The 57,671-nt window shown below is 47.9% G+C and carries 58 protein-coding genes and 1 pseudogene (1 of these 59 running past the window's edge); 11 read left to right on the forward strand and 48 right to left on the reverse strand.

What is annotated here, in order from left to right; genetic code table 11:
- Positions 1-506: 506 nt before the first annotated feature.
- The 9 genes and pseudogenes from serC to EDM52_RS06060 all read right to left on the reverse strand — a co-directional run bounded on the left by serC (position 507) and on the right by EDM52_RS06060 (position 10,244).
- Positions 507-1,604 carry a 3-phosphoserine/phosphohydroxythreonine transaminase gene (gene serC, locus EDM52_RS06020; protein ID WP_122908138.1) on the reverse strand — a complete coding sequence of 366 codons (1,098 nt, stop codon included), beginning with the start codon at positions 1,602-1,604 and terminating at the stop codon, positions 507-509.
- Positions 1,605-1,849: 245 nt separating this feature from the next.
- On the reverse strand, positions 1,850-3,160 hold the full coding sequence (locus tag EDM52_RS06025; protein WP_122908139.1) for an acetamidase/formamidase family protein: 1,311 nt from the start codon (positions 3,158-3,160) through the stop codon (positions 1,850-1,852).
- Positions 3,161-3,271: 111 nt separating this feature from the next.
- A pseudogene (locus EDM52_RS06030) lies at positions 3,272-3,418 on the reverse strand (amidohydrolase); the annotation flags it as partial.
- Between the two features lie 278 nt (positions 3,419-3,696).
- Positions 3,697-4,437 carry an oxygen-insensitive NADPH nitroreductase gene (gene nfsA, locus EDM52_RS06035; RefSeq protein WP_122908140.1) on the reverse strand — a complete coding sequence of 247 codons (741 nt, stop codon included), beginning with the start codon at positions 4,435-4,437 and terminating at the stop codon, positions 3,697-3,699.
- 127 nt (positions 4,438-4,564) lie between these two features.
- Positions 4,565-6,058, reverse strand: coding sequence for an amidohydrolase family protein (locus EDM52_RS06040; RefSeq protein WP_183184858.1), 1,494 nt, complete (start codon positions 6,056-6,058; stop codon positions 4,565-4,567).
- A 163-nt stretch (positions 6,059-6,221) separates the two neighbouring features.
- A complete protein-coding gene (locus EDM52_RS06045; RefSeq protein WP_122908142.1) occupies positions 6,222-6,482 on the reverse strand; it encodes a DUF2573 family protein in 261 nt (86 codons plus the stop codon).
- Between the two features lie 90 nt (positions 6,483-6,572).
- Complete coding sequence (locus tag EDM52_RS06050) at positions 6,573-7,256, reverse strand: YjjG family noncanonical pyrimidine nucleotidase (protein WP_122908143.1); 684 nt, start codon at positions 7,254-7,256, stop codon at positions 6,573-6,575.
- 75 nt (positions 7,257-7,331) lie between these two features.
- Positions 7,332-9,035: a methyl-accepting chemotaxis protein gene (locus EDM52_RS06055; RefSeq protein ID WP_122908144.1), complete on the reverse strand. Its 1,704-nt coding sequence runs from the start codon at positions 9,033-9,035 to the stop codon at positions 7,332-7,334.
- Between the two features lie 420 nt (positions 9,036-9,455).
- Positions 9,456-10,244 (reverse strand): methyl-accepting chemotaxis protein, encoded by a 789-nt coding sequence (locus tag EDM52_RS06060; protein ID WP_276330093.1) that lies wholly within the window; start codon positions 10,242-10,244, stop codon positions 9,456-9,458.
- Positions 10,245-10,565: 321 nt separating this feature from the next.
- Between EDM52_RS06060 and EDM52_RS06065 the strand changes: the two genes are divergently transcribed.
- Both EDM52_RS06065 and EDM52_RS06070 read left to right on the forward strand, forming a co-directional pair.
- Positions 10,566-10,853 (forward strand): hypothetical protein, encoded by a 288-nt coding sequence (locus EDM52_RS06065; protein WP_122908145.1) that lies wholly within the window; start codon positions 10,566-10,568, stop codon positions 10,851-10,853.
- Between the two features lie 88 nt (positions 10,854-10,941).
- Complete coding sequence (locus tag EDM52_RS06070) at positions 10,942-12,381, forward strand: hypothetical protein (protein ID WP_148038729.1); 1,440 nt, start codon at positions 10,942-10,944, stop codon at positions 12,379-12,381.
- Here EDM52_RS06070 and EDM52_RS06075 read toward each other — a convergent pair.
- The 5 genes from EDM52_RS06075 to EDM52_RS06095 form a co-directional block, all read right to left on the reverse strand.
- Positions 12,378-15,644 carry a DEAD/DEAH box helicase gene (locus EDM52_RS06075; RefSeq protein WP_122908147.1) on the reverse strand — a complete coding sequence of 1,089 codons (3,267 nt, stop codon included), beginning with the start codon at positions 15,642-15,644 and terminating at the stop codon, positions 12,378-12,380. The genes EDM52_RS06070 and EDM52_RS06075 overlap by 4 nt on opposite strands.
- Before the next feature lie 145 nt (positions 15,645-15,789).
- Entirely contained in the window at positions 15,790-16,809 is a 1,020-nt protein-coding gene (locus EDM52_RS06080; protein ID WP_122908148.1) for an ABC transporter ATP-binding protein, read from the reverse strand.
- A gap of 18 nt (positions 16,810-16,827) precedes the next feature.
- Positions 16,828-17,892 carry an oligopeptide ABC transporter permease gene (gene opp3C, locus EDM52_RS06085; protein ID WP_122908149.1) on the reverse strand — a complete coding sequence of 355 codons (1,065 nt, stop codon included), beginning with the start codon at positions 17,890-17,892 and terminating at the stop codon, positions 16,828-16,830.
- On the reverse strand, positions 17,889-18,821 hold the full coding sequence (locus tag EDM52_RS06090) for an ABC transporter permease (protein ID WP_122908150.1): 933 nt from the start codon (positions 18,819-18,821) through the stop codon (positions 17,889-17,891). Before EDM52_RS06090 ends, opp3C begins: the two co-directional genes overlap by 4 nt.
- Positions 18,822-18,915: 94 nt before the next feature.
- Positions 18,916-20,583 (reverse strand): peptide ABC transporter substrate-binding protein, encoded by a 1,668-nt coding sequence (locus EDM52_RS06095; protein ID WP_122908151.1) that lies wholly within the window; start codon positions 20,581-20,583, stop codon positions 18,916-18,918.
- 138 nt (positions 20,584-20,721) lie between these two features.
- Here EDM52_RS06095 and EDM52_RS06100 point away from each other — a divergent pair, with 138 nt between their 5' ends.
- Positions 20,722-21,096 carry a DUF3899 domain-containing protein gene (locus EDM52_RS06100; RefSeq protein ID WP_183184860.1) on the forward strand — a complete coding sequence of 125 codons (375 nt, stop codon included), beginning with the start codon at positions 20,722-20,724 and terminating at the stop codon, positions 21,094-21,096.
- A gap of 62 nt (positions 21,097-21,158) precedes the next feature.
- Here EDM52_RS06100 and EDM52_RS06105 read toward each other — a convergent pair whose 3' ends face one another.
- The 9 genes from EDM52_RS06105 to EDM52_RS06145 form a co-directional block, all read right to left on the reverse strand.
- Complete coding sequence (locus tag EDM52_RS06105) at positions 21,159-21,929, reverse strand: LamB/YcsF family protein (RefSeq protein ID WP_122908153.1); 771 nt, start codon at positions 21,927-21,929, stop codon at positions 21,159-21,161.
- A gap of 12 nt (positions 21,930-21,941) precedes the next feature.
- Positions 21,942-22,187 carry an acetyl-CoA carboxylase gene (locus tag EDM52_RS06110; RefSeq protein ID WP_122908154.1) on the reverse strand — a complete coding sequence of 82 codons (246 nt, stop codon included), beginning with the start codon at positions 22,185-22,187 and terminating at the stop codon, positions 21,942-21,944.
- A gap of 12 nt (positions 22,188-22,199) precedes the next feature.
- Positions 22,200-23,180: a 5-oxoprolinase subunit C family protein gene (locus EDM52_RS06115; RefSeq protein ID WP_122908155.1), complete on the reverse strand. Its 981-nt coding sequence runs from the start codon at positions 23,178-23,180 to the stop codon at positions 22,200-22,202.
- Entirely contained in the window at positions 23,173-24,090 is a 918-nt protein-coding gene (locus EDM52_RS06120) for a 5-oxoprolinase subunit B family protein (protein WP_245996583.1), read from the reverse strand. Before EDM52_RS06120 ends, EDM52_RS06115 begins: the two co-directional genes overlap by 8 nt.
- Positions 24,091-24,123: 33 nt before the next feature.
- Entirely contained in the window at positions 24,124-25,269 is a 1,146-nt protein-coding gene (locus EDM52_RS06125) for an XdhC family protein (protein WP_122908156.1), read from the reverse strand.
- A gap of 69 nt (positions 25,270-25,338) precedes the next feature.
- Positions 25,339-26,196: an FAD binding domain-containing protein gene (locus EDM52_RS06130; protein ID WP_122908157.1), complete on the reverse strand. Its 858-nt coding sequence runs from the start codon at positions 26,194-26,196 to the stop codon at positions 25,339-25,341.
- Positions 26,193-28,541, reverse strand: a complete 2,349-nt coding sequence (locus EDM52_RS06135; protein ID WP_122908158.1) for a xanthine dehydrogenase family protein molybdopterin-binding subunit — start codon at positions 28,539-28,541, stop codon at positions 26,193-26,195. The genes EDM52_RS06130 and EDM52_RS06135 overlap by 4 nt, the downstream gene beginning before the upstream one ends.
- A gap of 2 nt (positions 28,542-28,543) precedes the next feature.
- Positions 28,544-29,068: a (2Fe-2S)-binding protein gene (locus EDM52_RS06140; RefSeq protein WP_122908159.1), complete on the reverse strand. Its 525-nt coding sequence runs from the start codon at positions 29,066-29,068 to the stop codon at positions 28,544-28,546.
- Between the two features lie 26 nt (positions 29,069-29,094).
- Positions 29,095-29,547 (reverse strand): SRPBCC family protein, encoded by a 453-nt coding sequence (locus EDM52_RS06145; protein WP_122908160.1) that lies wholly within the window; start codon positions 29,545-29,547, stop codon positions 29,095-29,097.
- A gap of 242 nt (positions 29,548-29,789) precedes the next feature.
- Between EDM52_RS06145 and EDM52_RS06150 the strand changes: the two genes are divergently transcribed.
- On the forward strand, positions 29,790-31,037 hold the full coding sequence (locus EDM52_RS06150; RefSeq protein WP_122908161.1) for a cysteine desulfurase-like protein: 1,248 nt from the start codon (positions 29,790-29,792) through the stop codon (positions 31,035-31,037).
- A gap of 50 nt (positions 31,038-31,087) precedes the next feature.
- Here EDM52_RS06150 and EDM52_RS06155 read toward each other — a convergent pair whose 3' ends face one another.
- Genes EDM52_RS06155 through EDM52_RS06180 form a run of 6 tightly spaced genes read right to left on the reverse strand, consistent with a single transcriptional unit; the run spans position 31,088 to position 35,071 of the window.
- Positions 31,088-31,729 (reverse strand): hypothetical protein, encoded by a 642-nt coding sequence (locus EDM52_RS06155; RefSeq protein ID WP_122908162.1) that lies wholly within the window; start codon positions 31,727-31,729, stop codon positions 31,088-31,090.
- Positions 31,726-32,208, reverse strand: coding sequence for a hypothetical protein (locus EDM52_RS06160; protein WP_245996585.1), 483 nt, complete (start codon positions 32,206-32,208; stop codon positions 31,726-31,728). Before EDM52_RS06160 ends, EDM52_RS06155 begins: the two co-directional genes overlap by 4 nt.
- A 5-nt stretch (positions 32,209-32,213) precedes the next feature.
- The gene (locus EDM52_RS06165; protein ID WP_122908163.1) at positions 32,214-32,444 is read right to left on the reverse strand and encodes a nitronate monooxygenase; all 231 of its coding nucleotides are present in this window, start codon (positions 32,442-32,444) and stop codon (positions 32,214-32,216) included.
- A gap of 41 nt (positions 32,445-32,485) precedes the next feature.
- Entirely contained in the window at positions 32,486-33,103 is a 618-nt protein-coding gene (locus EDM52_RS06170; protein ID WP_122908164.1) for an enoyl-CoA hydratase/isomerase family protein, read from the reverse strand.
- Positions 33,104-33,124: 21 nt separating this feature from the next.
- A complete protein-coding gene (locus EDM52_RS06175) occupies positions 33,125-34,273 on the reverse strand; it encodes an acyl-CoA dehydrogenase family protein (RefSeq protein ID WP_245996598.1) in 1,149 nt (382 codons plus the stop codon).
- 6 nt (positions 34,274-34,279) lie between these two features.
- Positions 34,280-35,071: a citryl-CoA lyase gene (locus EDM52_RS06180; RefSeq protein ID WP_122908165.1), complete on the reverse strand. Its 792-nt coding sequence runs from the start codon at positions 35,069-35,071 to the stop codon at positions 34,280-34,282.
- A 215-nt stretch (positions 35,072-35,286) separates the two neighbouring features.
- On the opposite strand from EDM52_RS06180, the gene EDM52_RS06185 reads away from it, so the two are divergent.
- The 3 genes from EDM52_RS06185 to EDM52_RS06200 all read left to right on the forward strand — a co-directional run bounded on the left by EDM52_RS06185 (position 35,287) and on the right by EDM52_RS06200 (position 36,533).
- A complete protein-coding gene (locus EDM52_RS06185) occupies positions 35,287-35,538 on the forward strand; it encodes a CBS domain-containing protein (protein WP_148038730.1) in 252 nt (83 codons plus the stop codon).
- Positions 35,510-35,833 (forward strand): hypothetical protein, encoded by a 324-nt coding sequence (locus tag EDM52_RS06190; protein ID WP_148038731.1) that lies wholly within the window; start codon positions 35,510-35,512, stop codon positions 35,831-35,833. The genes EDM52_RS06185 and EDM52_RS06190 overlap by 29 nt, the downstream gene beginning before the upstream one ends.
- 358 nt (positions 35,834-36,191) lie before the next feature.
- Complete coding sequence (locus EDM52_RS06200) at positions 36,192-36,533, forward strand: helix-turn-helix domain-containing protein (RefSeq protein WP_221175539.1); 342 nt, start codon at positions 36,192-36,194, stop codon at positions 36,531-36,533.
- A 74-nt stretch (positions 36,534-36,607) separates the two neighbouring features.
- Here the strand turns inward: EDM52_RS06200 and EDM52_RS06205 are convergent, their stop codons facing one another.
- From EDM52_RS06205 to EDM52_RS06230, 6 genes are all read right to left on the reverse strand, one after another.
- Positions 36,608-37,642, reverse strand: a complete 1,035-nt coding sequence (locus EDM52_RS06205; RefSeq protein WP_122908170.1) for a zinc-dependent alcohol dehydrogenase family protein — start codon at positions 37,640-37,642, stop codon at positions 36,608-36,610.
- A gap of 152 nt (positions 37,643-37,794) precedes the next feature.
- Positions 37,795-38,178, reverse strand: coding sequence for an MFS transporter (locus tag EDM52_RS06210; protein ID WP_183184864.1), 384 nt, complete (start codon positions 38,176-38,178; stop codon positions 37,795-37,797).
- Positions 38,117-38,413 carry an MFS transporter gene (locus EDM52_RS06215; RefSeq protein ID WP_183184866.1) on the reverse strand — a complete coding sequence of 99 codons (297 nt, stop codon included), beginning with the start codon at positions 38,411-38,413 and terminating at the stop codon, positions 38,117-38,119. The genes EDM52_RS06210 and EDM52_RS06215 overlap by 62 nt, the downstream gene beginning before the upstream one ends.
- Before the next feature lie 131 nt (positions 38,414-38,544).
- The gene (locus EDM52_RS06220; RefSeq protein ID WP_122908173.1) at positions 38,545-38,844 is read right to left on the reverse strand and encodes a PaaI family thioesterase; all 300 of its coding nucleotides are present in this window, start codon (positions 38,842-38,844) and stop codon (positions 38,545-38,547) included.
- Positions 38,845-38,878: 34 nt separating this feature from the next.
- Positions 38,879-39,691: an SDR family NAD(P)-dependent oxidoreductase gene (locus EDM52_RS06225; RefSeq protein WP_245996604.1), complete on the reverse strand. Its 813-nt coding sequence runs from the start codon at positions 39,689-39,691 to the stop codon at positions 38,879-38,881.
- A gap of 20 nt (positions 39,692-39,711) precedes the next feature.
- On the reverse strand, positions 39,712-39,966 hold the full coding sequence (locus tag EDM52_RS06230; RefSeq protein WP_122908174.1) for an AMP-binding enzyme: 255 nt from the start codon (positions 39,964-39,966) through the stop codon (positions 39,712-39,714).
- An 88-nt stretch (positions 39,967-40,054) separates the two neighbouring features.
- Here EDM52_RS06230 and EDM52_RS06235 point away from each other — a divergent pair, with 88 nt between their 5' ends.
- From EDM52_RS06235 to EDM52_RS06245, 4 genes are all read left to right on the forward strand, one after another.
- Positions 40,055-40,585, forward strand: coding sequence for a cysteine hydrolase family protein (locus tag EDM52_RS06235; protein ID WP_122908175.1), 531 nt, complete (start codon positions 40,055-40,057; stop codon positions 40,583-40,585).
- Positions 40,586-40,704: 119 nt separating this feature from the next.
- Positions 40,705-40,911 carry a CDGSH iron-sulfur domain-containing protein gene (locus tag EDM52_RS06240; RefSeq protein WP_122908176.1) on the forward strand — a complete coding sequence of 69 codons (207 nt, stop codon included), beginning with the start codon at positions 40,705-40,707 and terminating at the stop codon, positions 40,909-40,911.
- 145 nt (positions 40,912-41,056) lie between these two features.
- Complete coding sequence (locus EDM52_RS24520) at positions 41,057-41,227, forward strand: hypothetical protein (RefSeq protein ID WP_183184868.1); 171 nt, start codon at positions 41,057-41,059, stop codon at positions 41,225-41,227.
- A gap of 142 nt (positions 41,228-41,369) precedes the next feature.
- Positions 41,370-41,726, forward strand: a complete 357-nt coding sequence (locus EDM52_RS06245) for a group I truncated hemoglobin (RefSeq protein WP_122908177.1) — start codon at positions 41,370-41,372, stop codon at positions 41,724-41,726.
- Between the two features lie 94 nt (positions 41,727-41,820).
- Here EDM52_RS06245 and accC read toward each other — a convergent pair whose 3' ends face one another.
- The 13 genes from accC to EDM52_RS06310 form a co-directional block, all read right to left on the reverse strand.
- Positions 41,821-43,167, reverse strand: coding sequence for an acetyl-CoA carboxylase biotin carboxylase subunit (accC, locus tag EDM52_RS06250; protein ID WP_122908178.1), 1,347 nt, complete (start codon positions 43,165-43,167; stop codon positions 41,821-41,823).
- Positions 43,168-43,181: 14 nt separating this feature from the next.
- Positions 43,182-43,637: an acetyl-CoA carboxylase biotin carboxyl carrier protein gene (locus tag EDM52_RS06255; protein ID WP_122908179.1), complete on the reverse strand. Its 456-nt coding sequence runs from the start codon at positions 43,635-43,637 to the stop codon at positions 43,182-43,184.
- Between the two features lie 15 nt (positions 43,638-43,652).
- Positions 43,653-45,194, reverse strand: a complete 1,542-nt coding sequence (locus EDM52_RS06260) for an acyl-CoA carboxylase subunit beta (protein ID WP_183184901.1) — start codon at positions 45,192-45,194, stop codon at positions 43,653-43,655.
- A 31-nt stretch (positions 45,195-45,225) separates the two neighbouring features.
- The gene (gene meaB / locus EDM52_RS06265) at positions 45,226-46,272 is read right to left on the reverse strand and encodes a methylmalonyl Co-A mutase-associated GTPase MeaB (RefSeq protein WP_122908181.1); all 1,047 of its coding nucleotides are present in this window, start codon (positions 46,270-46,272) and stop codon (positions 45,226-45,228) included.
- Positions 46,269-48,458, reverse strand: a complete 2,190-nt coding sequence (gene scpA / locus EDM52_RS06270) for a methylmalonyl-CoA mutase (protein WP_122908182.1) — start codon at positions 48,456-48,458, stop codon at positions 46,269-46,271. The genes meaB and scpA overlap by 4 nt, the downstream gene beginning before the upstream one ends.
- A complete protein-coding gene (locus tag EDM52_RS06275) occupies positions 48,455-50,575 on the reverse strand; it encodes a methylmalonyl-CoA mutase family protein (RefSeq protein WP_122908183.1) in 2,121 nt (706 codons plus the stop codon). Before EDM52_RS06275 ends, scpA begins: the two co-directional genes overlap by 4 nt.
- 42 nt (positions 50,576-50,617) lie before the next feature.
- Positions 50,618-51,124, reverse strand: coding sequence for an acetyl-CoA carboxylase biotin carboxyl carrier protein (gene accB, locus EDM52_RS06280; protein ID WP_122908184.1), 507 nt, complete (start codon positions 51,122-51,124; stop codon positions 50,618-50,620).
- Between the two features lie 183 nt (positions 51,125-51,307).
- A complete protein-coding gene (locus EDM52_RS06285) occupies positions 51,308-51,955 on the reverse strand; it encodes a TetR/AcrR family transcriptional regulator (protein ID WP_183184870.1) in 648 nt (215 codons plus the stop codon).
- A 62-nt stretch (positions 51,956-52,017) separates the two neighbouring features.
- Complete coding sequence (locus EDM52_RS06290) at positions 52,018-52,926, reverse strand: M15 family metallopeptidase (protein WP_122908186.1); 909 nt, start codon at positions 52,924-52,926, stop codon at positions 52,018-52,020.
- Between the two features lie 32 nt (positions 52,927-52,958).
- A complete protein-coding gene (gene msrA / locus EDM52_RS06295; RefSeq protein ID WP_122908187.1) occupies positions 52,959-53,930 on the reverse strand; it encodes a peptide-methionine (S)-S-oxide reductase MsrA in 972 nt (323 codons plus the stop codon).
- A gap of 185 nt (positions 53,931-54,115) precedes the next feature.
- A complete protein-coding gene (locus EDM52_RS06300) occupies positions 54,116-55,309 on the reverse strand; it encodes a M20 metallopeptidase family protein (RefSeq protein ID WP_122908188.1) in 1,194 nt (397 codons plus the stop codon).
- A 23-nt stretch (positions 55,310-55,332) separates the two neighbouring features.
- Entirely contained in the window at positions 55,333-56,724 is a 1,392-nt protein-coding gene (locus EDM52_RS06305; protein ID WP_122908189.1) for a M20/M25/M40 family metallo-hydrolase, read from the reverse strand.
- A protein-coding gene (locus EDM52_RS06310; RefSeq protein WP_122908190.1) for an ABC transporter substrate-binding protein crosses the window boundary here: on the reverse strand, positions 56,724-57,671 show its 3' portion. The gene runs 720 nt beyond the window's last position; the window shows 948 of its 1,668 coding nt (coding positions 721-1,668); the start codon falls outside the window, past its right edge; its stop codon occupies positions 56,724-56,726. The genes EDM52_RS06305 and EDM52_RS06310 overlap by 1 nt, the downstream gene beginning before the upstream one ends.

Genomic DNA, 57,671 nt, shown 5'->3' on the forward strand with positions numbered 1-57,671 from the left:
CTCTATATTCGCTCGGAGTTGAATGTACGTAATCGTCTGAGGTTTTAGGAGCTGATAAGCACCAAATGCCACACACGTAGATAACAAAAGCAATGCCAATAATCGTAATGGATGTACAGACATACTAAATATCCCTCCTCTCAAACACTTTTTTCTAGCGTACAGGGAGGTCTAGGGACAAAAAAAGGACCGTGCCCATTCTTTGCACGATCCTACCACATGATCTATTTTTTCATGCATGTTCACTTTTTGATTGCATTAGAAAACTTGGCTACGCCAAGCTTTTGGCGGAGCCTTAGTTGCACTTATACTATCTTCCGCTAATCTTTTTAGCGCTTTAGCGCACTTAAACTTTCCGATAGTATTAGAAAACTTGGCTACGCCAAGCTTTTGGCGGAGCCTTAGTTGCACTTATACTATCTTCCGCTAATCTTTTTAGCGCTTTAGCGCACTTAAACTTTCCGATAGTACAAAAAAAGACCCTACAAGAGGGTCTCTTTCGAATATCAGCTATTTGCTTGTTGAAACGAAACCATAAACTGGCTCAATGCCTTGCATGCTTCATACGGAACCGCGTTGTAAGCAGAAGCACGGCATCCACCTACAGAACGGTGGCCATTCAAGCCTACAAAGCCTTCTTTCTTGGCTTCGGCGAGGAATTTTTTCTCCAATTCCTCATCCTTGACTCGGAAGGTCAGATTCATCAAGGAACGGCTGTTCACATCAGCATGTCCATAGTAAAATCCGTTGCTTTGATCGATGGCATCATAGATCAGTTTGGCTTTTTCTTCATTGCGCTTGGTCAACGCATCCAGACCGCCCGTTTCCTCTACCCAGTTGAGCACTTCACCCAGCAGATAAATACCAAAGGTAGGAGGCGTATTATAGAGGGAGTTGTTTTTCGCATGAATGCCGTATTGGAGCATGGTTGGAATATTTTTGTTCGCCAACTCCAGCATGTCCTTGCGAATAATCACGACAGTCACACCGGATGGCCCCAGATTCTTTTGAGCTCCTGCATAGATCAGTGCGAATTTGTTGACAGCAATCGGCTTGCTCAAAATGTCACTGGACATATCCGCGATCAATGGAACATCGCCGGTATTCGGGAATTCCCTCCATTGGGTACCAAAAATGGTATTGTTGGATGTAAGGTGTACGTAAGCATCAGAAGCCTCGAATTTCACCTCATCAAGACTCGGGATATAGCGATAATTGCTGTCTTTGGAGCTAGCGGCTTGGTACACTTGACCGAACAGCTTTGCCTCGGAAAATGCTTTTTCCGACCACGCGCCTGTCATAATATAGGCAGCCTTCTTTTCAGGTGTCAAAAAGTTCATCGGAACCATCGCGAACTGCGTGCTTCCTCCACCTTGAACAAACAGAACTTCATACTCATCGGAAATGGACATCAGCTTTCTCAGGTTCGCAATGGCCTGGTTGTGTACTTCTTCATACGTTGCGCTTCGATGGCTCAATTCCATAACGGACATGCCGCTGCCACGGAAGTCGATTAGTTCTTGTTGCGCTTTCTCCAAAACGGTCAATGGCAGTGCAGATGGTCCAGCATTGAAATTGTATGTACGTGTTCCTTGATGATTCACAACTCTCACTCCTCTATATCTCTTCTAAGCCCGGTGAAAAATGCATCTACCCAGCAAGTGTTTCTCATCCACGTACTATTATGCACTCTCTTTTCTTATTGTACATAGAAATCCGTACATTTGCAGTAAAAAAAACAAAAAAATTGAGCAAAAACTTAACAAAAGCAGCCGATTGACTGCTTTTGTTAAGAAAACCTAGCTTGATGCTATATCTTAAGAGGCGTAACCGCGTCTGGACTAAGCTATTACGAGCGGTTGTATTGTTCTTCGACGAGCTCCAGAAGCCCTATTTTCCCTAATAATTCAGTCGGTGCCAGGAACGTGACAGTTACGACACCCGGATGGCGACCGATCTGAATCGAACCAGTGATGGTCGCGCGGTTTAGTACCTCGGGAACAGTGATGCCCAAAACTTCCGCTGCACGAGCCAAGCCATTCTCAGTTGCTTCATTTAAGTTGCTACCGGTACCAATAAAGGAGATGGGCAGCGAGTCTTCCAGAGCATCAAGCTCCCAGCCTTTTGCAAATTGTAAGGCTTTTGCCTTCTCTTCAGCCGTGAAAGGCTTTGCCAGATAAGGCAAATCCTCTTCTACTGGCAGCAAAATGGGTCCATCCAGCTTTAAGCCAGGAATGACATGGACTTGTAAGGTTACGATGCCTGCTACATCTGTGGTATGACCGGCAATCTCACCGTCCCCTTGCATCGCGTGCATATCTCCAAGATAGACACCACCGCCAGGCACTTTGACTGGACAAATCAAGATAGCATCCTGTCGAACTCGGTTGATATCCATGTGTCCATCTGTTTTGTACTCCATCAATTGTTCCTTGGTCAGCGCATATTCATGGGGAGCATCGATCAAGAAAGAACCAAAATCCCCGGCGTTATGTGAGTCAGGCATTGGGTGGGACGGTGTCGTTCCCAACTGTCCGAGGAATGGACGCACACGTGCCAAGACTCCAACCAAATCATGAGGCGCAAATGTGACGACAGGATTTTGCATAGATGCTTCCGGTGTGTTCATATAGTATCGGCCATTCTCAGCCACGCGTTCAGCTGCTTGCTTCGGCAGGGTTACGCCGAATTCCTTTTGTTCGTTAAAAGCGATCGTGTATCCATTCGTAAAGGTGAACGGAGTCGTATCCGATCCGCACTCCACACAACGGATGGATTCCGGACCAATCCCTTCAATCCTCGTCTGCGGATAAAGTGTCCCACAGCCTGGACATTTCGCTGCCACGAATGGGTCCCCAAGAAATCTTCCCTCAATCGTTCTTTCGTTTCCGGATGCGGTCACCATCGAAGTCACTTCAATCGATTTGATCCGAATGGCAATCGCATCACCTACGTTCGCACCCTCGACGAAAACAGGCTGAGTGACTTCGTGTCCGCCCCGCAGTGCAGGGGTAATCATGGGTCCCCAGCATCCTGGTGTCGTATTGGCGACGATATAACCGCCATCACGCACAGGGCCGAGCATGGGCTGGGCAGGGTCAAGTATTCCATTGATAAAGCTATTCACATAAACCGTTTGCTGGGCAACTGTCTTTTTCATAACCATCGCTCCTCTTCCGGCTAAATGCTTACAACCCTATTATACATCTTAAAGCCTAGCACTTGGAACGTGCTAGGCTTTATGTCGATGACAAAGTGTAGGCAATTTTTACATGTTGGGGTGATGCAAGCCGGGGGATAGTCCGCAACCCAAACCTAGCATGGTTCCAGCCAGCTGTGGATTGTTGAAGGTATAGAAATGAAAATCTTCACCACCTGGTGAAACACAAGGCTGCGTGACTTTATCTGCTCCCAGCACTCCGGATAGGTCTGCACTAGAATTCCAGCATACCGCAAGCGTTCAGCCAAGTACTGGGAAGTTTTCTCCTCCTGCCAGCTGGGCTCCGCCAATCCATGCAGCTCATTGTAGGTTTGGATGATCTCGCCTTGACGTGTGCCGAGGTAGTCAAAAAAACGTCAATTACTTTTTAGAAATTTTCTGAATGTTGGATCGTTTATCATTTATTCATAGTAAAAAAAGGAAGATGAGCAGTTCTCCACGCCCATCTTCCTTCATGAGATTTTCAATCAATCGTACTAGTTCAATTGAATCCCTTGCTCTTTTACGAACTCCTTCATATGCACTCTGCGCGGTTTATTTACATAATGGGCCATTTGCTTGGTCCATCCATCTGTTTGCTTGCCATTCGTCCGACGTTCGTAATAAGCGGCCGATAGGCTTTCGTAATCCTCCAACGCTGCTTTTATGCCTTCTTTTTGGTAGCGCTCTTCATGAATGTAAGCTTGCTGAGGAAGACGGGGCTTTTGTTCAACCTCTTGGGCCGGATAACCGAGGCACATTCCCATAATCGGGATGGTCAAAGGTGGCAAATCCAACAGCTCAGCTACTTCACGCGGGTTGTTCCGAATTCCCCCGATCATGACGCCACCTAGTCCATAGGAACGTGCTGCGAGCAGTACGTTTTGAGCAACCAAAGCCGTATCTACAGCGCCTACGAGAAAGTTCTCAACGCCATCGGCAGCAAGCGTCTCCCCGTTCATCTCACACGCCTGCTTCAGCTTGTAAAAATCTGCGCAAAACACAAGAAAAACCGGGCATTCCTCTACCCATTTCTGGTTTCCGGTCATTATGGATAATTGCTTCTTGCTCTCATCGGAACGAACGACGATCACACTGTACGCCTGGACATTGTGGGACGAAGGTGCCCATTGTCCGGAAGTGAGAACATCGGAAAGAATCTCTGGAGAAATCGTTTCATCCGTAAATTTGCGAATGGAACGATGTGATTGGATCAATCGAGTTACTTCTGTGGACATAAATAGCCTCCTTGTGTGTTCGCAATGTAAGATTGAATTTCTAGTTATAAAGTAACAAATTGCAGTCACACTTGCCATCTTTGCAAGGGACCCATGCGATCCGCTTTTATCCAACCTTCTTCCCCAATCACTCTCTCGTTTCAGAGAGCGCTGCGTGTGAAGGAAAGGTTTGCACCATCGTTTGCAAAGTAGATTTATCGAGTAACTGGCCATCCACGACCACGGCTTCAATCAAGCGAGTATGGACGATATCCTCAAGCGGATTCTGGTCTAGGAGAACGAGATCTGCCCACTTTTGTTCCTCAATGCTCCCGGCAGAATCCGCGATTTCCATAAATCTTGCAGGTGTAGTAGTAGCTGCCTGTAGCGCTTCCAACGGTGATAAGCCTGCATCCACCAATAGCTCCAATTCGTCGTGGAGAGTAAAGCCAAAAACCTGATTGGGAATCGGCTCCATCTCGCTCCAAAGAGTATCGGTTCCTGCCATGATCGGGACACCAGTCTGATTCAAATCCGCAACCAATGCAAGAAATCGCTCATATAATGGTCTGATGATGGACTTGGAATATTCGAGATTAGCTGTCCCCTTTTCCTGATAATCGGCCCAGAATTGTTGCACGTCGGTTGGTGCATATTGCGAGCGTGAGGGGTCCATGGGGCTTAACAGGTTATGAAAGGTGACCAATGTAGGAACGACATGCGTTTCATTACTCGCTAAAGTTTCAAACAGCTCTTGGGCGATCTGTTCGTCATACGATTGCGCTGCTTCGAGATCTACAGAAAAAATGTAGGGCACATCATTTTGGTATTTTTGCCGAATTAGAGCTTCTTGCTTGGATGAAGCGATCAGAATCCCATAGAGATGTTCAATGCTTCTTTGTCCCATTTCCGAGGCTTCTCTCGCACTGACTGAAAATGGAACATGCCCAGCAATCGGGATACCCTGTTTTTTCGCTTCATCTACAATGGCCACATACATGTTGCGGGGCAAGTACGTATATATTTTGAGAAAATCGACCCCATACTGGGATAGTGCCTGGACAGCGGATTTCGCTTCATCCTCAGATTTCAAGTTGACCTGCATGAGGGTTCCGTCTCCCGATGTTTTGGGCCCGTCCAATGCAGGTCCGGAAAAGAACACTCGCGGAGCCAACTGCCCTGCTGAACTTGTTTTAACCCATCCTTCCATCTGTGAAAGGGAAGCACCCATATCTCTGACACCGGTTACTCCATTGGCCAATAATGATGGAAAAGCATATTTTTCATCATCCAGCAGGTGCACGTGCATATCCCACAAGCCAGGAATCAGATACTTTCCCTCCGCTTGATAAACGTACGATTCTTTTGGCACTAGAGCTTTATCGGTTTGCTCCACTTGAACGATCCTGTTCCTTTCTATGACTACAGTCATGTTCGGCAACAGCTGACCATCCACTACATCCACAATCGTGACATGGGTAAAAGCAAGCGGCTTCTGATCAGCTGTTTCGACTGCAGAAGCTGCTGGAGCGATACTGAAAGCAATAAATGGAAGGAATAACAGGAATTTGAGTTTAGAGAATCGACTTTGTATGGCTTGCTCCCCCCTCGCATATTGCTCAACCCTTATATGTACCACCATGATTGTAACATAAATAAGCGGGATAGTAGGTCTTCTCATCGGTCAAACTGCCACTTTGATCATTTGCAGTGGTCGCAGATGCAAAGGCGATTTGACGATCAACACAATGGCAAAAAACAAAGAACAACTGCTCGCAGAAGTCGAACAGCTGTTCTTTGTTTTGCTAATGCTTTTGATTTTTCGTTTGGTTCCATTGCTTGATTTGCTCGATCATACCACGTATTTGATCGCGTGCTTCGGCATGCTCCGGCTCACTTGCCCAGTGCTGAATGAGTGGCGGCATCACTTTCGTCATCTGGGTATACAGGCACCACACCTTGACCATTTCCACTCGCTCAGGCGTTGCTTCGCCAGTCAAAAGCTCTGTAAACTTATACAAAAGTTCCTCTAGCTCTGGTATCGCTGCCTCTTTTTGGGGTTCCATATGTCAACCTCGCTTTCGAAAACCATCCTGATATTCTACATTCATTGTACCGAATCGGGTCACCAGAAGGAAAGGCGTATGTTGTGAAGCCTACTCCACAATTTTAAGCAAATCGATCAGCTTCTCGATCTCATAGGTTGGTTCAATCCCTGTCGTGTTGTTCTTCTTCCCAGGATTGAACCAGCAAGTATCGATGCCATATCGATTTCCACCTTGAACATCAGAGGTCAGTGAATCCCCGATCATGAGCACATTTGATTTGTCCGTGATGTTCATTTTGGAAAATGCGTAATCAAAAATCTCTTTTTGCGGCTTCTGATAGCCAGTCTCCTCGGAAATAATGATCTGCTCAAAGGTTTGGCAAAGCGGGGAATGGGTGACTCGAGGGATCTGTACTTCTTTAAACCCATTTGTAATGATCCCCAGACGCAAATGGGACAAGGACTTGCACAATTCCTCTGCACCTTCCGTCAAAAAGACACCTTCCCCCAAAAAGCGTAGATAGTCGTGGCTAAAAGCCTCGGCATCTGCCATTACAGCATGAGTATTAAACAAACGCTTAAATCTTTCCACGCGCAATTCTGAAAGTGTGATAGTCCCCTCTTCCAGTTCTCTCCAGATACTTCTGCTGATCTCTTTATAGGTGGTTCGATACAGCTCTGCATCCTGTAGAAGGTGGTAGGCAGCGAATACTTTATCCAAGGCATGCTTTTCAGCCATTTGAAAATCAAACAAGGTATCGTCTAGATCAAATAGAAGAATGTCGTGTCTCATGATGTCCTCCATAGATCAAACAGCAAGATCACAATAAATGTGACCTTGCTGTTTGGTGATGTCTTTTGTAAAATACTAAAACTTGAATCCGGATATTTGCTGTTTCATATCATCAGCCAACGAAGCGAGATTCTGTACAGATGAAGTAATCTCTTCTGAAGTCGCCAATTGTTCTTCCGATGCAGCAGAGCTTTCCTGAGACAGCTTGAGCCCGTTCTCCGAAATACTTGCTACTTGTTCAATACCTGCAGCTACCTGGGCACTGAATTCACGAATTTCCTCTACAGACGAGCTTACTTCACGAACATGCGTCGTTACGTTGTCCATGGAAGCTTCAATATTCGCAAACGCCTGTTTTGCCTGTTCCGTATAAGACAAGCCGCCAAGCACCAGTTGATTGCCTTGCTCCATCGACGCAACGGCTTGATTGGTGCCTTGCTGAATCAATTGGACCATCTGAATCACTTGCTCTGCCGAGTGGCGGGATTCCTCTGCCAGCTTTCGTACCTCTTCTGCTACCACTGCAAATCCTTTACCATGTTCCCCGGCTCTTGCAGCTTCGATCGCCGCGTTGAGTGCTAGTAAATTGGTTTGCTCGGAAATGGATGTAATGAGAGACACAATACCCGTAATTTCTTTGGCGTGGTCAGCCAGAGTACGAATGAGGACCGTTGTATCTTCGGTTGACGTATGAATAGCATTCATCTGCGTCAGTACTTTGCTGATATAGGTGGCACCTTGCTTGGTCATTTCGGTCGCACTGACAGACGCGCTAAGCATGGTTTCACTTGATTCCGAGATATGAACGACTTCTTCCGCAATCTCTTCTACCTTGGATGCCGTCTCCTTGAAGGTATCCAACTGCTTTTCAGCACCTACCGCATTCTGTTGGGAAAGAAGCGCGACCTGCGCTGCAGATTCGGCACTTTGCTCTGTCGAAGCAGATAGCTCTTCTGTAGAAGCAGCGATGTATTCGCTGGAAGCAGATACCTGCGCCAAGATCTTCTTCAGATCCTCGACCATCTGATTCATAGATTGGACCAACACACCGATTTCATCACGATTTTTCACTCGAAGCGGCTCGATTGAAAAATTGCCGTTTGCCAGCTGCTTCATCGTTTCAGTCACTCGGACGACCGGATTGGAGATGAATCGGCTGATAAACAAACTGATCACAAGCCCGAGCACAAATGCCACGACTGTTGCAATAATCAACATATTGATGATAAAGTTTGACGTCTCTTTTGTCGATACCCGATCGTTGTCCATGACAGTGTTGGCTACATTCAAGATATTATCTGCATGCTCATGAAAAATCTGTCCCGCACTTTCGAGTGAATTATTCTGGTAGGAAATGATAGCTAGTTCTGGGTTGCTCTCCTGTGCAGACATAATATCTTCCATGAGTCTTTGATAGGTTTGATAAGCATTCGCAAGGTCATCGATCTGTTTTTTCGCTTCCTCGTTCGGAGCGGTAGAAGCAAACTGCTCCAGCGCCTTAGCAAAAACTTCCTTAGACTTTGCATACTCCTCGCGATATTCTGCTTTACCTGTCAGCAGTAATCCCCTGAGTGCGTTTTCTTGCGTAATGACCTCGGTCTTCAAGCGTTGCACATTTTCAATGACCAAGGAACGTCGATCCAGCAGATTGGAGTAAGAAGAATCGACACTTTGTACCTGTACGATGGAGATCCACGAAACGATCGAAAAAAGCAAAAGGACTGCCATAAAGCCGCCAACGATTTTTTTGGCGATCGTGAATTGAAAGATTTTCTTCATGAATGACTTTTCTCCTATTCCATTAGCAACATTTTTTTCTCTACAAAGGTTGCTGCTTCATGAATAGGTTCAAATAGCAAGTTCGTAATCTCCTTCCCTCCTTGATGCATAACTAGCTGCGAATAATACAACTCCTCATATTCCGTTTAATTGAAGGTTAGGCTCTATGTCGGTAAGAAAACAATCAGCAAGTATCAAAAATACGTATATTTTACACTGGAAATGCCTTATTCGCTTTTTTCTCAATCATTCTTGCCTGAAGAACCTATTACCATGCCTCACTATTTGGATTCATGCGATCCTGTAAAGAAGTGAAAATGCAGCAATACCAGCCACTGTTTTGCGAAAAAAGTGGTTTTGTGGAACTCAATATGCAAATATTGGTATACCTCTTGAGATTATACATTTCTCATAAACTTGTCAACGCAGGATTCGACAAATTATGACTGGTCCAGCAATTCTCTCTGCAGAAGAATACATCAGATTTGCAACAGATTCTTGTACCGTGTCCATCGCAGACATCTGATTTTCGATCTCAAGAACAACCTGTGTAGCTGCTGACGATGATTCCTGTGCAATGTGGTGCAGAGAAGATACGGTTGCGAGAATTTGTTGAGAGCCGGCTGACATTTCCTCTGCAGTAGCGGATACCTCTTGGATTTGGGAATCAACCTTGTGGGTCACGTCAATCATCGATTTGAACAACCCTCCAGCTTCACTGGCTATTTCCAAACCGTGATCCACCTCTTTCGTCCCATGATTCATGGACGAAACAGCTCTGTTTGTTTCCGATTGAATTTCTGTGATAAGCTGCGAAATTTGCTGCGCTGACTGATTCGATTGCTCTGCCAGCTTTCTTACTTCATCTGCTACGACAGCGAAGCCACGTCCAGTTTCGCCTGCTCTTGCTGCTTCAATCGCAGCATTCAGAGCGAGGAGATTGGTTTGTGAAGCAATGGCTGATATCACTTCTACGATTTGTGCGATTTCTTGGGAACGGCTGTCCAGCAGATGAACCACGGAAGCGGTATGATACACGGAGGTACGAATCTCATCCATCTGTGTCATCATTTGCGTCATGGCGTCATTACCACGATTGGCCTGTTGCGTCATATCCGTGGATATTTCAGCTACGATGAGCGGAGGTTGTGGGAATACCTCTCCTAGCTTCACCCCAAAATCGAGTATGCCCTCTGGCTTGATCCGCAATGGTTTGTTTAATCACTTAAGCTACGGTAAGGGACAGTCCAATCAATAAAACGCTCAGGCATGAAAAGATAAAATTCTTTGAGAAAAATGATAATTTCATACTATGACCTCCATATCTTCCTGTCGTACGTGAAAATGGGCTGCAATCTTTTTCATTTTCTTCAAATTTTTACACACATAGCTCATCATCCTTTACCTTTGTATCGGAATGTAACGGCAGAAATTTAGTTATTTTACAAATATCGACAACAAACTACAAATATTATCTTAACAGAAAATGAATTCTTTCTCTTCTTTTTACAGGACCAACTAGCGCATGAGATGGAAACAAACATTCAAAACTCGTGGTTTGTATTCTCTTGGAATCAAGAAGGAAAAATTCGAATTACCGATCTTGAACGTAATGAAATTCTGTCTGCCAGCCAATATCTGGCCGAATATGGTGAAATCTATAATGCACTCAGCCCCACTCTTCCGAAGGGATCTGCGAGCATTACATTTGATAAGCCCCTAGATCTTGCTGCTGGTTCATTGATTGAGCTTCGTTCCGAGTCATTTGCTGGAAGATTGAACAAGCCATTGATCCATCAGGCAAAAGTGACAGCATAGCCCGGAAATCAAGGTCAACGTAAAAACCAAGTATAAACAGGATGTAAAAGTCTTTCGAGAAGCCTTAGCCCTTTATTTCAAACCAAATGTGACCGAAGTCTACCGGAAGAATCGAATGGTGGATACGCGAGGATTTCAGTCCCATTACTGGCTGGATCATGAAGGAGTCCGCTTTGGCGCTGGAAAGCAGTCTGCTCTGCTCTATCATCCGTTAAAAGTCTCTTCCCTTGAACTGGATACCGGAAAAAAGGAACTCATCGTCAATCTTGATCACATGGGCGATCATCACTATGTTCAACAAACCACCAGCAATCAAGTGGGCAAGGTGCGTCACCCTTCCGAGTACCGTACCAATGAAGAGCGTGTTGATTCCTTTTCCCTCGTGGTCGGCTATCAACCCAAAGTAATGGCGAGATTTATAATTCAGCCCTATGGATATTTGACTACCCACGTGTGGACGGAGCACGCAGATGAACAAACACTAGAATCTAATCGCGCTATCTACTTCGGCTCGGAAAAAAGTACGCAAGCTTCGCAGGCGGTTGGCGGTTTCGTCAAGCATCGGATTCCAGTGACCAAAAGCGTGTTCTACTCCAATCCCTATTACAAGCCTTATTTGCGCTCCCATATTGCCATCGAGCAACATCCGCAATTTCTTCCATTTCTCGATGAGCTGCATAAACAGGGAAATGAGATTGTTTTACACACGCTGTACCTATTTGAACTCCGTCATTATCAAAGTACTACGGAGAATATCCTGGCCTTCATGAAAAATCGTTTTGGCAGTGTCACCTGGATCGATCATGGATACCTGAAATCCAGCTTTGCGTTTGATGGACTTGATAAAAAGACTCCCCACTATCTGGCACAAATGTGGGAAAAATACGATACGAAATATTTTTGGCACTATAGCGCAGAGGATACGGCCAACACGAACCTTTCTCTTGATCTGTACCAGACTCGCAAGAACGATGCCTTGCGCACACCCCTGTACTGGTCCCATCCGACGGTGACGGGTCCATTCTACACCTGGGCCTCAGCAGTGGTCCCAGAGGATACCATGTATCAATACAGTGGTAAAAACCTGTACGAGCTGATCCATAACCGAGGTGTTTTCATCAATTATACTTATCTGGCACGAGTACCTTCTTCGGAACGTGCAGGTCGCTTTATGATTCGGAATGCCAATGGCGAATGGGTCATCCATCCTGCTTTCGATCAGCTGTTAAAAAAGCTGTCAACCCTACGAGATCAAGGTGATCTGTATTTGACCACGGTGCGCGATATCATGAATTACTGGATTGCAATTTCCCAGGTTCGCATGGAATATGCCCCGAGTGGTGCTATCTGGTTGCACAATGAAGGTAAGCAGAAAATTTCCGGCCTATCTATGGCAACGCAAAGCAACGAAGTCTTTGTGAATGGAAAAAAACCTCTCCAAAGAGAGGTTGATGGTGAGCGAATCTTCTGGTTTGATCTGGAGCCTGGCGCACGAGCTGTGATTTCCAGCAACCCAGCTGATCATTAAGCAAGCATCAATATTTCTCGAATCTCCTCTTCTGTAAGTTCGGACATGACTTCTTCGCCAGGCTGAACGACTTCATCAAGAAGGTGCTTTTTCTTTTGTTGAAGCTCATGCATCTTCTCTTCTACGGTACCTTGACTGATGAGTCTGATGACTTGGACGATCTTCTTCTGTCCGATCCGATGCGCACGATCTGCCGCCTGCTCCTCAACAGCAGGGTTCCACCAGAGATCGTAGAGGATCACGGTATCAGCTCCGGTCAGATTGAGTCCGGTTCCCCCTGCTTTCAAGGATATCAGGAACAAATCTCGCTCCCCTTCATTGAACCTGTTGCACAACGTGACACGTTCGGAAGTGGGAGTTTTTCCGTCTAGATAGAAATACGATACGCCAAGCTCGGTCAATTCTCGTCCGATGAGTCCAAGCATCTCAGTAAATTGGCTGAAGACCAGGATGCGTTTGCCTGCATTTTGACATTCTTCTATAGTCTCTAGTAATTGCTCGAACTTCGCCGAGCTTCCTTCGTAGTCTTCCACGAACAATGCTGGATGACAGCATAGCTGGCGCAACCGTGTCAATCCGGCCAGAATCTTGATACGATTTTTCTGGAAGTCTTTATCCTGTAGATGCTTCAACGTTTCCTGCTGCAATTTGGCCAAGTAGGACAAGTAGAGCTTCTTTTGATCTGGCAAAAGCTCCGAGGTTTGCATAGACTCGATCTTCTCCGGCAATTCCTTTAGAACATCACGTTTCAAACGGCGCAACAAAAATGGTTTGACTCGTTTGGCTACCACTTGCGGATGCAGCTCGTTGAATTTTCGTCTACTTGGAAAGAGAGCTGGCGTTACTGCATCGAGGATGGACCAGAGCTCCTCCAGTCTGTTCTCCACCGGAGTACCGGTTAAGGCAAAGCGGTAAGTCGATTGAATTCTTTTTACAGCTTGTGCGGTTTGAGTCGCATGGTTTTTGAAAGCCTGTGCTTCGTCCATGATCAGGGTATGAAAAACCGATTTTGCAAAATGATCGTGATCCCGCCGAACGAGGGGATACGAGGTAATGATTACATCCGCATCCTCCATTTGCTTATACGCCTGCTGTCTCTCATCTTTGCTTCCATCTGCCAGTAGGGTTTTGATCTGCGGTGCAAATTTTTTCAATTCATTGCGCCAATTATACATCAGCGAAGCTGGTGCGACCACGATCGCTGGTCTCTTCTGCTCCCTGATTTCCGGCAATACGGAGACGAGAAAGGAAATGCTTTGCAGCGTCTTGCCAAGCCCCATGTCATCTGCCAATATGCCTCCAAAGCCATACTGCGCAAGCGTCTTCATCCATTGATAGCCATAGACCTGATAATCACGCAGGACAGCGCTCACACCGTCCGGTACAGGAAAGTCCAGATTGTCCGGGTTCCGCATGTTTTCCAATAGACGTCGCAAGGATTTTCCCAGCTGTACGGTTTGGCTGGATTTGATGTCCAGAAAACGCATGCCGTGAATCAAAGGAAGCTTCAGCTGGCTTCCGTCCAGATCCTTTTCACGGAAGCCGATCTCGTCCAAAAAATGGTTCAGCTCATCAAAAGCCTCCCCTTCCAGCGGCATGAAGGCACCATCAGGCAAAGAATAATACCTGCGTTTCTCTTCGACCGATCGCAGCACATTGCGAATCTCGGATTCTGGTATTCCATCGAAATCAAAGGTCACTTCCAGCCAATTGGTTCTTTCCTTCATGTCCACCTTGATTTTGGGTGGTGCTAGATTGGTATACACCCTGTTTTTCACCGATGTCGTTGCGTATACCTTGACGAGCTTTTCCATTTCTGGCAACACATGATAGAGAAAGTCATACTCTGCTTCGTCCTCTTCCAGATAAAATCCGCCTTCTGTTCTCGTAAACAAGCTTTGCTCTAATAGTTCCAGGATGCGTTGCTCTTTTTCTGTATCTCGAACCAGAATGTGCGCAGATGCCCGCATTTTTTCATCCAGTGGGTCAATGACGATTTGTCCATAATGAAATTCCAATCCCGCTAACAGTCGATCCTTTACGCGATCCAAAAAAAGTTTGGCCCTAAGCTCTGTTTTTAAGATTCGATCCGCGATCGTCTTTGCAATTTGCACGTCTCCCAGCTTCATCAAACCCGGAACGACATGCTCCATGAAGGGGTCCATTTGTTCGGGCAGCAATCGAACGAACCCATTTGAGGATGCTTCCATCAGCTGCTTTAGCTTGAATAATCGCGAACAGTACTCTCTGGATAAGGAATGGATTTTCCCCCCGTACAGGATGTGACCGTAGTCCTCCATCACCGTCAACTGTTCAAACCCCTTCACATGTAGCAGGTAGTGCTGACCCTGTGGGGATTCTTCCTGATCCAGCTCAAAATGAAGCGGAAGTGAATCTTCTGCCTTCATGACTCGATCATGCGTAACCTCACCTTGAGTGAGTTTCGCCGAGGGAGCTTTCAATAAATGCGGCAGCATCTGTTCCCACAGTACGGGTGGAATCAAAAGATATCGATCACCGTTGCGGCTGCTATGATGACTGCTCTGGAGATTACTTGCATCCCGGTACATCGTCTCGTTTTGATAGACTTGCATAAGCTGTTTGATAAGCACTTCATTTTCGGCATGAAAACAATGCTGTTTGGGATCATACGTAAAATGCTTCGAGAATACGAACGTTTCCCCTCTGATAAGGCTGCTGAGAAAATCCCGGATTTTCTGGACGATATATAATCTCTTTGACCCTAGCTTCATTTCGATACCAAACATAAACTGACGATATCCGTAAGGGATTGTCTTGACGTTGAATTCTACATCGAGAGTTTCCCTGGTATCAAAGCGACTACGTCCAATTTGAGCTGCCTTTTTCTGTTTAGCTGGCACCTGGAACAAATCCAGAATACTTTTCGCCACATGTGCATCTCGAGAAGGATGATCCTGTTGCCTATATTCGAATGATCGGGGAGCTCGATAACCGTTTTTATTTTCATATAGGAAGATCAGTACCCCCGCGATATGCTGGCAGTAATGATCATAGGAAGACAACGAGGGGCATGTACACGCTGCCTGTAATTCCTGTCTCGGTTCCTCTTGGATGGTGACCGTGAAGTCTTCCTTTGCATGAACAATTCCTTGGTATACGCCGAATTTTTCATCACAGACGACAAGCTCGATCTTTCGCTCGCGGAAGTATGCTTCGCCCTTCTCATAAGCCATTCGTCCGCAAAAGGATTGAATTTCTTTCCTCGTTAACTGAAAACCCATCATCTGATTCCTTTCCGTTGCTTTTATCATCCGTGCCGCTTTTCTTCATCATACCATGACTAAAAAGAAAAAAGCTCTCTCGCGCAGTCGTTTTCACATGGAAACAACTGAACAAAAAAGCGAATGTATGTTTTCTTTTTATGGATTACAGACTTCCTTGTGCCTGGAATATTTCCTTGGCTTTTTGAGAGCGCTGATCATGCAGCCAGCAGGAAGTCAGATGTTGATCATCCAGCCTGGTCTCTGGCGGAGAATGGTGATGGCAAACCTTCATCACATACGGACAGCGTGGGGCAAAAGCACAACCAGCCCCTAGCCTGCTCACATCTGGTGGAGAACCCGGAATTGGGACGAGTGGCTCCTGACGATTGGCATCCAGTCTCGGCATCGACTTCAGCAAGCCTTTGGTGTAAGGATGCTGCGGATTCGAAAAGATCTCTTCGGTCGGTCCGATTTCTACGATTTCACCCGTGTACATGACCGCGACACGCTGGGCCATATTGGCTACTACACCGAGATCGTGCGTGATCAGGATGAGACCCATTTGCGTCTGCTCCTGAACACTTTTCATCAAATCAAGGATTTGTGCCTGAATCGTGACATCGAGAGCGGTAGTCGGCTCATCCGCAATCAATACATTGGGACGACAGGCTAATGCAATGGCAATGACGACGCGCTGTCTCATACCACCTGAGAACTGATGGGGATAGGCTTCGATTCTCTCTTCCGCGTTCGGAATCCCAACCAACTTCAACATCTCAATCGCTTTTTGACGTGCCTCAGCTTTAGTCAAAGTCTGGTGCTGCACGAGTCCTTCCATGATCTGCTTGCCGATCTTCATGGTCGGATTGAGAGAGGTCATCGGGTCCTGGAAGACCATCGAAATTTCCTTCCCACGCAAAGCTTCGATCTCGCGAGGAGAATACTTCAAGATATCCTTATTCAAGTAGTGGATGCTGCCATCTGTAATTTGGGTCGTCTGAGGCGGCAGCAAGCGCATCAGGCTTTTTGCTGTTACGGATTTTCCTGATCCGGACTCTCCCACAATAGCTAAAGTCTCGCCTTTTTTGAGAGAAAAGGAAACCCCGCGAACTGCCTGGATGACTCTATCTTGGAGGTGAAAAGAGATACGCAAATTTTCAACAGAGAGGATTGTCTCGTTCATCAGATACCTATCCCTTTCCTATTTTTTCATTCTTGGGTCGAGAGCATCGCGAAGTCCGTCAGCCAACAGGTTGAAGCTGATCATCAATACGCTGATGATAATACCCGGAAATACGAGTTTGTAAGAGAAATACCGCATGGCAACATATCCGTCCTGGATGAGCATCCCCAAAGATGCGAGAGGTGGTTGTAGACCCAAGCCGATAAAACTCAGGAATGCTTCGAAAAAGATTGCACTGGGAATCGTGAACATGATCGTTACCAGAATTGGGCCAATGGCATTTGGCAGCAAATGCTTGACGATCAAGCGAGAGTTGGAAGCTCCCAATGCTTTGGAGGCAATAACAAACTCCTGCGCTTTGATTTGAAGGATTTGTCCGCGTACGACACGCGCCATACTTACCCATCCAGTTACAATCATCGCTAACACAATCGAGAATATCCCAGGTTCCAGGATCAAGATAAACAGGATGATTACGATCAGGTTTGGAATCCCTACCAGCACCTCGATGATCCGCTGCATGACGTTGTCGAGCTTGCCACCGTAGAATGCAGAGATACCACCATAGGCAACCCCAATGATCAAATCGAGGATCGCTGCCAAGGAAGCGATGAGCAACGAAATTTGTGTCCCCTTCCAAACTCGCGTCCAGAGATCACGTCCGAATTCATCCGTACCGAACCAAAAATTCTCTGTAATTCCCCGTTTTTCATATTGGTCTACACCGTTGTTGTCTCTTCCGTCCAGTCCGAGCCATTCAAGACCGGCGACTTTTGGAGGCAAATTGGTGAACAAGAGATTTTGTTCGTCATAGGTACGACCAGACATTTGCGGACCTACCAAGGCTAGAAACGTAATCAACACAATCATGATCATGGACAAGACGGCACCTTTATTCTTCAATAATCGCTGCCAGGCATCTTGCCATACGGATTTCATGGGACCGCTTATTTGTTCTTGGAGACTCGAGTCCACAGGCTCTGGGACGAACAGATCATCACTGATGGTATCCCGAGGGGAAACAGTGGAGACGGATTGTGGAAGCTGTACATTGTTTTTGTTCTTTTCTAGTTCCATGCTCATCCTTTTTGTTTTCCTCCTCGCAAGTTGATTCGTGGATCCAAAAGCCCATACAGGATATCTACCAAGAACACCATGAAGATAAAGAGAAAACTGTAAAATAAGGTAATCCCCATAATTACACTGTAATCATTGACAATGACGGACAATGAGAACTGCTCACCAAGTCCTGGTACAGAGAAGATTTTTTCAATGACCAAAGTACCAGTCATAATATTAATCGCCAATGGCCCCAGCATGGTGACGACAGGAATCAACGCATTTCGCAACACGTGGCGAATAATCACCTTGCCGTTATTCAAACCTTTCGCACGAGCAGTCAAAACGTAATCCTGGCTGATCACGTCGAGCATTTCCGTGCGGATGAAACGTGCCACGGTCGCAATTACTGTAACGGACAGCGCAAGCGTAGGCAAAATGGTATATTCGTAGCCTTTCCACAGGGCAGGGGGTAGAAGTCCCCATTTCAACCCTACGTAATACTGCAAGAGTGCAGCAAAAACGAAAGATGGAATCGACATCCCCAAAACAGCAAGTGTAACCGAGGTATAGTCCAGCACACTATTATGACGCAGGGCCGAAGTGACCCCTAGGACGAGACCAATCAAGGTACCTAAGACCAAAGCCTGAAAACCGATCAAAGCGGAAGGTCCTATACGCTCTGATATGACTTCTGTCACACTTCTGCCGACATACTTGTATGAATCACCCAGGTCACCTTGGACCAGATTGCTCATGTATTTCAAATATTGAATAGCAACAGGCTGGTCTAATCCGTATTTGGCGTTCAAGTTGGCCAGCTGCTGCTCGTTTAGTCGGTCGTTATTAAAGGGCGTACCTGGAAGCATTTTCATCAAAAAAAACGTCGCGGTCGCGATAACAATAAGTGTGACCAGCATATATCCCAACCGTCTAAGCAAATATGCTCCCACTTCGTCCACCTCATCTCATTCCAGCATCATATTGTACATCCTTACAGGGGCAAAGAGGATGCTCGCAGGCACCCTCTTTACGTGTATCCCTTTTTTATTTCGCGATATCTACCCATAGGTAGTTGTTTGATGGTGCGGTTGGCAGGTATACATAATCCTTCACGAACTCTTTTTGCAAGATAGCTAGTCCCTCTTGGTACATCGGAGCAATCGCCACATCTTCTTCAATCAGGATTTTCTCAAGCTCAACCATTTGTTGGAAGCGCTTTTCCAAATCAGTGTTTACTTTTGCTTGTTGAACCAGTTCATCGTATTTCGGGTTGGAATACTTCATGCGGTTTGCAGAACCACCTGTTACCCACATGTCGATGTAAGTCATAGGGTCAGCGTAGTCTGGTCCCCACGTACCCAGAGAAAGATCGTATTGAATCGCTTTCTCAATTTCTAGGCGTTGGTTGGAAGGCACGTTTTTCAACTCGAGAGTCAGACCTGGGAGGTTTTTCTCCAGTTGGTTTTTCAGGTATTCACCGATTTTTTTCGATCTGTCTGTATCAGCCGCGTTGACGCCCAATTTCACTTCGGTTACGCCAGCTTCTTTCAGACCTTGCTCCCACAGAGCTTTTGCTTCATCCACGGATCCTTTTTGCAAGTCACCGTTGTACTCTCTGAAGTCTTTACCCGAAGCATCCTTCGAGAAATTCTTTGGTACGAGACCGTTCAGCGGCGAAGAACCATCATTGAGAATAACATCAGTCAAACCTTGCTTATCCCAAGCCATTGCAATGGCTTTACGGACGTTTTTGTTTTTAAGGACAGGATGCTCATGGTTAAAGCGGAGGAAATAGATAGTAGGTGTTTCAATAATATGGAATCGAGGATCTGCTTTGAACTGGTCCACGTAGGAAGAGTTCAATTCAACACGATCCAATTGTCCGGATTCAAACAAAGTAAGGGCAGTAGAAACGTCTTTTACAACATAACCATCAATCTGATCGAGTTTGATGTTAGCTGCATCCCAATAGTTCGGGTTTTTCACGTAAGTCCAGCCTTGGTCATGCTTCCAATCTGTCAGCATGAATGGACCGTTATACAGCGCATTGTCGAATTCGAGACCGTATTTGTCGCCTTTGCTTTCGACAAACTCTTTCTTTTGCGGATAGAAGGTTGGGAAGGACAGCAATTGATTAAACAATGGGTTTGGATATTCCAGCGTTACTTCCAGTGTCTTGTCGTCGATTGCCTTGACACCCAGTTCGTCTGGCTGTTTCTCACCTTTTTCGATCGCAACCGCATTTTTCACAGCAAGCGATTCAAACATAAAGCTGTAGTGACCAGCTTCGCGGAAGACTTTTTTCCAAGAAAACTCGAAATCGTGTGCTGTAACAGGTGAACCGTCGCTCCATTTTGCATTGTCGCGAATGGTGAAGGTGTGGACCAGATTATCCGCGCTCACATCATGCTTTCCAGCGATTGCGAGATAAGGTTGTCCATTTTTGTCACGACGATAAAGTCCATCCATCGTGTTGTTCAATACGGTAAACGAAACCGTTTCATGGACATGTGCAGAGTCCAAGCTAGGAATTTCGTCCGTATTGTAGACCTGCAAAACTTTTTTGTCGCTTTTTGGCTGTTCGGTTGTGGTGCCTCCGTTGTTGCTTGGTGCTGGTGCTTGGCTGTTCGACTCACCTGAGTTGAAGTTACATCCGGTCACTGTCAATGCTGCCATCAACGTAAGAGCCAGGAATCCATTTCTTTTTTTCATAGTGCCCCCCTACCATCCAAATCTAGTGTATAGACGTTATATCCATATGTGGATATACTATATAAAGTACAATTTTTCTGAACTCTCAGTCAAGCCTTTATGAAAATATTCCTAATAAATCGAAAGGTTTTTTCACCTATGACAAAAACTCAACAAACTCTACTGAATCTATCACCTGTATTAGGTGCATGTTTATACACGCTTCTAAGTGAAAAAATCTCCTCCTTCCTCGCCTGGATTGATGGAATCACCTACTCCTCGTTGCTGTTGTTGATGGTATCCGGTGTTCTATTTATACGAAATGGCAAATTCTTCAGCGCGTTTGCAAACAGCTGCAAGCGTTTTTTTAGCTCCTTACGCAAAAAAGAAGCCTACATTCGAGAACGAGAAGGACGAAAACAGCACATAGGATATCAGTCTCGCTCTCTTCCGTTTTTACCTGTTTTTGGCGTTGGAATCTCTTATTTTCTTGTCAGCCTGCTACTCTCTTTTTTATATGTTTTCGTATTATAGGGATCGGTATGCGCAAGGAAAAGGCTGATCACGCCCTGCATAGTAATCAGCCTTTTCTTTAGCTAGGATATCTGCCAACTTTTTTTCACAGAACGAATTTCGATGCCTTCATTTTTAAAAGCAGCATGAATCGCTCTCGTTATCTCCACAGCGCCTGGAGTGTCTCCATGGATACAGATCGTATCCGCTTTTACATTGGCGTCCTTGCCGTCCGGTGTACGTACTTTTCCTTCCTTCACCATCCGTACTACACGATCAGCCATTTCCTGCGGATTGGTGAAAGTAGGCCCGGTGCGAGTCAGAACAATCGAGCCATTTTCGGTATGCTCTCGATCAGCAAAAACCTCCAGCGCTACCGGAATCCCCATCTTCTGACCCATCCATGCAACTGCAGAGCCGTTCAACGCAAATATCACTAGTTTTTCCGATATCATCGCCAAACCTTCCAGAATGGCTTGGGCAATCTTCTCGTCTGACATCGCCATCATGTACAAAGCACCGTGCGGCTTGCAATGATCCAGATCCAGCTTGTAGGCCTTGGCAAATTCACGCAAGGCTCCCGTTTGGTAGATGATGTAGTCTCTTATTTCCTCTGCCGTGCAGGTCATATACCTGCGCCCGAAGCCCATCATGTCAGGAAAACCTGGGTGAGAGCCTATACTGACTCCATACTCCTTGGCTAGCTGAACGCTTTTTCTCATGACATGTGGATCTCCCGCATGGTAGCCACATGCGATATTGGCAGAGGAGATCAGCTTCATCATCTCTTCGTCGTTACCCAACTGGTAATTGCCGAAGCTTTCTCCCATATCACAATTTAGGTCTACGTACATGATCCCGTCCCCTTACTTCGTCAGCGTGACGAGCTCTTGTCCTGCGTCCACCAGCTCTTCATCACCGACGACAAATTGGTCCACGACCCCGTCTTCTTCCGCCTTGATTTCATAGTAGTTTTTCATGACCTCGATCAGCCCGATTACATCGCCCACCTTGATCGCCTCGCCTGCTTGTACGAACTCCGGACTATCCGGACTTGGTCTCCGATAAAAAATACCAGGCAATGGGGATACGATTGCTGTTTTTTCTGCCATATTCGATTCCTCCTACATCCCGATTTCAATGAATTGCGCAATTACGCCTAGCTTTTGCTTTACGGTTCTTCTTGCTTCAAGCGCTTCTTCCAAACTGACAGAGACAAAGCGCACCTTCTCGTTGGTCTTTACTTGGGCCATCCGATCCAGGTCACTGCTGATGACCGTCGCGATGGTCGCATACCCACCGCCCGTCACTGCATCGTGCAGCAGTACGATCGGCTCCACGCCGTCTGGAACCTGAATCGAACCGATGGGATACCCCAAGTCCGTCACATTGGAAGGGTTGCTACCTGCGCCAAATGGCTGTTCACGCTCCACAAAATGCAGCTTCTCACCTCTGTGGCGATACCCTGTACGGTTGGCTTCAGGGGTTACTGTCCACTCCGTATCCAAAAATGTTTGCTTGCTCTCCTCTGTCAGCCGATAGCTGCAAAGTCCCACAACGACCCGTATTTCATGTGTTTTGCTGTATGCAGGTATCAGATCCGGGTCAATCCGGGTGCCGACGGGAATTTCTTTTTTCCGCATATCTGCGGTATAAATCACATCCCCTTCCGCCACAGCTCTGCCCTCAAATCCCCCAATTCCGATTAAGGTATACGTTGAACGCGAGCCCATGATCAGTGGTACCGCAATACCCCCTTCTATGGCCAGGTAGACACGCGCTCCGCCTTTTACAAAGTCAAAAGAAAGCTGGTCTCCCTCACGTACCTCCAGCGTAGTCCACATCGGAACAGGCTGCCCGTTGATTCTCGGTGGAATTTCTCCACCTGTCAGGCTGATCTTCATGGCTTTGCCAAATTCCAAAACAGGGCCCAAATAGGTGATTTCCAGCACTGCTGCATTCGGATCATTTCCAACCAGCAGATTGGCGACGGTGAATGCGTATTTGTCCATTGCACCAGAGGGAGGCATTCCGATCTCGTAGTAACCGATCCGGCCACGGTCCTGAACGGTTGTCTGCAGTCCGGGTTTTTTTACGTTAATCATGGTACAACCTCCTTAACGCCCGCTCGGCAAAAGCTTCCAAATCAGAGAGAACTTCACCTGGGGTGAATCGAATCTCTTTTTTGTGGTAGACAAAGCTGCCGTCCTCTACCTGCTCGCGAATCGCCTGATACTCGTCCGCATGAATGCTGCGATAACGGAAGATGTCTCCTTGTTTCGGAAACACGATCGAGTCCTGAAAATCAAATAATGTCTGTTCTTTTTGATAAATAGGTGCAGGGGCAATCCCATACAATTGATAGCCGCCAGCCCCTTGGACAGGATAGATCACGGAAAACGCCCCACCAAAACCAAATGCTCGCTCGGGAGTAAACGTACGTGGCCGTACATACTTGGGCACCTCAATCTGTTTTTCCTGGCGCACCATCTGAAAGCACCACGGCAAACCAGGCACAAAGCCGATCATCGAGACGAGAAACGGAGCACTGGTGATCGCTTCGATGAAATCATCCGTATTGGCGTACCCATTGATTTTTGCGGAATATTCCAAATCCGTAGAATCTGGAGCCTGATGCCGATCGCGAAAACGCATCAGCGCTTCATGGGTCCACGGATCATTAAAATAGACCGGAACGTCAACTAATCGGGAAGTAATCGTGATCTCGTCCAATCCACCCAAATCACGCTCGATCTGCTGCAGCTTCTCCAGCAATGCTTGCGGGGCGATGATTTCAGGATCGAATCGTACCATGTAAGAAGCATTGGAAGGACAAATATCATAAACGCCCTCCAGATTTGCTTCTTTCAGCTTACGGGTGATGGCCATTCCTTTAAAGTTTGCCTCCAAGCTCATCGCTTCCGACAACTGGACGAAGATAAATTCATCTCCGCCATACTCGTAACGCGTCTGCAATTGACTAACTTCCTTCACCTCGATCACCTCCATAGACATATGAAACAAGACCAAAATCAAGCAGGCGCAGTATTAGGAAAGAAGGGACACACTTGACGTTTGCGACCTGCGGTGAATGGATGACAGATCGCGCAGAAACCCGCCTTCATGCCCTCTCTGTACTGCCAATATTTCAGCAACAATACTAACTGCAATTTCCTCCGGCGTTTCAGCACCCAGATTCATGCCGATCGGATTGAACAAGCGGGCAAGCTCGCCATCTGTAAAACGTATGCCCTGCTCCTTAAGCGAATTCATGATTCGCTCACATCGCTTCCTTGGCCCCAACAGGCCCACATAAGGTGCTTGGGATCGAAGGGCCAGCTTTAGCGATTCCTGATCTCTTTCCAAATGGTGGTTCATGATCACCACATAGGTCCGATTGCGGATCGGGATCTGCTCATTTTCGTGCGGCCGAACAAGAAGCCGCTGTCTTGCACGAGGAAATCGATCAGTTGTATTGTAGGCCGGTCGCGGATCGATCACGGTAATCGACAAACCGAGAGAAGCCCCCATCTCAGCAAGCGGAATGGCGTCGTGACCAGCTCCAAATATCATCAATTCCGGTGGGGGCTGGTAGACGTCAAAGAATACTTGATGGGTACCATCAGATAAATCACGCCACATGGACTTTGCATGCGGAAGGTTTATCAATTCATGAGCCCATGCAAGCACTTCTTCATTCCAAGCAGATTTACCCAGATCGCCAATGAAACTTCCCGTCTCAGATATAAACAATCTTGCAGGCTCATCATCCCATTTCTCTACCGAAGAAGGAAAAAGGGTGCAGAGAACTCCGGATGTCTCCTCTTGAACCGTTCTCATCCAATGAAGTCGAGGATCATGCTCCTGAAAAGACGATGGAAGCGGTTCTATGTATAGTTCGACGGTGCCGGGACAGCCAAGACCCAGACCCCACACGAGATCTTCCTCCATCACGTACTGCTTTCGCACTGCTAAGGAAGTCTCCATGACTTGCAAGGCTACATGCGCCACATCACTTTCCAGACAACCACCGGAAATCATTCCCGTGGAGTTCCCTTGCTCATCGATAAACATCTTCGCACCCGGATGGCGATAAGCCGAGCCAATAACTCCGATTACCGTCGCAAGCGCTCCTTTACTTTTGGTGCCGTTCGCCCGGTCGATCGCTTCGACAATTTCGATCTGTTCTTGCATCCGCTCACCCCTCACGGTGGATAGATGGCCCATTCCAAGAACAGAATGGACCATCCAGCTGCTCATGGTTTAAAGCAAAATGGAACGTAAAGCTCTTTCGGTATAGACCGTGCAGAGATGCTTGCGATACTCGGCTGAAGCGAAATGATCGCTGCCCATTTCCCCTTCCTCAGCGGCCATTGCTGCTGCCTCCCGAATTCTATCCGGAGTCGGGGAATGCCCGAGCAGCTTATCCTCCACGCTCCTCGCGCGATACGCGATGTCACCAGCTCCATTGATCCCAATGCGAATGTAGGATATCAATCCATCAGGGTCTGTAGCGGCTATTGCACACACACCCACGACGGCGTAACCGGAAGCAGGATGAGCGTATTTCAAGTAGGTGCTTTTCGCGCCATCCGGTGGGATCAGGAATGAAACGGAAGTCAGGATACTGGTTTCCGGTAAAGCTGTCACAAGCGGCCCTAGAAAGAAGCCGTCCGCCTCAACAAGCTCTGCTCCGTCTTCTCCCTGTATCTCCAGCAAAGCCTCAAGGGCGAGAGCAACGCCCGGAATGTCGGCAGCTGGGTCCGCATGAGCGAGGTTGCCGCCAATGGTTCCGCGATTTCGGATTTGGATATCTCCGATTTGCCTGACTGCTTCAGCCAGCACAGGAAGATGCTCCGATACGGTAGGATCCCGAAGAATCTGCTTATAGGAGGTTAATGCCCCCACGACAATCCGATTCTCTTCTTTCCCAACCCCGCGTAATTCCTCTACACTCCCGATGTCGATCAACGTACCGGGTGTAGTCAGCCGAAACTTGAGGAGTGGCACTAGGCTGTGTCCGCCTGCCAACAGCTTTCCTTCTCCGTTGCTCTCCTGCAATAGCTGTATGGCTTCTCGTACAGACTGCGCTTGTACGTAAGAAAATGTGCTTGGAATCATCCGTTATCCCTCCCGCTACGAATAGCTCGCCATACTTTTTCGGGTGTGAGTGGCATATCCAGATTGTGAATGCCAAACGGCTGTAACGCATCCATGACAGCATTGACGACAGCAGGTGGAGCAGCAGTGGTGCCCGTTTCCCCAACACCCTTTGCACCCAATGGATTGACTGGGGACAACGTCTCTGTAAAGGCGGATTCTATCGGTGGGAAGAAACGTGCCTTTGGCATGGTGTAATCCATGAAGGTTCCGGACATCAGCTGTCCTTGATCCGTGTACACAGCACCTTCCCACAGTGCCTGACCCACGCCTTGGGCAATTCCACCGTGCACTTGACCTTCAGCAAGCAGCGGGTTGATCACACGCCCCACATCGTCAACAGCTACATAACGCTTGATTTCGATCTCTCCCGTATGTTCGTCTACCTCGACTACACAAATATGGGTTCCGAAAGGATAGACGAAGTTGGAAGGATCGAAGAAGGATTGCCCTTCAAGGGAAGGCTCGACACCTTCTGGAAGATTCCACGCGTAGTTTGCGGACTTGGCAATTTCCTGGAAGGTCCTGCATCTGGTCAGATCACCTTTTACTGTGAACTGTCCATTGATAAATTCCACCTGATCCAAAGTCGTCTCCAGCTCGTGGGCTGCGATTCGGCGCGCTTTTTCAATTACGCGGTCTGTTGCAATCGAAACGGCAGCACCACCAACTGCTGTCGCTCGAGAGCCATATGTACCCCAGCCCATGGAAACGCTTTGTGTATCGCCGTGAACCAGCTCAACATCTTCGATCGGTATTCCTAATTTTTCAGCTACGATTTGGGCAAATGTGGTCGCAGTTCCCTGTCCATGCGGTGAAGTACCTGTAAAGACGGACACCGTTCCACGCGGATGGACTCGAACCGTACTGTTTTCCCATACCCCGCCCTGAAACCCTATCGCACCTGCGACTGCCGACGGCCCAAAGCCGCAGAGCTCTACATAGGTAGAAAAACCAACGCCCAGATACTTGCCCTTCTTCCTTTGTTCTTCCTGCTCATTGCGAAATGCTTGGTAGTCAAACAACTCCAGGGCTTTATCCAAAGTGAGCTGATAGTTACCGCTGTCGTAGGTGACACCCATTGCATTTCCAAAGGGGAACGATTCTTTGGGGACAAAATTGATTCGTCGTACTTCAACAGGATCCATTCGGATTTTGCTCGCGAACAAATCGATGGCCCGTTCTATTTGATAAGTGGCTTCCGGCTTCCCAGCACCCCGATATGCGTCGGTGGGTGTGGTATTGGTATACACGCCATAGGTGACAACAGCGGCTTGTGGAATGGCATAGGCTCCCGTGACCATCAACCCAAAATCGATCGTCGGACATCCTGCGCCAAAGGTAGAGAGGTAAGCTCCGAGGTTTGCTGTATTCGTAACGCGAAGTGCTGTGATTTTACCATCCTTGGTGCCGGCTAGCTCGACCTCTAGAACCTCGTCTCGACCGTGGCTGGTAGCCATGAAATGCTCCTTGCGCTCTTCGATCCATTTCACAGGCTTTTTCACTTCACGGGCGATGCACGCGACGACGGCTTCTTCCGTATAGGTCGCTATCTTGGCGCCGAACCCTCCACCAACATCAGGGGCGATGATCCGCAGCTTCGTCTCTGGGATTCCGAGCACATTTGCGTAAATCAAGCGGTGAATGTGTGGATTTTGCGAGGTGCACCACAGAGTCAATTCTCCGCCGCCAGGATTGTATTGGGCAACCGCGCCTCTCGTTTCCATCGGATTGGGGATCACTCGCTGGTTGTAGAGACGTTCCTTGACCACGACTTCCGCCTCTTCAAATACCTGATCCGGAATATCGCCTGCCTTCCACAGCAAGGCCAGGTTATTCGGGACGTCGTCGTGCAATAATGAAGAACCCTCTTGCATGGCTTTCTCCTGCTGGACAACCGCTGGGAGAACTTCGTAATCCACCTCGATCAAATCGAGCGCGTCTTGAGCAATATAACGATCTTTGGCAACGACGACTGCGATGGCCTCGCCAGCGTAACGAACCTTGTCGACCGCCAAAGCTGGACGATCCTTTGGCTTCAAATCGCATCCCGGCAAAAACCACATGGCTGGAACAGAAGTCATCTTGTCAGCCAGATCCTGACCAGTGAATACCGCTATCACACCTGGGAGCTGACTGGCTTTGTCCACAACCAGGCGGGCAATTTTGGCATGGGCATGAGGACTACGCAGGAAGGAAGCGTACACCATGCCAGGAAGCTTCATATCATCTGTAAAACAGCCGTTTCCAGTCAGTAAGCGCGGATCTTCCTTTCGTTTGACAGCACTTCCGATCAAGCTAGCCATTGTTACCGAACCTCCTCCACCTTCAACGAATCCGCCATCGCTACTTTCTCTTCGCCTGCCATGATCTGTGCCGCGTGTTTGATAGCATCGACAATGAACTGGTAACCCGTACAACGACAAATAACGCCTTCCAACGCGTCACGAATTTCTTCTTCAGACGGATCGGGATTTTCGCCCAGCAGGCCAACCGCAGCTATCATGACCCCAGGTGTGCAGAAGCCGCACTGCAAACCATGCTTTTCCCAGAAGCTTTGCTGGATGGGATGCAGTTCTTCTTGGTTTGCGAGTCCCTCCACCGTCGTGATGGATTTGCCATTCGCCTGTACAGCCAGAACGGTACAGGATTTCACCGGATCACCATCCAACAGCACGGTGCAAGCCCCACATTGGCTGGTATCACAGCCGATATGTGTACCCGTCAAATTCAGTTCTTCGCGCAAAAAATGGACCAGCAGCATACGGGGTTCGATTTCTGCTTTGCTGTCCACTCCGTTTACCTTGATTGAGACCTCTACCTGATTTGCCATCGTCACACCTCCTAAAAATCGAAAGCCTACACCTGTGATGTCAACTTCCTCATTTCCGTGTCTGCCGACTTGAAAAATTGGCCCAAGACGAGTTTTGCTACACCACCCATCACTCTTTGACCAACCGATGCCAGGACGCCAGTTACCACCACCTCCATTCGACAATTCAAGGTAACTCCATTTTCCGCTTCATCCAGATGCATGTGGGCTACTGCGTCCACCTCGCCTGGAGCGCCCTTTCCCTTTACCTTCAGACAATAGTAGGAGGGCTCCTGGTGATCCGTCATCTGCACATGCCCTGTAAATACGCCTTTCACAGGACCTACACTCAGTCCCATCTCGACGTCATAGCTTCCGTCTTCCAATTGGGTAAAGGATTTGCATCCGGGTATCGAGTGTTTCAGGACGTCCTCATTTTGGATCAACTCCCAGACAATCTCCCTGGGTAATAAAAAGGTGTGGGCATAGGTTAGCTGCACGAAGTTGCCTCCTTTACCGATAAAAATTTTAATTCTGAATGTTTGGACAATTTGCGACAAAGTACAACATTCTGGATGACATTCCATCATATTCCGTTCTTTTCACTATAACAGACAAACATATTTCGTACAACCTGGATTGAATGTTGAGTGATCAAAATAGATCAAAATTTTATGATAATTGTGATAATATGAAATGAATGCTCTACTACCCTAACTTCCCATAAAAGGAGACGTGTTGCATGACCAAAACGCTCAGCTCGTTCCCTATTGAAGCCGTACGCCAGCAATTCCCTGCTCTTCAACGAATCTACCAAGGTAAGCCAGCCGTTTATCTGGATGGGCCAGGAGGTTCTCAGGTTGTGAAAGGATCGATGGATGCGATTTACGCCTATATGGCCAATGGTGGCGCGAATCTGCACGGCTCCTTTCCTTCCAGTCAAGAAACAGAAGCGATCATTGCTGACGCTCGGGAGTATGTTGCCCAGCTTTTTGGCGTCAAAGCTACAGAGGTAGCTTTTGGAGCAAACATGACTACGCTAACCTTTGCCATCGCACGGGCGTTGGGACGAAATTGGGGTGAGGGCGATGAAATTGTCGTATCGGAGCTGGATCATCGTGCCAATGTAGACCCCTGGCTAACCATCGCAGCTGACCGTGGTATGACTGTTCGCTGGTTGCGAGTGAATCCTGAAACCCTTACCATCGAAGTGGACGAAATCGATTCGATTATAACATCTAAAACCAAACTGGTCGCTGTCGGCTTGGCTTCGAATGCCGTCGGTACCATCAACGACATTCCGTTTATTACGAGTAAAGCCCAGGCTGTCGGGGCACTGGTGGCAGTAGACGCGGTACATGCCACCCCACATTTTTTTGTGGACCGCGATCAGCTTGGTGCCGATCTTTTATTGTGCTCAGCTTATAAATTTTTTGGACCCCATGTTGGAATTGCCGTCATCCGTGAAGAGCTATTTGACTCTATTCAGCCTTACAAGCTGTCACCAGCCCCCGCGTCTTTTCCTGACAAGCTGGAAACGGGTACTCAGAACCACGAGGGTATAGCCGGAATCACTCCGGCGATTCAATTCGTCGCCAGCCTTGGTAAAGGAGACACATTACGCGAACAGCTTCGCACCGGATTTGAAGCCATCGAAGAACACGAAAACAGCTTGGCTGACAAAATGAGAGAAGCGCTGCTTGAAATGGATGGCGTTACGCTTTATCAAGCCGATCCCGAAATACCCAAAACGCCGACGATCGCATTTCGCATAGCTGGGCTGTCGCCGCAGGTCGTGTGTCAGCGAATGGCTGATGAACACGCTGTTTTCATTGCAGACGGTGATTTCTACGCCATGACACTAGCGGACAAACTGGGCATCAATCAGGAAGGTGGCTGGATTCGGGCTGGCCTGGCTCCTTATAATACAGTGGAAGAAATCGATCGCTTTATTTTCGGGATTCGTGACATTATCGCTCACCGTGAATAAGTCATTTCCACATAAAAACAACGCTCCTTCAAAAAAAGAAGCGTTGTTTTTTATTGCCTATTCTTGCTCACCCGACGCTGTTGTTCCCGCAGCAGCTTCATCCGAAAGCGTAGCCTTATCTCACTGCCCGGCTTCGAAAAAGCCTCCTCACAGCTCAAAGAAAAGATCCCATACGGCGCAAAGTGCTCCCCGAACGGATAGCATCCATCGTCAGAAGCTTGTACGTCATTGGCAAAAAGCATATCTGGTAAGAGTCCACTTTCATTTTGGGAAGGGAGGTAGTCCGTTTTCAACTGAATGTGTGAGATGGACAAGCCTCCCCCTTGCTCCAGCATGCGTTCCACTTGCTTTGGCCTCACCTGACAGCGTACCCATCTGCTCTCAACGCCATCTAAAGTGAACGGCTCCCAAGGCTTGACTTGCTTTTTGATTAAAAAGAGATGGGTATCGCTCCAAGTGACCTCGTCAAAAGGGACCCATACTCCGCCTGAATAATACGTCCATACTGCCAGGTCAGATCCTGCCAACGTTTTCGCCAAGCGCGATTCAAGGTCTTTGTTGCCATTACTGCCAAGAGTGATACGAATGACAGCTCGATCGCGAATGCGAAACAAATCGGGATGCGTCATGTACCAGCTATGCTGCTGGTGGTTTGGCAGAGTCTCCAAATGGAACCATTCTTCGAAGCTCATATGGTATTTCCCTTCACTTGAAAAGTGGTTACAAAGCCTGAATCCCCATCGATCGTATGCGTGACTGCCGTGATGTAATAGGTTTGGCTTAATTTTTTTCCTAATCCTTTTAATTCGATATATCGTCCTGCGCAGCTCTCTGGCAAGCCAATGGATTCGCACTGTCCACCCAACAATCCCATTGCCATTTTGTTGATTCGCGCCTTGGCAACCGCTTTTCGTTCGTCGGGAGACTCTGTTTTTTTACTGGATTCATATCGGTTGAGATAGTCGCCTATGGCTTGTAAGTGATCCGCACCCGTCTTTGAACTGGAGCCCAATTTCCCAATGTCCGAAGAAGTGGCTTTGGCCTCTTTGATTTCGGTCGTATTTGGCTCCATGCTTCGTACGGTGTAGGTCGCAGCCTGTGAGGTTAGATTGACATCCACAGAAAAGCTGCGCAGTGATATTCCCCAGGTCAAGGAGATGACGGGCTTCATCTGACTTAGCGGCTTTCGAAAATAAAGATGCTTGCCAATGATAAAAAAATCAAAATGAAAGCCAGACGTATTTCCAATCGCAACTCCTCTGGATCATCGAAGGTTGCCGATGTAATAATTCCTAATCCTCCGGTTTCTGATACAGCCCCTGCCAAATGTGCGCGCCCTACACGAAACATTCCGCCGCAAATGATGGGATAGGCAATTCCGAGCAATTCTGTAACACGAGTGCGCATACGACTCTCTCCCTTCCCTGCAAGTTTGATGCTATCTGTTCTTACTGTCCGATAAATCGCGGTGTACGCTTTTCTACGAAAGCTCGCACACCTTCTTCTCGATCCCTTGTATCCAGACACTTGTCGTAATAAATCATTTCAAGTTTTCTCGCCTGATTATGCTCCATGTTAAATAAGGTATCCACGGCTTGATGCACACCAATGCGTCTGGCCAAAAGCCTGGAACCGCCTCCCCCTGGCATGATACCTCGCGTAACTTCTGGCAGTCCAAACATCGCTGTTTCAGCTGCCACCATAAAATCACAGTTGAGTGCCATTTCGAATCCACCTGCCAATGCAAAGCCATCCACTTCGGCGATAATAGGCTGCGGCATATCTGCAATAGTGTTAAACATTTGTTCAAATTTTTCGTGCTGCGCCCGCCACTCCGCTTCGGACAGCCCCAATCGTTCTTTCAGATCTGCTCCTGAACAAAAAGCATGCTCGCTCGATGAGGTGAGAATCACGACTCTTGCATCTGTATCAGCCAAAGAACGAAAGGCTTCGTCAATTTCCATCGCCATCTGGGAATTAAAAGCGTTTCTTGTCTCTGGTCGATTCAAGGTAACAACGGCAACGGTTCCTTCTCCACCCATGCGAGTTGTTTCCACATATGCCATCCGTCTCACTCCTCCCGTTATTTACGAGTACTCCTTGATCAGCTGTCCCGCGATGATGTTCTTCTGGATCTCCGATGTTCCTTCATAGATCTTGGTAATACGAGCATCCCGGTAGTAACGCTCGATGGGGTAATCCTTGATGTAGCCCAAACCTCCGTGAATCTGCACGGCTTTATCTGCTACTCGATTGTATACCTCAGAGCCGTACAGCTTTACCATCGCGGCTTCCTTGATCACGTTTTTTCCTGCATCCACCAATGCTGCGACATGATACGTAAAAGAACGAAGCGTTTCGACGTCAAGTGCCATATCGGCCAAGTAATGCTGAATAATCTGCTGTTCAAGGATTGGCTTGTCAAATTGAATCCGTTCCTTGGCAAATTTCATGGATAATTCCAGCAGCTTTTGTGAAGAGCCAAGATTGCGTGCTGCCAATCCTGCACGCCCGTTAGCCAAAATCTTTAAAGCATTGGTATAGCCCATTCCTTCCTCACCAAGCACATTTTCAACGGGGACCTCGCAGTCTTCAAAAAAGACTTCAGCCGATTGCGACCCCCGCAGGCCCATTTTTTCTTCCCATTTTCCAATTTTTAACCCAGGAAAGTCTTTTTCGATCAGAAATGAGGTGATTCCCTTTGCTCCTTTTTCAGGGTCCGTCACCGCCATCACCGTGAACAGGCCCGCTATGGGAGCATTGGTGATGTAGTGCTTGGAGCCGTTCAACACATAGCGTTCGCCCTTCTTTATGGCCCGCGTCTTCAGATTCGCGGCGTGGGAGCCTGCGCTCGGCTCAGTCAGCGCAAAAGCGCCGATCAGTTCCCCAGTCGCCATCCGCGGAAGATACCGATTCTTCTGTTCTTCATTGCCAAAGTCTACAATTCCCACTGAACCGATGCCGTTATGGGCGCCGATGACGGTCGTAAAGCCGTTGCTGGTTTTTCCGATTTCTTCAAAAATCGCACATTTTCCGACCATATCAATGCCAAGACCACCATACTGCGCAGGAATGCTCAAGCCGAAAAGTCCAATCTCTTTGCACATCAGCATGATGGTGTCCGGGATATGATCTTCGCGCTCGATTTGATCAGCTACAGGCTCCACCATTTCCTCAACAAAGATTCTTACCGCTTTGCGCATCTCTTCGATCTCTTGGCTAAAGGTCACGAGCAAGCATTTTCACTCCTTTTCAGGCTTTTGGTGATGCAGGTATACGGTGTTTTCCTCCACATAGTCGTACAGTTTCTGAGCTGCGCAATGTTTTCGCCCTGACTCGATCTCCTCCACAATGTGTCCAATCAATCCAACCGCTCTGGCTGCTACCGCAAACGATTTGATGACAGAGTAATGGAGCCCCATGTCCGACATCACCGAACCGATTGCACCTGCTACATTCAAGGTAATCGTCTTGCCTTTCTTCTCACAAAACTGCTGGTGAATCTCATTCATCACCTGGCAGTGCAAACCGTAGAAACCTAGTTCTTCTGCAAGTGAAAACAACTTTGGCGTCCTCGGATCTACTGGACGATGGACAGGATGACCGAACCCTGGGATGGATAGCTTTTTCTCTTCCCTCTCGCCGATTACTCGGCTGGCGATTCGTGCTGCATCAGCGTCTTCACAGTAGTTTTCGATGCCTTCCTGCAGCATCTGAGCAACGTATTCCATTGCCCCCAAATAAACGGAGCCGGCCCCTAGCAATCCTGCAGCTACAGCTGCCTGTACAGCCTCAGGCGCCCCGAGATAGGTCAGTCGTGCAGACAAGGAGCTCGGTGTATAGCCATGCTCGCAGATAGCGACCATGCAAGCATTTAGCATTTTGGATTCCGCTGCACTCGGCTTCCGGTGAGCTGCTCCTAAATAAGCCATATCGGCTAATGTAATTTCTCCGATGAGATCCTCTGTCAAATCGTAGCCGTGGACGAATATCTTATCTGTGGTCGAGATGCCAATCTTTGTTTCCAGCTTCATCCTTGATTCCTCTCTTTCCCCTTCGTTCTGTATCCTCACTACTATGTGTTGCAAGCGTTGTGCCATATATGACGAGCAGTTTCTCCGCAATTTTTCGAGAACAACTGTAGGGTGTGTCGCATGAATCCTACAAATTGTCTTATTTTTCATACAATACAGATAATAACGTACACATCCTTTCAAATGCGTGTATCATAGTTCGTACAACCCCTTTCATGACCACTAACTTTTCTTTCTTGAAGACCCATAGCTCATTTCGTGAAGCTGTCCTCTATTTCCACCAGAGCAAGGTAGGAATACTCCCGGTTGTAGATGAACAAAACCAACTCGTTGGTGCCATAACACGCTACTCTGTCTTCCGAGCATTGCTGGAAGATATCTCCCTCGATTCAGCTGTTTTCACCCACATGATTCGCGAGCCTGTCACGCTTTTTGAAGATGAAGTTAAACCGCGTCTCCATTCATAACAAGAAATTGCTTCTGACTGCGAAAACGATCTCGCATGAGGAGCATCCTTGGGGCTCTCTTCTGATTCTGCAGGATTTAACCGATTACGAGACGATTGCAAGCGAGCTTGAAATGACCAAAAGCCTCAAGCAAAAGCTGCAAACGGTCGTCGATGCTGCCTACGACGGACTGATTCTCATCGGTCAACAGGGCAAAATTGAGATCGTCAACCATACCATCAGTGAGCTGGTCAGCTGCCCCAAGGAAGATCTCATCGACCAGGAGATAGACCTTTTTTTCCGGACCTCAAGCTGACTGAAGCCTTGGCAGATGATTTCCTGGAAGAGAATATCGAAGCTGTCTTTATGGGAAAAAGCAGGTCTCTCGTTACGAAAATACCGATTCATAGAGAGAAGAAGACCGTCGGGGCTTTGGGAAAAATCATCTATAAAAACTTGAACAAGTGGAAGACCGTCACAAGACGTTTGGAGAATCTTGAAAAGGAAGTCTCTTACTATCGTGCGGAGCTGTCCTTATTGGGCGGAAAACATTTTGATCTGAACGACATTTTGACCATTAATGCAGAAATGAACCGGCTCATCCGTCTCGCCCGCCAATCTGCTCCCGGCTTTTCCAGTATTTTATTGCTACCAATAAAAATCTGGAGAAAATGGTGGCTACGGAAGAATTTCGTGAGGAACGGACTTTGAACTGCCTATCAGGTCATGAAATCGACGTGCAGCACCTGCCTGAGCATTTGCAAATGAAAGCGAGCATTTCATCCATTTCAAAGCCCAAAAACCCTACTGTTCCTGGGCTGATAGCCCCATCCGTCGAGGCCTCTACCGACCTGTACAAAAAAATGATGCTCGAGGCGGAAAAACAAGCAATCGCAGCTGCACTTCGGGCAGCAGGCGACAATCGTACGATTGCGGCGAAAATGATGGGGATCAGTCGTTCTCAGCTATACAAAAAGCTCAGCAAGTTCCAATCCCCTGCCTCCCTAGAGGAATAGCCCATGAAAATGCGCAGCAAGGCTGCGGATCTCGAAGATCTGCAACCCTATTGCCGCGCATTTTATCATGTCTATCATTCAAATTTCGTGACTACAAACGTACCTGTCGTTGTATAGTTGCTCATTGCTTCAAAAATTCCACTTACCTCTGAGAGGGATATCTCCCTGTTAACCATTTTCCCAGGCGTGAGCTTACCTGTTGCCACCAGTGGCAGTAGAGAGCCAAATCGATGAGCAGGCATGCCGAATGTCGTTAAAAATTGTATTTCCTTCAACAGCATTTCATTGACAGGAATCATAATGCCTTGCTCCTGGAATGAGGTGAGTCCTATTTGCAAATGCCTACCTCTTTTCTTCAAGCTGCGAATGCCGTTGACGCAGGTTTCCGCATAGCCGAGCGCATCAATCGAGACATCTGCGCCACCTTTCGTCAATTCCAGGACTGCTGCGACAGGATCAGTCTCGCGGCTGTTGATCGCATAGACAGCCCCCATCTGTTTGGCTAATTCCAGATTTGCCTGATTGATGTCGACGCCGATGACGTTTGCCCCGATGGCTGCTGCGATATGAACGGCTGACAATCCGATTCCGCCGCAACCGTAGACAACCACCCACTCACCTGGTTTGACTTGGGCTTGGTCGACAACTCCGTGAAAGGAGGTCATAAATCTGCAACCGAGAGCAGCGCCATCTACGAACGAAATCTCTTCTGGCAGATGAACCAGGTTTCGGTCTCCTAGTGGTATCGATACATATTCTGCATACCCGCCTGGATACGTAAAGCCTGGCAAGAGGAAAGAATCGCAGATGTTGGTATGACCTTGCTGACATTGCGGGCAAGTCCCTTCACTTCCTGAAAAGGGTGCGATGACTCGATCTCCCTTTTTAAAACGAGTAATATTCTTGCCTACCTCTTCCACTACGCCGCAAAATTCGTGTCCCAGGATCGGGCTTTTAAAGACGGGGTCCTTATCTTCCCAAACGTGCCAGTCACTTCTGCATACACCATTGGCCATGACTTTGACCAAAATGCTATCTTCCCCTGGAGTCGGTGTTTCAACATCCTGCACTACACAATTTTTTTGACCTTGCAAAACGAGTGCTTTCATCCGAACCCTCTCCTTTTTCCGATACATACAGTTCCGGCGCCCTCCAACCCCAACTCTACTGATTTGATGACGTCCCTCGTTGTCGAACACACTCTTTAGCACTAAGATACGCACTGAATGGACAATCATGTCTGGCGCTTCGGACATGATGCTTATGTGGTATGAACCTGATCCATTTTTTTAGCTTCCGGTTTGGTGAAGAGCGTTACTAGAATTCCTGCTATCACGCAGATGACCCCGCATAAGAGAAAAGCCTGTCCAAACCCTCCTTGGGTGGCGCCAGATGCTTCAATGATTTTCCCGCTAATTAACGGACCGACTACGCCGGAGAAAGAACCGATCATCATGGCGAAACCGATGATCGTACCTGGCTTGCCTGGCATTGCGGTCATGACGACCTGCGGCATGACCGCAACGAGGAAGGAGACAAATGCTGCCTCCATTGCATAGCAAATCATGAGCAGAAACGGAGAATCAAAAATCGTGATCGCGTAATGGCTGATGCCAGCGACGATGAGACCTACTCCGGAAAACAAAGACAATAGCCATGTAGGCGAGAACCCTTCTTGGCCCAAAGCGATCCGACAGGACTCCACCCAAAACTGTAGCTATAAACAACAACCAATAAAAACTGCTACTGATCAATCCCCATTGCTCGTAATTCAACCCCAAATCCTTCATCATGTCGGCAGCCGCGACTCCAATGATCGATTTATCCGTGTAGTTCAAGATGTTCAGGACAAATAATAAGAACAGAATGAGCCATTTCATGCCCTTTCCTCCTTTCCGGTTGATCCTGTATCCGCCCATTTTAGTTTGAATATTCCGACAGACTTAGCCAACAACCTTCCTTCTTGATTTCTTACTTCCGCTTCTCCCGTTACCATCTTGTAGCCTTGATGTCAGATGCTGGCTGTTGCAATCAGTATACCCCCTTCATTTCCCGGGGCCAGATAATGAACATTCAACTGAATCGTAACCGAAGGCTGACCGGTCAACGAACGAATCGTTAGACCGGTAGCCGTATCCAAAAGACCTGCGTATACCGCACCATGCACCGTATGATTGTAATTCAGATGCGAACGCGTGATAGGCAGCTCCAGCACAATTTTTCCCTTCTCTGGCTCTCTTACCGTGATGCCCAAGCTTTTATCATAGCTGTATTGATGCTCGATTTTCTGCATGATTTCTCGTACATCCATCCTCCCACTCCTCTCCTCACTTTACACGAGCGGTTCATAGGGAAACACATCGGCGGATACATCCAGTGGGGTAAAGCTGTTTTGTAAAGAGGAGATGGCCTCTGACTCCAAAAATTTGACCAGATACATGCGCAGCCCGGTCGCTCCCCAGGTAAGCTACCAATGGTGCAATATCCTCTGGTACCATCTGTTTGATATTATCTATCCGTTTTTTCTGTTCTTCTGTTTCGATCGGTATGGTTCCAATCAACCTGCTCCAGGCAAAGGGTGCGATCGCATTAGCTGTAACCTGATACCGCTTCATATCCAACGCAGTCGATTTTGTCAGGCCGACGATTCCAAGCTTTGCCGCAGCGTAGTTGGCTTGCCCGATATTGCCGATCAAGCCTGAGGTCGAAGTGAAGTTAATGATGCGGCCACCCTGTTGCTGCTTAAAATGTGGCGCTACGGCACTGGTCATGTTGAACGAGCCTTTCAAGTGGACAGCAATCACGGAATCCCATTCTTCCTCCGTCATTTTGAAAATCATGCGATCACGCAGGATCCCAGCATTGTTGACGAGAATGTCCAGTCGGCCAAAATGCTCCAACGCCGCATTTACGATCGTTTTCGCATTTTCCAGCTCCGTAATCGACGCGTAGCTGGGGATTGCCTCTCCTCCTGCATGGCGGATTTCAGCTACCACCTCGTCTGCGATCTTCTGATCCTTCCCTAATCCCTGGGTGCTTCCACCCAGATCGTTTACCAAGACCTTGGCACCTTCCTTTGCCAACAATAACGCGATAGCCTTACCGATGCCCCGGCCGGCACCTGTCACGACCGCTACCTTTCCTTCCAGTGTTCTCATCTCCTGAACATCCTCTCTATCTACACGACATCGGTTGCGTTCTTTTCTTCGTCCAACCTGCGCAAAGTCGTTTTTAAGACTTTCCCAGAAGCATTCCGTGGCAGCGCTTTCAAAAATTCCAAGTAGCGTGGTTTTTTATAAGAGGCAATCCGTGTGCTGAAGTGTTCAATCACTTCTTCACTGGTAAGCTGTTGGTTGGCTTTTAGTACAACATACGCCTTGACCGTCTCTCCCCATTGTGGGTCTGGAACGCCGATTACGGCTGCGTTTCTAATGGATTTGTCGAAGCTGGAAGGATGTTATTGTACTTTGTAATGTAAGTTCTTTTCTTATAACTCCAATACAGAAAGGGATCATACGATCATGGGGAAAAATTCTGCTCTTCTCATCGTCGATGTGCAAGAATTTCTAATCGATCACGCTTATGAAGGACAAGCATTAATAGAACGCATAGCGAATGTAGTATCCAAAGCCCGTCATCAACAAGTTCCCGTCCTGTTTATTCAGCATTGTGAGCCCGAAGGTGAGTTTCAGATCGGGACTCCAACGTGGCAAATTCATCACGCGGTTCGCCCATTGGAAAATGAACCTGTCATTCACAAATTTGCTTGCGATTCTTTTTTCAATACGACATTAAGCGAAGAGCTAGCGTCTAAAGAAATCAATCATCTGATTATTGCTGGCCTGCAAAGCGAGTACTGCATCGACTCGACCTGTAGGAGGGCCGTTTCATTCGGATATGATGTAACACTCGTGGGAGATTGTCATTCCACTTTTGATAATTCTGTCTTAAAGGCCGCTCAGATTATCGCCCACCACAATGCAATACTGAGTGGGTTCAGAACTTTACATAATAATATTACGGTTAATAACGCTAGCGCCCTGTTTACCTGAATCATCAAGTACCTTGTTCATCAACGAAGACCTAAAATGATGTGAAAAATTTAAAAAGCCTCATACCCTTCTGCACCACATAATAATAGGTAATGATAGGAACAAAGGAGGGATATGAAGTGGATCAGGAAAAAGTCATTATCAAGATTAACGACAATGGTTCCATTCGTGTAAATGGTCATGTTGAATTGGTGGATGGTGCTGGTGACAAGTATGAGGTCGGATCAACCTTTTCTCTCTGTCGATGCGGTTTATCTGAGAAAAAGCCTTTCTGTGATGGTACGCATAAAAAGGAAGGTTTTGAAAGTGCGCCACGCGCAAAATAACTCGTACGAATGAGCGCACTTGCGCTCTTTTTCTTTCGACCATTATCCCTTGGAAAATTTCACCTCTATATTCGTGTCAACACCAGATATCAAATTATTGAAAAATTTGTTATACTTCAATCAAATCACGAAAGGGGGACTATGTATGCTGTATATCCTTGGCATAGTTGTAGCCGTGATTGGCGCAGGGTATTTCTTAACTGGCTTATTAAGCTTCAAAGCGCGAGATAAACATTCAGTCCAACACTACAGTGATGATGCTTATTATCAACAAACGATGAACCATATGTCCCAAAACAACCACAACCCCTTTTAAACTACACGCTCTATGGCGTGTTTTTCTTTTTCATACTTTATATAGAAGGCGTTCATCGTGTTTTTCAAAGGTTGTCCATCAATAAATTACAATCATTTGTGGAATATTTAAATGGATGTCTGAACTTCGAGGAGGTCACCTTTTGGAAACGTTTTACTCAAAATATGGTGGAGAAGAAACCATTTCTAAGGTTGTTGATTACTTCTACGACTTGGTATTAGCAGATGATACTGTCAATCATTTTTTTGCAAATACCGATATGGAGAAACAACGAAAGCATCAAACAAAGTTCATTAGCTATGCACTCGGTGGTCCCAATCAATATTCTGGCCAGTCTATGGCGAAAGTGCACGAAGGTATGAATTTACAACCGGTCCACTTTGATGCGATCGTCAGTCATTTGCGAGCTGCCCTTACCCATTTTGGAGTAAAAGAAAGCGATATCGAGGACGCCTTAACAAAAGTCGAATCGTTAAGAGAAGATATTTTGTACAAATGAAGCTCTTGCTTAATCAGGTCCGTAATCTAGGACCTTTTTTAATGGGTAAAAAAAAGACAGGCCCATTTACAGCCTGTCTTTTCCCTGTCTTCGCTTACAGCTCCAATTGATGAATCTCCAAAAAGTTGGTTGCAAAGTTTCCTTCTACAAAGTCAGGATGCTCCAGCAATTTCGAATGGAACGGTATGGTTGTATGGACACCATCGATCACAAATTCGTCGAGAGCACGTTTCATCCGCGCGATCGCTTCTTCGCGATCTTTCCCCCACACAATCAGCTTGGCCACCATCGAATCGTAAAAAGGCGTAATCTCATAACCCGGATAGACGGCACTGTCTATACGTACGCCATATCCTCCCGGTGGAAGATAGCGGACTACTTTTCCTGGTGATGGCATGAAGTTTTTAGCGGGATTCTCTGCATTGATCCGGCATTCAATAGCCCAACCGTTCATTTTCACATCTTCCTGTTTAAAGGAAAGTGGTTCACCAGCCGCGACCCTGATTTGTTCTTTGATTAAGTCAAAGCCGGTAATCATTTCAGTCACAGGATGTTCGACCTGGATGCGTGTATTCATTTCCATGAAGTAGAATTTCCCGTGTTTATCCAGAAGGAATTCTACGGTTCCTGCACCGTGATAGTCAACCGCTTTTGCTGCGGCAACTGCCGCTTGTCCCATTGCCTCACGCAAATCCTGATCCAATGCAGGAGATGGTGCTTCCTCCACCAGCTTTTGGTGACGACGTTGGATCGAGCAGTCGCGTTCTCCCAGATACACCACATTGCCGTGCTTGTCGCCCATCACTTGAATCTCGACGTGGCGCGGTTCCTCTACGTATTTTTCCAGATATACGCCGGCATTGCCGAATGCTGTCTCAGCTTCTTTCTGTGCCTGGCGAATAGCTTTGGATAGCTCTTCCTCATCTGCCGCCACACGCATACCGCGACCTCCCCCGCCAGCCGTTGCCTTGACGATTACCGGATAGCCGATACTCTTCGCCACTTCCAATGCTTCCTCCATATCGTCGATGAGGCCCTCTGTTCCTGGTACGAGGGGTACATTGGCAGCATGCATGGTGGATTTCGCTACCGATTTGTCACCCATTTTCTGAATGGCTTCTGCCTCAGGTCCGATGAACGTAATGTTGCAATCCCGACATAGCTGAGCAAAGGACGTATTTTCTGCCAGGAAGCCGTATCCCGGATGAATCGCGTCTGCTTTGGTCAGCAGAGCGACGCTGATGATACGCGACATGTTGAGATAGCTGTCCTTGGAAGCCTTGGGTCCGATGCAGTAGGCTTCATCTGCCAGTTGAACATGGAGGGCTTCACGATCCGCTTCGGAGTATACAGCTACTGTGGCAATGCCCAATTCCCGGCATGCACGAATGATACGAACAGCAATTTCGCCACGGTTGGCGATCAGTACTTTTGTAAACATCGATATTCTCCCCCCTACTTTTGCTTGACGGCAATCAATGCACGGCCATAATCGACGAGTTGGCCATCAGCAGCCAAAATTTCTGCAACTTCCCCATCTGCAGTAGAGAAAATCTCCTCCGTCAGTTGCAGGGGTTCGATGGTGCAGCGACCTATGATATCGCCTTTCTTGATACTTTGTCCTACAGCCACAGCTGCGTAAAACAAACCAATCGATGTGGAAGAGATGATCGTTGTTTGATCTTCTTCCTCCACTTTTTGTTCTTCGGCTTCCACTTCTTCCGCGGTAGCGGCTGCTTGTTGGTATCCCGTCTCAACCTCTGTCGCCTGTTCAACGATTGTTTCTTCAACGATGGTTACCGGTGCCGCTTTTTTGATCACGACAGTCGTTCCATCCAGCTCCCACTCCAGTTCTTCAATAGACGATTGATTAACCAATTTCATAATTTCCCGAATGTCATGAAGTTTCATGGCAAAATATCACTCCTATAAAGGGATGTTTCCATGCTTTTTATACGGACGGCTCTCCTGTTTGTTTCGCAGCATTTCCAGCGCTTGGGCAACCTTGGTACGCGTCTCACGTGGATCGATCACATCGTCGACCATTCCCAGACTTGCGGCAACATACGGGTTGGCAAACTTGTCACGATACTCGGCGATCTTTTCCGCTCTCGTCGCAGCAGGGTCTTCACTTTGCTCAATTTCCTTCGCGAAGATAATGTTGGCTGCCCCCTCAGGACCCATGACAGCAATTTCAGCGTTTGGCCATGCGTATACCACGTCTGCCCCAATGGATTTCGAGTTCAGCGCAACGTACGCACCGCCATAGGCTTTGCGCAAAATGACCGTGATTTTGGGGACGGTCGCTTCCGAATACGCGTACAGGATCTTGGCACCATGACGGATAATGCCGCCATGTTCTTGGTTGATGCCCGGGAAAAAGCCGGATACATCCTCAAACGTGACCAAAGGAATGTTGAAGCAATCGCAAAAACGGATAAATCGAGCCAGTTTGTCAGAAGAATGAATATCCAATCCACCTGCCATCACCTTTGGCTGATTGGCAATCATCCCTACGCTATGGCCATCGATCCGTGCAAAGCCAATGACGATATTTTTGGCAAATTGCGGTTGTACCTCCATAAAATCACCGTTGTCCACGATGGCTTCGATGACTTGGCGCACATCGTATACCTTCGTGCTCTCTGCCGGAACCAGCTCAAGCAGCTCTTCCTGCATGGCGCGTTTGATGTCCGTTTCGACAACGGGTGGCTTTTCCGTGTTGTTTTGTGGAAGAAAGCTCAACAGTCGACGTACTCCCGCCAATACCTCGTGTTCGGTTTCAGCTGTGAAATGGGCGTTTCCGCTAATGCTGGAGTGAACCTTGGCACCCCCAAGATCCTCGGCTGAGATTTTCTCGCCCGTCACCGTCTCGATGACTTTTGGACCGGTGATGAACATCTGACTCGTTTTTTCTACCATGAATACAAAGTCCGTGATCGCAGGGGAATAGACAGCTCCACCTGCGCATGGTCCCAGGATCACGGAGATTTGCGGAATGACCCCAGAATAGATGGAGTTGCGGTAAAAGATCGTGCCATACCCATCCAGGGAGCTTACCCCTTCCTGAATGCGTGCGCCGCCGGAATCGTTCAACCCGATGACAGGCGCTCCGTTTTTTGCGGCTAGATCCATGATCTTGGCGATTTTCATCGCGTGCATTTCACCGAGGGCACCACCGAAGACCGTAAAATCCTGGGCAAAAATATAAATCGGCTTTCCGTGGATTTTCCCATACCCTGTCACGACGCCTTCTCCAGGAGCCTCCATTTTGTCCAGACCAAAATGGGTAGCGCGATGCTCAACAAAAGGATTCATTTCCATGAACGTATCTGGATCAAGCAGGATTTCAATCCGTTCTCTGGCCGTTAGCTTGCCACGATTATGCTGAGCATCGATCCGAGCATCGCCACCGCCCAGTTGAATCTTGAATTTCCGCGCCATCAACTCGTCGATTTTTTCATGCATTTTGCTCATGACCCGATTCCTCTCTCCATTCCTAAACATCTCTAGATTTTTCGTAAATGGCGACCAGCTGCTGCACAGCACTCGTCGCGGACAGCTCTCCCTTGGCAACTGCTTCCTCCACTTCAGGGAGCCTTTTTGCCACTTCAGGATTACTGTAAAAATGAGAGCGCAGGTAATCTTGCGTCATGCTTTGCATCCAGTCCAGCGCTTGTTTTTGTCGACGCGTCTGCAATACACCTGAGTGGGACATTTCATCGCGAAATCTCTCAATCACCGTCCAGATTTCCGGAATGCCTTCGCCAGTCAAAGATGAGCACATATGGGCTTTCGTCTCCCAGCCTGTAGTTGCGGGCTGCAGGTAGTGCAAGACACGATTAAATTCTCCACGTGCTATCAACGCCCGATCCTTGTTCTCTCCGTCTGCTTTGTTGATCAAGAGTGCATCAGCAATCTCAATGACACCCTTCTTGATCCCTTGCAGCTCATCTCCAGCTCCTGTCAGCATGAGTAGCAAAAAGAAATCGACCATCGAGCGAACTGTCGTTTCACTTTGTCCCACACCGACTGTCTCTACTAATATCACATCAAAACCAGCCGCTTCACATATCAGCATCGTCTCTCTTGTCTTTCGATTGACACCGCCCAAAGTACCGCCGGCTGCCGACGGGCGAATGTAGGCATTCGGGTTGCGCGACAAGAGCTCCATCCTCGTCTTGTCTCCCAATATGCTTCCCTTCGTCACAGGGCTGCTGGGATCGACGGCCAGAACAGCCACGCGATGGCCCCTTTCGCATAGCATCGTTCCAAACGCTTCGATAAAGGTGCTTTTTCCGGCACCAGGAACGCCCGTAATCCCGACACGAATCGCTTTTCCCGTGTACGGCAAAAGCTTACCAAGCACTTCCTGGGCTACTTCCATATGGACAGGGGAATTGCTCTCGACCAATGTTATCGCCTGTGCCAAAATGGTTCGATTGTTTTCCAGCACCCCCTGTACGTATTGATCGACAGAAAGCCGGGGGCGACGGACTGTTGAGGAGAACGTCAAGGAAGTCCGGTCATGCTTGGCATCGCTCATAGGCTGGCAGCCTCCAAGCGACGAACGATTTCTTGAATCACGCTTTGAGCTGCTACTGGGATCACTGTGCCCGGACCAAAGATAGCGGCAGCGCCGTTTTCACGAAGGAACGCATAGTCCTGGGCAGGAATGACTCCTCCGATGACCACGACAATATCTTCGCGACCCAACTTTTTCAGCTCTTCCACGAGTTGAGGCAGCAGTGTTTTGTGGCCAGCTGCCAAGGAGCTGAAGCCAATGACATGCACGTCATTTTCAACGGCTTGCTTCGCTGTTTCTTCGGGGGTCTGGAATAAAGGTCCCATATCCACATCAAAGCCCAAATCAGCAAATGCCGTGGCAATGACTTTGGCTCCGCGATCGTGTCCGTCCTGCCCCATTTTGGCGATCATGATGCGTGGACGTCTGCCTTCCCATTGCTCGAACTCGTCAGCCATCTTGCGTACGACAGCCACTTCCTCTGCATCACCGAACTCTGCGCTGTACACACCACTGATGGAGCGAATCACCGCTTTGTGGCGTCCAACCACTTTTTCATAGGCATCCGAAATTTCTCCAAGAGACGCACGAGCGCGGGCTGCTTCAATCGCCAAAGCCAAAAGATTGCCTTCACCCGAACGTGCACATTCCGTAATGGCTTGCAGCGCTGACTGTACTCTCGTCTCATCACGATTTTCACGCAATTCCTTGAGACGTCTGATCTGCGCTTCGCGAACGGCGGTATTGTCCACTTCCAGGATTTCGAGCGCTTCTTCCTGTTCCAAACGATATTTATTGACGCCAATAATGGACTCTTTGCGTGAGTCGATCATGGCTTGACGCCGCGCTGCTGCTTCTTCAATCTTCATTTTCGGCAGACCGGTCTCAATCGCTTTCGCCATGCCCCCCAATGCTTCTACCTCTTCGATATGGGTCCAAGCCCGCTCTACCAGCTGTGCAGTCAAAGACTCCACATAATAAGATCCTGCCCATGGATCAACCACTTTGCAAATACCGGTCTCATCCTGCAAGAAAAGCTGGGTATTGCGCGCGATTCTTGCCGAGAAGTCTGTCGGCAAAGCAATGGCCTCATCGAGAGCATTGGTATGCAAGGACTGCGTATGGCCCAATGCAGCAGCCATCGCTTCGATATTCGTTCGAATCACATTGTTAAAAGGGTCCTGTTCAGTCAAGCTCCAGCCGGAGGTTTGCGAGTGGGTACGCAGAGCCATGGACTTTTCATTTTTCGGGTTGAACTGCTTGATCAGATTGGCCCAAATCAAGCGCGCTGCCCGCATTTTCGCGACTTCCATGAAGTAGTTCATGCCGATCGCCCAGAAAAAGGACAAACGTGGCGCAAAGGCATCGATATCAATGCCTGCCTTCAGCCCTGTACGCACGTACTCCAACCCGTCAGCCAGCGTATACGCCAGCTCGATATCAGCGGTAGCCCCTGCCTCCTGCATATGGTAGCCAGAGATACTAATGCTGTTGAACTTCGGCATGTGCTTGGACGTGTAAGCGAAGATATCCGAGATGATCTTCATCGACGCCTCTGGCGGGTAAATATACGTATTGCGTACCATGTATTCTTTTAAAATGTCGTTTTGAATTGTTCCCGTCAGCTTGGATTGGTCAACGCCCTGCTCTTCTGCTGCCACGATATAAAAAGCCATGATCGGGAGTACAGCACCATTCATCGTCATCGATACAGACATCTGGTCAAGCGGTATGCCATCGAATAATATCTTCATATCCAAAATGGAATCAACCGCTACACCAGCTTTTCCGACATCCCCTACTACGCGGGGGTGGTCCGAATCATAGCCGCGGTGCGTTGCCAGGTCAAATGCAATGGAAAGACCTTTTTGTCCCGCGGCGAGATTACGCCGATAAAACGCATTGCTCTCCTCTGCTGTAGAGAAACCGGCGTACTGACGAACCGTCCAAGGACGCGTCACGTACATCGTCGGGTATGGCCCTCTAAAGAATGGCGGCAAACCTGGCATGTAGCCCAAGTGATTCATGCCAGCCGTATCTTCACTGGTGTACATCGGCTTTACCGGTATCTGCTCCAGAGTCTGCCACATCAGCTCGTCGAGAGAAACGCCTGCTTCTGCCTTCGCTCTCTCCTCCCATTCAGGGATAGAGTCGGAAAACTTCTGCGAACGATATTCAACTTTTGAAAAATCAGGCTGCTTGCTCATGACATCACCCCTATACGCTCCTGCAGGTCATGAAGCATCTGATAACAATTTGACCGTACATGGATAAAATCATCGACACCCGCCGCTTTATACACGTTGATTTCCTCACTTGCTGGCAGACCAGCCAGCAAAAGAATCGCTTCCGGTTTAGACGTTTTAAACAGGCGAGCCATTTCCTCTACAAATGACGGATAGCTCTCGTCATCCGAACAGATGACAACGATCGACGCTCCTGAAGCAACCGCTGCCTTAGTCGCTTCTTCCGCTTTCGTCACGGGATCTGGTCGCAGCACTTCAAACCCGCCGACGGCAAAAAATTCGGCACTGAAATCCGCACGTGCCTTGTGCTTTGCAAGTGGCCCCACAGAGGCCAGAAAGACTTGCGGTCTGTCACCCGTTTTTTGGAGATGCTTTTCCGCTCGTGAACGTAATGACTCGAATGCTTCTGCAGCACGATGTATGCGAAGAGGTCGTACTGTCGCGGCTTGAATTTGATCATCGATCCAAGCCTTTGTTAATGTTCCAAGGGTCGCCCCTGAATTTGCCGCTTGTACCGCTTGCTGCATGACATCCTGTGCAACGCTTTTCTTTGCTTTCCAGGATTCGAGTATCGCCTCTTGATCATGACTTTCTATATGCGCCTTCAGGCAGGCAAGCCGTTCTTGGTAAATAGCCGTATCAGCATCAGTCGCGATCGGCTGCTCCTGGATGTTGGCATACATGTTGGTTCCTACGATCCGATCTTTGCGCTGTGCGATGCTTTCACTCTTTTTCATTGCGATCTGCTCGATCTCCGATTGAGGGAAATCTACTTCGATCGCTCGCAGCATACCACCCTGTTCCTCTACTTGCTGAAACAATCTCCATGCTTTTTCGGCCAAGGCATCCGTCAGCCATTCTACGTACCAGGAACCGCCTGCAGGATCGGCAACCTTGGACAAATGCGCTTCCTGCTCCAAAATAATTTGCGTATTTCTGGCGATTCTGCGAGAGAACTCATTAGCTGGTCGAATCACTTCATCGAATGCAGAGACATGCAAGCTGTCAATACCGCCTATGATCGCAGAAAAAGCCTCGGTACTGGCACGAAGCAGGTTTACGTATGGATCGAGAACGGTTTTGTTCCAAGCAGATGTACGGGCATGAATGTTCATTTTCTGGGCTTCGGCAGAACCACCGTAAGCTTCTACGATTGTAGACCAAAGCAATCTCGCAGCACGTAATTTGGCAATTTCCATAAATGATTGTGATCCGATAGAAAAAGAAAACTGGATTTTCGGAGCAATCTGCTCAATGGACAAACCTCTTTCCATTAAAGCGCGAATATATTCTACGGCAGTAGCCAAGCTGAATGCCAGCTCCTGTACTGCATTTGCACCGCTATTGTGATAAGGATGTGATTGAACATGAATGGTTCTCAAATGAGGGGCGTTCTGGTCTGCCCAGTGTGTTACTTGAGCCAAATCGTCATAGCATTTTTGAATCGAGCATGGCAACTGCCCCTCTGCGAGCAAGGTTCCGAGAGGATCTGCACCCACAAAGCCGCGCAATTTGCTAGTGTCTGCTCCCGCCTTTTCCACGTGTGACAGCAGCAATGCTAACATGGGAAGCGCTACATAGCCGGTATGCAAAAAGAGCGGTAGTGTTTCCAAATTCAATCCGGAAAAGGCCGTATCCAGATCCTCGCGATGAAAAATCGAAACCCCGTGATCAACAGCTGTGTTGGCAACGCTTGCATTTGGGTCAAGACCGCTCAATGCCGCCCGGTCCAATACGAGATTCAGCATGGTTTGGCCACGTTCAAGATCGTGTTTGGCAGCTTCGTTAAATGCTTTTGGCGACGTAGCAGGGATCTCTTGACTCACTTCCCAGCCTCTGGTTACATATCCAAGCGCATTTGTACCGCGTACATACGGTGCAGCACCCGGCACTCCTGCTACATGCGGCAGATTTTGCACATCTTCTTTCCGATAAATGGGCTGCAAGGTGATGCCCTCGTAAGTTTTGGTGAGCAGTTTGGCGTCAAAGGAAGCGCCTTTCAAGGATTTTTCCGCTTCTTCCCGCCATTGATCATACGTAGGTACAGAAAAATCTTGAAACAATGTCTCTTTGTTCATCAATCTTGTTGCCCCCTCTCTCGTGTTTGACGGTCAAACATCCTAATCTATTTTAACCAAAAACAAAGGCTGACCTTGCTCCACCAGCTGACCGTTTTCAACCAGGATCTGAACAATTTCCCCTTTTACTTCTGCTTCAATCTCGTTAAAGAGCTTCATTGCTTCTACAATACAGACAATGCTTGTGTTGTGGATCTTGTCACCCACTATGACATAAGGTGGTGAATCAACCGCTGGCGCAGCATAGAAGGTTCCCACCATCGGGGAAGTGATTTTGTGTAAATTTTCAGTATTTACATCAATCTTTGCTGGTTCTACCTTTGGTTCTGCTGAAACGGCTGGTTTTGGTGCTTCTTTCACGACCACGAGTTTCTCAGGTTCATTCACGATTGGAGCAACAACAGTCGGCTTGGCAACTACCACAGGGACGGTGCCATGGACACTCCGTTTGATGGCGATACGGGATTGTTCGTCCTTCACTTCAACGGATTCAATATCAGTTTGTTCTAACAGCTTTACCAATTCTCTGATTTCATAAATAGTTAGCACATTCATTCCTCCTGAAATCCATCAAGACCGACTAGTTGGTCTGTTAATTCTCACTTTACCAGAGGAGCCTTGTCTTGTACAGACCAACTAGTTGGTCTGTGAGAATATTTCTTATTCTAACGCAATTTTATTCTGTATAAAAAGCCCCGCCGACCTGCAATAGGATAAGCGGAGCCCTGTTCATTACTCTTTCGTGTTGGTCAAATCTTGTTGCTGTAAAAAGAAACGGGAAAACATCGGGTTTTTCATCGCATCTGGCTGCAGAATGGAATGGAGTACCATGTCCGCATAAATGTCAGCGATTTGTTCAATCGAATACGTCCCCGTTTTCTGATACCATTTGTAGATCCAGTTTACCATCCCGAATATCGCCATCGATACGATCGGCACTGGCAATTCGGGGCGGAAGTCACCCGTCTCGATCCCTTCCTGAATGACGGAAAACATGATTTGCTTATACTGATCACGCTTGCTCTCAATCTCAGAGAAGTACTCCGGGGCCAAAAACAAGCTTTCCTGATAAAAGATAGTGACCTGTGACCGGTATAAATCGATCATCATGACGAAGGATTTGACGATCGCCTGCAGGCGTTCAGGTGGTGTTTCCCATTGTTGGCAGGCTTCCTGTGCCTTCTCTAAAACATAAGAGATAAACTGGTCATGAATGATATATAAAAGTTCATCTTTTGATTTGAAATTGTGGTAGAAACCCCCTTTGGAGGTTCCGCTCTCCTTTACGATCTGGTCAACCGTCACACGGTGATACCCGTTTGCCTCGAACAGACGCATGGAGGTTTCTATGATTCTTTCTCTAATTGATTTTTCGCTCATTATCTTCACCCGTGTACATTATAGCACATGAATTTGCTGGGTCATGTGCGAAAAATCGTGCTTTAAGGATTTGGGTTGGATACAGGAACTACCCCAAAGTATTCTTCAAGCGTAAGTCCACTTTCAAAAATTTCCTTGGACAACTCCACACCCACATAGCGCAAATGCCATGGCTCATAAATATAGCCAGTAATCGATTCTTTGCCCAATGGATACCGGACAATAAAGCCGTACTCTGCTGAGTGCTCGGCTAACCACTCTGCTTCCTTGGTTCCAGCGAAGCAGCTCTCTGCTGCACATTTCCCATCTATTCCGGAGATATCCATCGCAAGTCCTGTCTCGTGCTCACTCGTACCCGGATAGGCGCTGTAGGTTCTTGCTACCTCCAAGCCGTCTTTCTTGACGTACCGCGCAAACAGTTCCTTTTGGTACGCATGGGAACGATACCCTGATACACCTGCCAACTCCACTCCATCTGCTTTTGCTGCAGCAAACATTTGCTCCAGCGCCTCTGCTGCCTCTTTGCGCATTTTCCGTTTGTCGCTTTTCTCCGGAAAAATGAACGGTACATTCGGAACAACGAGGTTGTCTGGTGTATAGTCTTCTGGCAATTTTCTCTGCTTGTTCACAAGAATGGTCAAGCTGGCTGGTTCAGCTACGACTTCCAAGACCAAACCGTCTGGCATTTCTACCGGTGTCCCCTCTGTGGTTGGTTCAGCCTTTGTTTCTACCGGTTTCGCTTCTGCTTGCTTTCCCTCTTCTGCAGGTGTAGGCTTCACATCTGATTCCCCCTGTTTTTCTACATTTTGTGTCGGCTGTTCTGCTTCCGTCGCAGGTGCAGGTACAACTTCTTGGGGTGTATTCGCCTCTATCTCGCCGGTAGCTGCCTGGCTATTACAGCCTGACAGCGCCAATGAGACCAGGGAGGCGAGCAGAAAGCTAGATCCAACCTGTTTCCACACTCTTCCCATTTCTACTTTCCTTTCAGAAGTGGCACAGGAGCTTATTTCTGCTCAAACAAGCGCAGAAACTCTCCGAACCCTTCTTTTTCTAGTTCATCTTTCGGAATGAAGCGCAGTGCGGCAGAGTTGATGCAGTAGCGCAGACCGTTGGGTCCTGGTCCATCTTCAAAAACATGTCCCAGATGAGAATCGGCCTGACTGCTGCGCACTTCTGTTCGTATCATATTGTGGCTGACGTCAATGTGTTCGGTTACCTTTTCCTCCGTAATCGGCTGCGTAAAGGACGGCCAGCCACAGTGTGAATCAAATTTATCTAACGAACTAAACAAAGGTTCGTTTGAGACGATGTCAACGTAGATTCCTTCTTCTTTATGATTCCAGAATTCGTTGGCAAATGGAGGCTCTGTCCCGCTGTTTTGCGTAACCTCAAACTGCATCGGTGTTAGGCGTTTTTTCAGTTCTTCAAGCGTGCCTTTGTTGCGCCACGCTTCTTTGGTAAACTTGGCTCTCCCTGATGCTGCCTGGTAATACTTGTAGCGCAACGGATTTTTCTTATAGTAGTCCTGGTGGTATTCTTCAGCGGGATAAAAAGTCTGGGCTGGCAGGATGGCTGTGGTAATAGGCTTGTCAAAGCGCCCGCTCTCTTCCAGCTGCTCTTTTGATTGGATGGCCAGCTCATGCTGTTCTTCGTTGTGATAAAAAATCGCAGGAGCATAGGACTGTCCTCGATCAGCAAATTGTCCACCCGCATCCGTAGGATCAATCTGCCGCCAAAAGATTTGCAACAGCTGATTGTAGGAAATAAGCGAAGGATCATAGGTGATTTCTACGGCTTCATAGTGCCCGGTTGTTCCACTGCATACCTGCTCATATGTGGGATTCTCCACCTCGCCCCCTGTATAGCCTGAAAGGACTTGAATGATTCCCGGCATTTTGTCAAATGGACTGACCATGCACCAGAAACATCCTCCAGCAAAGGTTGCGACGCTATATTCCGAGTGTGTGCTGCTCATGTACTCTCGCCTCCTTTGGCAATTCTATACAATGGTATGTATAGCTCTGATTGTACATGGAATCGGCCCATATTACCATCTTGGAAGTACAGGCTCACCTCCAAAAAAACCTGTTCCAAAAAACGATGCTATCCCTGTCTGAAGGGATAGCATTCCAAATGAGGCGCTATGCTATGAATTTTTAGTCAAACCGTTGCGCCCTGCAGCTCGTTCCATACAAGTGAAACGAACATTTTTCCTGTGACGATCATCGCTCGTTCATCTCCATCAAACATGGGATGATGTAGGGGATAGACCGCACCAATGTCTGGATTGCCTGCCCCTACCAGGAAGAAGGTTCCCGGTATGCGCTTCAAATACGCGGAGAAATCCTCCCCAGCCAAACTTGGCTCTACCCTGCGGACGCGTTCTTCCCCAAAAAGCTGTTTTGCAATCCGCTCTACGCCTTGGGTCTGCTCAGGATGATTCCAAACTGCATCGTATCCTTTGAGAAGCGACAGTTTGTATCTAGCTCCTGCCGCATCGCAAGTGGCTTTGACAATCCGTTCGATCTGCTCCAGGATAAACTCCCTTACGTCATTGCTGAAGGCACGGACAGTACCTGTGAGCTTGCAGACATCGGGAATGACATTGGCTGCAAGCCCGCTTTGGATCGATCCGACCGACAAAACAGCAGGCTCCAATGGATTGATCCGTCGGCTGATGATCTGCTGCAGGTTGAGAACCAGCTGACAACCGACCACCAAAGGATCAATCGTCGTATGAGGCTGTGCACCATGACCGCCTCTGCCCACCACCTGGATCTCAAACGAGTCGCCCGCCGCCATCGCATATCCTTCGGTCATCGCCACATTGCCAAATGGTTCGGTTGGCCAAACGTGTGCACCGTAAATCACGTCGACACCGTCCAGGCAGCCATCTTCGATCATCGCTATAGCCCCTCCCGGCGGCTTTTCCTCACCGAACTGGTGAATGAAGACGACATTGCCCTGCAGCTGCTCCTTCACCTGACTTAACACTTTCGCAGCTCCCAACAGAGCCGCGGTATGCATGTCATGTCCACAAGCATGCATCACGCCAGGTACCCGTGACTTATAAGGTACATCCTTTTCATCCTGTATGGGGAGAGCATCGAAGTCTGCTCGCAAAGCGACGGTACGGCTGTTATCGTCTGCTTTTCCACCCCGAAGAAGTCCGATTACTCCACGCTCTCCAACGTTAGTTCTGACCTCGAGCCCCAGCCGTTGCAAATAGTCCGCCACTTTTTCCGGTGTATGGACTTCTTGAAAAGACAGCTCCGGGTGCATATGCAGATCACGTCGTATCTCTACCAGTTCAGGAAATAGGTCCTCCAGATCACGGTACAACGATGCAAGCATGTCCATTTCCCTCCCTTCCATCGTTAGCTATGCATTTCTGCAGTCTTTAAGGCTTGCGAAAAGCCAGCGAGCATCAGCACCATGTGCATGATTCCTTGTTCATAATCGTCCAGTCGTATCGATTCATTCGGTGCGTGCACCTGTGAGCCTGCCCAGCCTACTCCCGTGCTGACAATCGGCAAATTCAAGAGCTTGCCAAAAGCGTACATTGGACCAGTCCCGGCAGCATTTGGCGCAAGTACTGGCTCCTGGTCATAGACGAGACGAGCCGTTTGCAGAACATGGGCAACAAATGGATGATGATAATCCGAACGATACGCACGCTGTCCATTAACCATCGAAACCTTCACATCGTCAAATCCGTGACGCAGCAAATGTCTTTCCACTGAAACGAGGATGTGATCCGGATCTTGTCCGGGAACCAGACGGCAATCCACTTTTGCCTTTGCTCGCTTTGGCAAAACAGTTTTGGCACCTTCACCCGTATACCCGCTCTCCAGTCCACATATCGTCATCGTTGGATGAAATACCATGGCTTCGCGCGGATCGATCCTTTTGGCTGTGGTGATGAGCGGTCTTTTCAAGCCGTATCGATTCACGATCGCCTGCTCATCAAAAGGCAATTCCTTGACAGCAAGTCGCACTTCTGCATCCGGTTCTACAATGCCATCGTAGAAGCCTTCGACCAGAATCTCGTTCTTCTCGTTTTTCATGCTGGCCAGTGCCTGTACCAATCTCCAGGCAGCATTGTCCACGTACGCACCAACTGAGGAATGGAGGTCGATCTGCGCACCTTCACAAGTCAGCTCCAAATATGCCATACCTTTGATACCGGCTACCATGCTGATGCGTTCGCTCTCGTCCTTGTTTCCAAACTCCCAGATGCAGGCATCCGCTTGGAACAAGTCCTGATACGTGCGCAGGTACGGCTCTAGGTTGGGACTGCCGATCTCCTCTTCACCCTCGATCAGGAATTTGATGTTGCAGGGAAGTCCGCCGTTGTTTTGCAGGACCTGGATCGCAGTCAAACGTGCGACCAGGTCCCCTTTATTGTCCGCCACACCTCTAGCAAACAGCTTTCCGTCTGCAAGAGTAGGCTCAAAGGGTGGAGAATTCCATTCCTCGAGCGGTTCTGCTGGCTGTACATCATAGTGGTTGTAGAAGAGAATCGTTTTGCTGGAATCTCCTTCTGGACCCGCCGCAAAGTATCCGTAGATCACGGGATTTCCGCCCCATTCATCCAGTACTTTTGCCTGTCCACCGATCTCCTCCAGCATTTGCACCACATAATCTACCGTCTCGGGTATGGCTTGTCGTTGGGCTGATACAGACGGAAGGCGCAGGTAATTCTTTAAACGCTCTAATGACCCGGGCAAACTGGCTCTGATTTCGTTACCCAACTGTTCCATGCCCATTACTGTGCACCTGTTACGGACCATTTTTCAAGGTCTCGATGGAAGCCGAACACGCGTGGTTCGCCATACGCAACCTTTTTGGATATACCCACGAAGTCATTATCCGAGTAGAGGGTAATCAGCGGAACATCTTCGTTCCACAATTTTTGCAGTTCGTTGTAGATGCCCTTGCGCACATCGGAGTTCGGCTCTGCTTTTCCTTTATTCAGCAAGTCTTCTGATTTGGGATTGTCGTATTTCATAAAGTTATACGCACCGTCTTTACCGTACAGTGCTGATACTTCAGGATCCAAAGTCAGCGTCAGACCCATCAGCATGACTTCGTAATCGCCCGCTTTTGCCTTGGACATAACCGTTGGGAAGTCAAATTTGGACACCTTGACTTTAAAGCCCGCAGCGATCAGGTTTTGTGTAATAATATCAGCGGATTGCTCGCGAACCTTGTTACCGGTTGGGACCATGAACTGGAGCTCGCGATTCGGATCCCAGCCCGATTCTTTCAGCAACTGTTTCGCTTTTTCTGTATCAAATGAGTATTGCTGCAGGTTTTTATCCAGATAAGGGCTGACGGAGGTGTAAGGACCGTCTACTACCTCGCCGTATCCTTTCAACAGCTTGTCTACGAGCTGCTTGCGATCGACTGCATAAGCCAGAGCTTGACGTACCTTCGGATCCATCTTCTCCGTGTTGAACATCATCGTTTGGAAACCGAATGTAGGCTCGTCTTTGGCGACCACATGCTCCATTGCTTTGACCGTGTCATAATCCTGAGGAGGAATTTTCCCAATACCTCCACCTACGTTCATATGAACCTCTCCCGTTTGAAGTTGGGCAACCATGTTGGCAGAAGGCATGATTTTGATAAACATTTTTTCCAGCTCAGGCTTGCCGCGATAGTAATCCGGATTGGCTTCCAGCTCCACATACTGATCTTTTTGGTATTGAAC

This window comes from Brevibacillus invocatus (genome assembly GCF_003710915.1).
In the GTDB taxonomy this organism is placed as follows: domain Bacteria; phylum Bacillota; class Bacilli; order Brevibacillales; family Brevibacillaceae; genus Brevibacillus; species Brevibacillus invocatus.

What these genes read in the sequence shown, in the direction of transcription:
- EDM52_RS06205 (WP_122908170.1), bottom strand. Translation starts at nt 37,642, where the DNA reads ATGAAAGCACTCGTTTTGCAAGGTCAAAAAAATTGTGTAGTGCAGGAT.
- msrA (WP_122908187.1), bottom strand. Translation starts at nt 53,930, where the DNA reads ATGAGCAGCACACACTCGGAATATAGCGTCGCAACCTTTGCTGGAGGA.
- EDM52_RS06150 (WP_122908161.1), top strand. Translation starts at nt 29,790, where the DNA reads ATGACCAAAACGCTCAGCTCGTTCCCTATTGAAGCCGTACGCCAGCAA.
- EDM52_RS06025 (WP_122908139.1), bottom strand. Translation starts at nt 3,160, where the DNA reads ATGAAAAAGACAGTTGCCCAGCAAACGGTTTATGTGAATAGCTTTATC.
- EDM52_RS06235 (WP_122908175.1), top strand. Translation starts at nt 40,055, where the DNA reads ATGGGGAAAAATTCTGCTCTTCTCATCGTCGATGTGCAAGAATTTCTA.
- EDM52_RS06100 (WP_183184860.1), top strand. Translation starts at nt 20,722, where the DNA reads ATGACAAAAACTCAACAAACTCTACTGAATCTATCACCTGTATTAGGT.
- EDM52_RS06065 (WP_122908145.1), top strand. Translation starts at nt 10,566, where the DNA reads ATGGAAACAAACATTCAAAACTCGTGGTTTGTATTCTCTTGGAATCAA.
- EDM52_RS06305 (WP_122908189.1), bottom strand. Translation starts at nt 56,724, where the DNA reads ATGGGCATGGAACAGTTGGGTAACGAAATCAGAGCCAGTTTGCCCGGG.
- EDM52_RS06110 (WP_122908154.1), bottom strand. Translation starts at nt 22,187, where the DNA reads ATGGCAGAAAAAACAGCAATCGTATCCCCATTGCCTGGTATTTTTTAT.
- EDM52_RS06055 (WP_122908144.1), bottom strand. Translation starts at nt 9,035, where the DNA reads ATGAAGAAAATCTTTCAATTCACGATCGCCAAAAAAATCGTTGGCGGC.
- EDM52_RS06300 (WP_122908188.1), bottom strand. Translation starts at nt 55,309, where the DNA reads ATGCTTGCATCGTTGTACCGTGATCTGGAGGACCTATTTCCTGAACTG.
- EDM52_RS06275 (WP_122908183.1), bottom strand. Translation starts at nt 50,575, where the DNA reads ATGAACAAAGAGACATTGTTTCAAGATTTTTCTGTACCTACGTATGAT.
- EDM52_RS06185 (WP_148038730.1), top strand. Translation starts at nt 35,287, where the DNA reads ATGACCACTAACTTTTCTTTCTTGAAGACCCATAGCTCATTTCGTGAA.
- meaB (WP_122908181.1), bottom strand. Translation starts at nt 46,272, where the DNA reads ATGAGCGATGCCAAGCATGACCGGACTTCCTTGACGTTCTCCTCAACA.
- EDM52_RS06285 (WP_183184870.1), bottom strand. Translation starts at nt 51,955, where the DNA reads ATGAGCGAAAAATCAATTAGAGAAAGAATCATAGAAACCTCCATGCGT.
- EDM52_RS06135 (WP_122908158.1), bottom strand. Translation starts at nt 28,541, where the DNA reads ATGGCTAGCTTGATCGGAAGTGCTGTCAAACGAAAGGAAGATCCGCGC.
- scpA (WP_122908182.1), bottom strand. Translation starts at nt 48,458, where the DNA reads ATGAGCAAGCAGCCTGATTTTTCAAAAGTTGAATATCGTTCGCAGAAG.
- EDM52_RS06260 (WP_183184901.1), bottom strand. Translation starts at nt 45,194, where the DNA reads ATGCATGAAAAAATCGACGAGTTGATGGCGCGGAAATTCAAGATTCAA.
- EDM52_RS06075 (WP_122908147.1), bottom strand. Translation starts at nt 15,644, where the DNA reads ATGGGTTTTCAGTTAACGAGGAAAGAAATTCAATCCTTTTGCGGACGA.
- EDM52_RS06225 (WP_245996604.1), bottom strand. Translation starts at nt 39,691, where the DNA reads ATGAGAACACTGGAAGGAAAGGTAGCGGTCGTGACAGGTGCCGGCCGG.
- EDM52_RS24520 (WP_183184868.1), top strand. Translation starts at nt 41,057, where the DNA reads ATGCTGTATATCCTTGGCATAGTTGTAGCCGTGATTGGCGCAGGGTAT.
- EDM52_RS06140 (WP_122908159.1), bottom strand. Translation starts at nt 29,068, where the DNA reads ATGGCAAATCAGGTAGAGGTCTCAATCAAGGTAAACGGAGTGGACAGC.
- EDM52_RS06155 (WP_122908162.1), bottom strand. Translation starts at nt 31,729, where the DNA reads ATGAGCTTCGAAGAATGGTTCCATTTGGAGACTCTGCCAAACCACCAG.
- EDM52_RS06040 (WP_183184858.1), bottom strand. Translation starts at nt 6,058, where the DNA reads ATGGTGGTACATATAAGGGTTGAGCAATATGCGAGGGGGGAGCAAGCC.
- accC (WP_122908178.1), bottom strand. Translation starts at nt 43,167, where the DNA reads ATGTTTACAAAAGTACTGATCGCCAACCGTGGCGAAATTGCTGTTCGT.
- nfsA (WP_122908140.1), bottom strand. Translation starts at nt 4,437, where the DNA reads ATGTCCACAGAAGTAACTCGATTGATCCAATCACATCGTTCCATTCGC.
- EDM52_RS06190 (WP_148038731.1), top strand. Translation starts at nt 35,510, where the DNA reads ATGAAGTTAAACCGCGTCTCCATTCATAACAAGAAATTGCTTCTGACT.
- EDM52_RS06125 (WP_122908156.1), bottom strand. Translation starts at nt 25,269, where the DNA reads ATGCAAGAACAGATCGAAATTGTCGAAGCGATCGACCGGGCGAACGGC.
- EDM52_RS06130 (WP_122908157.1), bottom strand. Translation starts at nt 26,196, where the DNA reads ATGATTCCAAGCACATTTTCTTACGTACAAGCGCAGTCTGTACGAGAA.
- EDM52_RS06290 (WP_122908186.1), bottom strand. Translation starts at nt 52,926, where the DNA reads ATGGGAAGAGTGTGGAAACAGGTTGGATCTAGCTTTCTGCTCGCCTCC.
- EDM52_RS06220 (WP_122908173.1), bottom strand. Translation starts at nt 38,844, where the DNA reads ATGGATGTACGAGAAATCATGCAGAAAATCGAGCATCAATACAGCTAT.
- EDM52_RS06160 (WP_245996585.1), bottom strand. Translation starts at nt 32,208, where the DNA reads ATGAAGCCCGTCATCTCCTTGACCTGGGGAATATCACTGCGCAGCTTT.
- opp3C (WP_122908149.1), bottom strand. Translation starts at nt 17,892, where the DNA reads ATGAGCATGGAACTAGAAAAGAACAAAAACAATGTACAGCTTCCACAA.
- EDM52_RS06115 (WP_122908155.1), bottom strand. Translation starts at nt 23,180, where the DNA reads ATGATTAACGTAAAAAAACCCGGACTGCAGACAACCGTTCAGGACCGT.
- EDM52_RS06050 (WP_122908143.1), bottom strand. Translation starts at nt 7,256, where the DNA reads ATGAGACACGACATTCTTCTATTTGATCTAGACGATACCTTGTTTGAT.
- EDM52_RS06045 (WP_122908142.1), bottom strand. Translation starts at nt 6,482, where the DNA reads ATGGAACCCCAAAAAGAGGCAGCGATACCAGAGCTAGAGGAACTTTTG.
- EDM52_RS06170 (WP_122908164.1), bottom strand. Translation starts at nt 33,103, where the DNA reads ATGGCATATGTGGAAACAACTCGCATGGGTGGAGAAGGAACCGTTGCC.
- EDM52_RS06105 (WP_122908153.1), bottom strand. Translation starts at nt 21,929, where the DNA reads ATGTACGTAGACCTAAATTGTGATATGGGAGAAAGCTTCGGCAATTAC.
- EDM52_RS06180 (WP_122908165.1), bottom strand. Translation starts at nt 35,071, where the DNA reads ATGAAGCTGGAAACAAAGATTGGCATCTCGACCACAGATAAGATATTC.
- EDM52_RS06095 (WP_122908151.1), bottom strand. Translation starts at nt 20,583, where the DNA reads ATGAAAAAAAGAAATGGATTCCTGGCTCTTACGTTGATGGCAGCATTG.
- EDM52_RS06215 (WP_183184866.1), bottom strand. Translation starts at nt 38,413, where the DNA reads ATGAAATGGCTCATTCTGTTCTTATTATTTGTCCTGAACATCTTGAAC.
- EDM52_RS06080 (WP_122908148.1), bottom strand. Translation starts at nt 16,809, where the DNA reads ATGAACGAGACAATCCTCTCTGTTGAAAATTTGCGTATCTCTTTTCAC.
- EDM52_RS06120 (WP_245996583.1), bottom strand. Translation starts at nt 24,090, where the DNA reads ATGTCTATGGAGGTGATCGAGGTGAAGGAAGTTAGTCAATTGCAGACG.
- EDM52_RS06255 (WP_122908179.1), bottom strand. Translation starts at nt 43,637, where the DNA reads ATGAAACTTCATGACATTCGGGAAATTATGAAATTGGTTAATCAATCG.
- EDM52_RS06165 (WP_122908163.1), bottom strand. Translation starts at nt 32,444, where the DNA reads ATGCGCACTCGTGTTACAGAATTGCTCGGAATTGCCTATCCCATCATT.